Raw genomic sequence first — 57,671 nt, forward strand, 5'->3', positions numbered from 1 at the left:
GGGGCAGATCTTCGTCAAGGGCGAGGTCATCAAGACCGTCCCCGAGTCGAAGATCGTCGAGACCCTCATCGAAGAGGCCATGAAGCTCGCCGAGCAGATGGAGGCCGACGGCGTCACCTCCGGCGAGCCCTCCGTCTCCGTCAGCTGAACCACCGGCCGCACCCGCGTCCCGGACCCCCGCGGTCCGGGATACGGGCCGGCCCGGGCGGAACACGCGTTCGCGAGGTAAGGTTCGGGGACTTCCCCCGACCGCTGCGGCCCGTACGGTGAGGCGCCCCACGTGTTGACGACCACGACGACCAAGGTCATGGAACCCGGCGAACTCGACGCCGCCCTCGCGGTGCTCGACCGCGACCCGGTGGCCAACGCCTTCGTCGCCTCCCGGGTCGCCGTCGCAGGCCTTGACCCCTGGCGCCTCGGCGGCGAGATGTGGGGCTGGTACTCCGGAGGCCGCCTCGAGGCGCTCTGCTACGCCGGCGCCAACCTCGTCCCGATCAGCGCCGGCCCCGAAGCCGTCCGCGCCTTCGCCGAGCGGGCCCTGCGCGCCGGACGCCGCTGCTCCTCCATCGTCGGGCCCGCCCCCGCCGCCTCCGCACTGTGGTCGCTGCTCGAACCCAGTTGGGGTCCCGCCCGCGAGGTCCGCGCCCACCAGCCGCTGATGGTCACCCGCGTACTGCCCGCCCAGGTCGAGCCCGACCCCCACGTGCGGCGGGTCCGGCGCGACGAGATGGACGTGATCATGCCGGCCTGCGTCGCCATGTTCACCGAGGAGGTCGGCGTCTCCCCGCTCGCCGGCGACGGCGGACTGATCTACCAGGCCCGCGTCGCCGAACTCGTCAGCGCCGGCCGCGCGTTCGCCCGCATCGAGGACGGCAGGGTCGTCTTCAAGGCGGAGATCGGCGCCGTCACCCGGCACGCCTGCCAGATCCAGGGCGTCTGGGTCGCCCCCGAGTACCGCGGCCGCCACCTTTCCGAGACCGGCATGGCCGCCGTCCTCCACTACGCGCTGCGCGACGTGGCCCCGGTGGCCAGCCTCTACGTCAACGACTTCAACGCGCCCGCCCGCGCCGCCTACCGCCGCGTCGGCTTCACCGAGGTCGGCGCCTTCATGAGCGTCCTGTTCTAGTAGTGTCGCCGCCCATGGAGGACGTGGCGGTAGAGCCGATCGACCTGACGGCACGGGTGGACGAGGCACTGGCCGTCCAGGCGGTCGCCTTCGGACTGGGCGCGGAGGAGGTCGCCATCCGGCGGCAGATCGTGCTGCGGCACCTCTGCTTCCCCGGCGTCCGCTCGCTCGGCGCGCTCACCCCCGACGGACGGCTCGCCGGCTTCGTGTACGGCATGCCCAACAGCCGCACCCACTGGTGGTCCACCGTCGTCGAGCCCTACCTGCGGCGCACCGGCACCGACGCGTGGCTCGACGACTCCTTCACCATCACCGAACTGCACGTCCACCCCGACTTCCAGGGTCGCGGCATCGGGCGCGCCCTCATCACCACCATCACCGACGGCGCCGACGAACCCCGCAGCATCCTGTCCGCCATCGACACCGAGAGCCGGGCCCGGCGGCTCTACCGCGCCCTCGGCTACACCGACCTGGCGCGGCCCGTGCACTTCCCCAGCGCCGCCAGCCCCTACGCCGTCATGGGCGCCCACCTCCCGCTCGCCCGGTAAACGCGTTTCCGGCTGCGCGCCACGGCTCGATATCCTCGGCGGAACGGTACGAAACCCCCTGGAGAGCCCCATGGTCCTGCGCATGTCCCGGCTGATGCTCAAGACGCTGCGCGACGACCCGGCCGACGCCGAGACCGCGAGCCACAAACTCCTGGTCCGGGCCGGATACGTCCGCCGCTCCTCCGCGGGGGTGTGGACCTGGCTGCCGCTCGGCAAGCGCGTGCTGGAGAACGTCGCCCGCGTCGTCCGCGAGGAGATGGACGCCATCGGGGGCCAGGAGGTCCTGCTGCCCGCGCTGCTCCCGCGCGAGAACTACGAGGCCACCGGCCGCGCCAACGAGTACGGCGACCTGCTCTTCCAGCTCCGCGACCGCAAGGGCGCGGACTACGTGCTCGGGCCCACGCACGAGGAGATCTTCACCCAGGTCGTCAAGGACCAGTGCACGTCCTACAAGGACCTGCCGGTGATCCTCTACCAGATCCAGACCAAGTACCGCGACGAGGCCCGGCCGCGGTCCGGCGTGCTGCGCGGCCGCGAGTTCCAGATGAAGGACTCCTACTCCTTCGACACCACCGACGAGGGGCTGGCCGAGGCGTACCGGCTGCACCGCGAGGCGTACATCAAGATCTTCTCGCGGCTCGGCTTCGACTACCGCATCGTCTCCGCCGTCTCCGGCGCGATGGGCGGCTCGGCCTCCGAGGAGTTCCTCGCCCCCGCCTCCGCCGGCGAGGACACCTTCGTGGACTGCCCGGCCTGCGACTACGCGGCCAACACCGAGGCCGTCACCACCGTGGTGCCCCCCGTCGAGGGCGCCGCGCACCCGCCGCTGGAGGAGGTCGACACCCCCGACACCCCCACCATCGAGACCCTCGCGGCCCACCTCGGCGTGCCGGCCTCGGCCACCCTGAAGAACCTGCTGGTCAAGGTCGACGGCGAGATCGTCGCCGTCGGCGTCCCCGGCGACCGCGAGGTCGACCTCGGCAAGCTCGCGGAGCACCTCGCCCCCGCCGAGGTCGAACTCGTCACCGCCGAGGACTTCACCGGCCGCCCCGACCTCGTCCGCGGCTACGTCGGCCCGCAGGGCCTCACCGGCGTCCGCTACCTCGCGGACCCGCGCGTCGCCCCCGGCACGGCCTGGGTCACCGGCGCCAACAAGCCCGACACGCACGCCCGCAACGTCGTCTGCGGCCGCGACTTCGAGGTCGACGAGTACCTCGACGTCGTCACCGTCGAGCCCGGCGACCCCTGCCCGCGTTGCGGCGCCGGCCTCAAGCTGGACCGGGCCATCGAGATCGGCCACATCTTCCAGCTGGGCCGCAAGTACGCCGACGCCTTCGGGCTCGACGTCCTCGGCCAGAACGGCAAGCCCGTCCGGGTCACCATGGGCTCGTACGGCATCGGAGTCTCCCGCGCCGTCGCCGCGCTCGCCGAGCAGACCGCCGACGGGCAGGGCCTGTGCTGGCCGCGCGGGGTCGCCCCGGCGGACGTCCACGTCGTGGCGGCGGGCAAGGCACTGCAGACGGAGCTGGCCCTCGAGGTCGCGGAGAGGCTGCACGCCGCCGGGGTCCGGGTCATCGTCGACGATCGCGCGGGCGTCTCCCCGGGCGTCAAGTTCACGGACGCGGAGCTGCTCGGGGTGCCCACGATTCTGGTGGTGGGGCGGGGCGCCGCGGACGGGGTCGTCGAGGTGAAGGACCGGCGGTCCGGGGAGCGGGAGGAGCTGTCCGTGGGGGATGCGGTGGCGCGCCTTTCCGCGTAGCGGGTGCGGGTGGGTTGTGGTTGCGGCCGGTTGTTGTGTGCGGGTTGTTTGCGCCTGCGGCGGGCTGTCTCCCACCCTCCCGCCCTCCCCCAGCCTTCGGCCGGGGGGACCCCCATCCTGCGCGATTGGTGCGGGTCTGCGCACGTCGTTGTGGGGTCGGGGCCGCGCCGGCGCACGTCCTCAACGCTCGCGGTTTACGCCCACATCATTCGGCACCGCACTTGGCCGCTCGTCGTTTCCGGGCGCACCCCGACACACCCCCTCCCGTCGTATGGGCGCACGACGGCCGGTGGGGGTATGGAGGCGGTCCGGAGGCGCCCCGGACCGTCCTGTGACCCCCTGCGGCCCTGCGGTTCAAGCCCGCATCATTCGGCACCGAATCCCACCTCTCGTCTCCCCCTCCGGCCGGTGGCCGCATTACGGCGGTGGGGGGAACGTAGGCAGTCCGGGGTTGCCGCCCACGTCTGCGTCGGGCGCCGTCCCTCCCGTTGGGCGGGCGCAGTTCTCGCGTGGGCGATGACAGCCGGTGAGGGGTGCGTCGAACAGGTGCGGTGCCCCCGGACTGACTTCTGACCACGCAGCCCCGCGACTGCGGGTGCTTCGGGGCGCGGTCTCGCGGTAGGGCGGGAGATCGGGCCCGCTTTCAGCGGTATAGCCGTCGGAACAGAGCCCGATGTCGGTTCGGGGAATCACCCGCAGACGCGGGTTACGGCGGGCGCGCCACCCACCAACAGTGGGCGTGGTCACCGGCCATCTATACCCGCGGACGGCAACGAAACCCGAGCCAGACGAACAACCCACCCCGCTCCGGCGCCTGAACCCCAGCCAACCACCGGGCCGCACACTGCACACAAGGCAGGCCGCCCACCCTCCCATCCGCAGCCAGCATCTTTGCGCCCGCAGGGCGCGAGACGGCGGTCGCTGTCGATACGGAGGGGGTGGGGAAAGTGGGGGCACCCCCGGCCGAAGGCTGGGGGAGGGCGGGAGGGTGGGAGGGTGGGGGAGAAACCCAACCCCAGCCACGTAAGACCCGCACGCGGGGACCCGGGGGCTACAGCCAGGCCGCGAACTCCAGCAAGAACTCGCCGGTCTGACGGTCCCCCACGGAGAACGCCCACACCCCCGCCTCGACCGCGCGGAACAGTGCCCACCCGCGGACGCGGTCCCGGTCGGTGTCGAGGGAGTCGGAGAGCTTGGCGACCCTGCGGCGGGCCGCGGACTGCGAGCCCGGCGTGGCGACCAGCGTCTCGAGGCGGTCGCGGACGAGCCACGCCAGGTCGTACGCGGGCTCGCCCGCCAGCGGCCTGGGGTCGACGGCCAGCCACGGCACGCGGTCCGCGGCGAGCACGTTGCCGTGGTGGTAGTCGCCGTGCAGCAGCACCGCCTCGCCCGGGGCGTCCGCGCACAACTCGTCGCGGACCGCGAGTGCCTCGTCGACCAGCGACCGGGCGTCGTCCGGCACGTACGGCTGTTCGCGCCGTTCCCGCAGCAGCGCCGCCAGGCGCGCCGTGTGCTCGGCGACGGGCACGAACGGGTGACCCTCGCCCGGGGGGACCCAGAGCCGCTGCAGGGTGGCGCACGCCTCGAGCATCGCCTTCTGCTCGGGCAGCGAGCGCAGCGACACGTCGTGGTGCAGGCGCTCCAGCAGGAGCGCCCCCGCGTCGGGGTCGGCCCGCAGCAGGCGGACCGCGCCGCGGCCGTCCCAGCGGGTGAGCGCGGCGTGTTCGTGCCGGGTCTCGTCCGTGACGAGGCCGACCTTGAGGGTCGCGGGGGTGTCGTCGGCCCGCCGTACGAGGACGGCCATGCTGGTCCGGCCGCCGGGGGAGAGGACGCGCTCGGGCCGCAGTTCCCAGCGCGCGAGGAGGTCCGCGACGCGCTCGGGGAGGCCGGCGAGCCAGGCGCGGCCCGCCTCGCCCTCCCGGGCGCTGACCGTGCGGACCAGCCGCTCGGGCGGTTCCAGGTGCTGGGGCTGAGGTGCCGAGGCCATGCGTGGGTACGTCCCTCCTGGTGCTAAACCTTCTCCGCGGCCGTCCGCTCGCGTTCGGCCAGCCCCGGGAAGGCTACGCTCCCCCCGCGCCAGCGCACGGCGCGGACCGCCGCCTCGCGCAGCGCGTCGGCCGCCCCGCGGCGCAGATCGGCGTCGGCGGCGCGCACGAGGTCCGCGTAGACCCCGGCGACCCGGTCCTCCAGTTCCGCGGCGAGCCGCACGGCCGCCGCGCGGTCCGGCACGTCGAACGGGAGGGCGTACGCGGGCTCGGCGGCGACGGGTTCGCCGCCGAGGTCGCCGACGGTGCGGCGCAGCGCGTCGCGGCGGGCGCGGTGCGCGTCGTACGACTGCTGGGCCTGCCGGGCGAGTTCCTCGCCGACGCGGGCGCCGACGATGCCGTAGCCGTACACCGCGGCGTGCTCGGCGGAGAGTGCGGCCTGGACGGCCTTGAGCAGCGCTTGCTGTGCCATGGGTCGGGTCAGTGCTCCTTGAGCAGCAGGACGTGCCCGGCGCCGCAGGCGGCCACCGAGGCGAGCAGGCGGGCGAGTTCGGCCGGCGCGTCCAGGAGCGCGGCGGTCCGGGCGTCGGCGAGCGTGCGCTCGGCCGCCGCCAGCGCGGACAGCGCGTCCCCGGCCCGCGCGGGGACGGACGGGGAGGCCGAAGGCGACGGCGACGCGGATGGCGAGGGCGCCGCGGTTCCCGAGGGCGACGGCGACGCGGAACGCCCGGACGGACCGAACGCCTCGGCGTGGCGCGCCACTTCGGCCCGCAGCGGCTGCAGCCGCTTCGCCAGGTCCGGGTGCGCCGTGATGGTGGCGTCGTAGCGCGCGAGCAGTGCCGCGCTGTCCCGGGCGGCCCGCCGGCGCAGCGTCACGCTCGCGTCGGCGGACGGCGAGCCCTTCGCGGAGGTCCCCTCGGGCCGTGTCCCGTCGGAGCATCCGCCGAGCAGTCCGGCCGCGGCCGGCAGGACGAGGGCGGCGCGGACCGCGCGCCGGCGGGGAATGTTGCTGAGCGGCACAGTGCCCCTTCCCGTGATCACCTCACGTGAGGGTACCCGCGTGGCGGCCGACGGCCGTGACGGCGCCCTCCGCGGCGCCGAATCGTCGTTCCGGGACCTGAACCGATAGGCTTTGGCCCGACACACGACCTTCCATCACAACAGCACACGCGGCCGAGGAGTCACCCGGATGAGCACCACCCAGAGCGAGAGGCTGCGCGCGCTGCTCGAGCCGCTCGTCGTGAAGACGGGGCTCGAACTGGAAGAGGTCAAGGTGACCGCGGCCGGCAACCGTCGGCAGCTCCAGGTGATCGTGGACTCCGACGAGGGTGCCCCGCTGGACACGATCGCCGAGTTGAGCCGGGAGATCTCGCAGGTACTCGACGACGCCGACGCCATGGGCGGGGCGGCGTACCTGCTGGAGGTCTCCTCGCCGGGCCTGGACCGTCCGCTCACCGAGCCGCGCCACTTCCGGCGCAACGAGGGCCGGCTGGTCAAGCTGACGACGGCCGGCGGCGAGCAGTTGGTCGCGCGGATCCTCGCGGTCGACGAGGAAGGGCTCGACCTGGAGGTCCCAGGTGTCAAGGGACGGAAGCCCAAGCCCGCCCGGGTCGCCTTCGGCGAGATCGCCAAGGCGCGGGTGGAGATCGAATTCAGTCGCAAGGACCCGGCCGGTGCCGATACTGACGGCGACGAGAGCACTGAGGAGGCGTAGCCGTGGACATCGACATGAGTGCCCTGCGGGGTCTGGTCCGGGAGAAGGAGATCTCCTTCGACCTGCTGGTCGAGGCGATCGAGTCGGCGCTCCTCATCGCGTACCACCGCGAGCCGGGCAGCCGCCGCAACGCGCGCGTGCAGCTCGACCGCACCAACGGGCACGTCACGGTGTGGGCCAAGGAGGACCCGTCGGAGACCCCCGAGGGCGCCGAGCCCCGGGAGTTCGACGACACGCCCAGCGGTTTCGGGCGGATCGCCGCGACCACGGCCAAGCAGGTCATCCTGCAGCGGCTGCGGGACGCGGAGGAGGAGATCACCTTCGGCGAGTACGCCGGACGTGAGGGCGACATCGTCACCGGTGTCGTCCAGCAGGGCAAGGACCCCAAGAACGTCCTGGTCGACATCGGCAAGCTCGAGGCGATCCTGCCCGTGCAGGAGCAGGTGCCCGGCGAGGACTACAAGCACGGCACCCGGCTGCGCTCGTACGTCGTCCGGGTGGCCAAGGGCGTGCGCGGTCCGTCCGTGACGCTCTCGCGGACCCACCCCAACCTGGTGAAGAAGCTCTTCGCGCTGGAGGTCCCGGAGATCGCCGACGGTTCCGTCGAGATCTCCGCGATCGCCCGCGAGGCCGGCCACCGCACGAAGATCGCGGTCCGCTCCGGACGCTCCGGGCTGAACGCCAAGGGCGCCTGCATCGGCCCCATGGGCGCCCGGGTGCGCGCGGTGATGGCCGAGCTGAACGGCGAGAAGATCGACATCGTCGACTGGTCGGACGACCCGGCGGAGATGGTCGCCAACGCCCTGTCACCCGCTCGGGTGAGCAAGGTGGAGATCGTCGACATGGGCGCCCGCTCCGCGCGGGTGACCGTGCCGGACTACCAGCTGTCGCTGGCGATCGGCAAGGAAGGGCAGAACGCACGCCTGGCCGCACGGCTCACGGGCTGGCGGATCGACATCCGGCCGGACACCGAGCAGGCCGAGCAGTAGCACCCGCGGGTGACGGAAGAACAACCGTGCGTCGAATAACCCGGAGGGGTGAGGTCGGCGCGGGGAGGTAGACTAAGGATGTCTGGCCGGACGCATGGCCCAGCACGCCCGGAGCGCACGTGCATCGGGTGCAGGGAGCGGGCGGTCAAGCATGTTCTGCTGCGTGTGGCGGTGGTCGGGGAGTCCTGTGTTCCCGATCTTCGCGGTACGCTGCCCGGTCGGGGTGCCTATGTGCACCCCGACACCGTCTGTCTCGACCTGGCGGTCCGCCGCCGGGCGTTCCCGCGGGCCTTCCGGGCCCGGGGACCGCTGGACACCGCGGACCTCCGCGGGTACGTCGAGCAGGCACACCGTGAGTAGGCAGGAAGACCGCTCGGGCGACCGTGCGGTCAGTACCCCGCGAGTTGGAAGTAGGTCGAGATTGCGATGAGCACTCGATGAGCACGCGATGAGTACGCCCATGAAGTAGCGACGGTCCGGCGGACGACCACCCCGGACCTCATGAAGGAGCGAAGTGGCTAAGGTCCGGGTATACGAACTCGCCAAGGAGTTCGGAGTTGAGAGCAAGGTCGTCATGGCCAAGCTCCAAGAACTTGGCGAATTCGTCCGTTCGGCGTCCTCGACGATCGAGGCGCCGGTTGTTCGCAAGCTGACTGACGCACTGCAGGGCCCCGGCGGCGGTTCCGCCTCCAAGCCCTCAGGTGCCAAGCCCGCGGCGCCGCGCAAGGCCGCGCCCGCAAAGCCGGCCACCCCCACTCCGGGTGCGCCGGCCCGTCCCGCTGCCCCGGCCCCGAAGCCGGCCGCGGGACCTGCCCCCACCACCCCCAAGCCCGCGGGCGGCGCCGCGCCGGGCCCGCGCCCGACCCCCGGCCCCAAGCCGGCCCCGGCCAAGCCCGCCCCGGTCACCCCGGTGCCGCAGGCGGAGTTCTCCGCCCCGCCGGCCCCGGCCCCGGAGCGTCCCGCCGCCCAGGAGCGTCCGGCCCAGGCCGAGCGCCCCTCCGGCGGTCGTCCCGGTGCCCCCGGCCCGCGTCCCGGCACCCGTCCCTCCGGTCCCGGTCAGCGTGACGGCGGCCGTGGCCAGGGCGGCCCCGGTGCCCCGCGTCCCGGCGGCCAGGCCGCGCGTCCGGGCGCCCCGCGTCCGGCCGGTCCCCGTCCGGGCAACAACCCCTTCACCTCCGGCTCCACCGGCATGCCGCGCCCGCAGGCGCCGCGTCCCGGCGGCGGCCACGGTGGTGCCCCCGGCCAGTCCGGCCCGCGCCCCGGTGGCGCCCCGGGTGCCGGCGGTCCCCGTCCGGGTGGCGCTCCGCGTCCCGGTGGCGGTGCCGCCTCCGGCGGTCCGCGTCCGACCCCGGGCGGCATGCCCCGTCCGCAGGGCGGCGGTCCCCGTCCGAACCCCGGCATGATGCCGCAGCGTCCCGCTGCCGGCGGTGCCCCGGGTCGTCCGGGCGGTCCCGGTCGTCCCGGCGGCGGCCCCGGCGCGCGTCCCGGCGGCGGTGCCGGTCGTCCCGGCGGTGGCGGCGGCTTCGCCGGTCGTCCCGGTGGCGGTGGCGGCGGCGGTCGTCCCGGTGGCGGCGGCGGCTTCGGCGGTCCGCGTCCGGGCGGTGCCCCCGGCGGTGGCGGTGGCGGCGGCTTCGCCGGCCGTCCCGGTGGCGGCGGCTTCGGCGGTCGTCCCGGTGGCCCGGGTGGCCGCGGTGGCACGCAGGGCGCCTTCGGCCGTGGCCCCGGTGGCCGTCCGGCCCGTGGGCGCAAGTCGAAGCGGGCGAAGCGCCAGGAGTACGAGGCCATGCAGGCCCCGTCCGTGGGCGGCGTGCTGCTGCCCCGCGGCAACGGCGACACCGTGCGCCTCTCCCGTGGTGCCTCGCTGACCGACTTCGCCGAGAAGATCGGCGCCAACCCGGCGTCGCTCGTCCAGGTGATGCTGAACCTCGGTGAGATGGTCACCGCGACCCAGTCCGTCTCCGACGACACGCTGCAGCTGCTCGCCGACGAGATGAACTACACCCTCCAGATCGTCAGCCCGGAGGAGGAGGACCGCGAGCTCCTCGAGTCCTTCGACATCGAGTTCGGCGAGGACGAGGGCGGCGAGGAAGCGCTCGTCGCGCGTCCGCCGGTCGTGACCGTCATGGGTCACGTCGACCACGGCAAGACCCGCCTCCTCGACGCGATCCGCAAGACCAACGTGGTCGCGGGCGAGGCCGGCGGCATCACCCAGCACATCGGTGCGTACCAGGTGGCCACCGAGGTCAACGGCGAGCACCGGGCGATCACCTTCATCGACACCCCCGGTCACGAGGCGTTCACCGCCATGCGTGCCCGCGGTGCCAAGTCCACCGACATCGCGATCCTCGTGGTGGCGGCGAACGACGGCGTCATGCCCCAGACGATCGAGGCGCTGAACCACGCCAAGGCGGCCGACGTGCCGATCGTGGTCGCGGTCAACAAGATCGACGTCGAGGGCGCCGACCCGACGAAGGTGCGCGGTCAGCTCACCGAGTTCGGCCTGGTGGCCGAGGAGTACGGCGGCGAGACGATGTTCGTCGACATCTCCGCCAAGCAGGGCCTGAACATCGACAGCCTCCTGGAGGCCGTGGTCCTGACCGCGGACGCCGCGCTCGACCTGCGCGCCAACCCGGAGCAGGACGCCCAGGGCATCGCGATCGAGGCCCACCTCGACCGCGGCCGCGGCGCCGTGGCGACCGTCCTGGTCCAGCGCGGCACCCTGCGGGTCGGCGACACCATGGTGGTCGGCGACGCGTACGGCCGTGTCCGCGCCATGCTCGACGACACCGGCAACACCGTCGACGAGGCGGGCCCCTCGACCCCGGTCCTGGTGCTCGGTCTGACGAACGTGCCGGGTGCCGGCGACAACTTCCTGGTGGTCGACGAGGACCGTACGGCCCGTCAGATCGCCGAGAAGCGTGCCGCCCGCGAGCGCAACGCGGCCTTCGCCAAGTCCCGCCGCCGGGTCAGCCTGGAGGACCTGGACAAGGTGCTCAAGGCCGGCGAGGTCCAGCAGCTCAACCTCATCATCAAGGGCGACGCGTCCGGTTCGGTCGAGGCCCTGGAGTCCTCGCTGCTCCAGCTCGACGTCGGCGAGGACGTGGACCTGCGCATCCTCCACCGGGGTGTCGGTGCGGTCACCGAGACCGACGTCACCCTGGCGGCGGGCTCCGACGCGATCATCATCGGCTTCAACGTGCGGGCCGAGGGCCGCGCCACGTCGCTGGCCGAGCGTGAGGGCGTCGACGTCCGCTACTACTCGGTGATCTACCAGGTCATCGACGAGATCGAGGCGGCGCTCAAGGGCATGCTCAAGCCCGAGTACGAGGAGGTGGAGCTCGGCACCGCCGAGATCCGCGAGGTCTTCCGCTCCTCCAAGCTCGGCAACATCGCCGGTGTGCTCATCCGCTCCGGCGAGGTCCGACGCAACGCCAAGGCGCGCCTGCTGCGTGACGGCAAGGTCGTCGCCGAGAACCTCACGATCGAGGGTCTGCGGCGCTTCAAGGACGACGTCACCGAGATTCGTGAAGGTTTCGAGGGCGGTATCAACCTCGGCAACTACAACGACATCAAGATCGACGACGTCGTCGCGACCTACGAGCTGCGCGAGAAGCCTCGCGTCTGATCGAGGTACACCTGACCGGGGCCGGTTGGCGGAGGGAATATTCCGTCGATCGGCCCCGGCCGTTGCCTTTACTGTGGTGATTGCTGTTCACGGTGTCCGCACCGTTCACTACGAGGCCCCACAGGTCGGCTTGACCTGATGCCCATGTATGTAGGGACGCTGTCCTTCGACCTGCTTCTCGGCGACGTCCGCTCGCTGAAGGAGAAGCGGTCCGTCATCCGGCCCATCGTGGCCGAGCTCCACCGCAAGTTCGCGGTGAGCGTCGCCGAGGTCGACCACCACGACCTCTACCGCAGGGCCGAGATCGGCGTGGCGGTCGTGTCCGGGGACCTCGGGCACATCAAGGACGTCCTCGGACGCTGCGAGCGCTGGATGGCCTCGCGCCCCGAGGTGGACCTGCTGTCGGCGCGGCAGCAGGTGCACGGGGACGACGACTGACACTCACGTACCGAAGCGTGAAGAGAAGAGAGAAGAGCACGCATGACCGACACCGCGCGGGCGCGCAAGCTGGCGGACCGCATCCGGGTCGTGGTCGCGGAGACGCTCCAGAGGCGGATCAAGGACCCGCGGCTGGGCTACGTGACGATCACGGACACCCGGGTCACCGGTGACCTCCGGGAGGCGACCGTCTTCTACACGGTCTTCGGTGACGACGAGGAGCGGGCCGCCTCGGCGGCGGCTCTGGAGAGTGCCAAGGGCGTCCTCCGCTCGGAGGTCGGACGGCAGACCGGCGTGCGCTTCACGCCCACCCTGACGTTCGTCGCCGACGCGGTCCCGGAGAACGCGCGCACGATCGAGGACCTGCTCGCCAAGGCGCGGCTGGCCGACGAGGAGGTCCGCAAGACCGCCACGGACGCCACGTACGCGGGTGAGGCCGATCCTTACCGGAAGCCGGCGGAGGACGAGGACGAGGGCGACGGCGAGGACGCCGGCGAGGGCGGGTCCGAGGCGGAGGACGGCGCACGATGAAGGACGGGCTTGTCATCGTCGACAAGCCGGGCGGGATGACCTCGCACGACGTCGTGTCCCGGCTGCGCAGGCTGGCCGGGACACGGCGCGTCGGACACGCCGGCACGCTCGACCCCATGGCCACCGGCGTCCTCGTCATCGGCGTCGAGAAGGCCACCCGGCTGCTCGGGCACCTCGCCCTCACCCGCAAGGAGTACGAGGCGACCATCCGGCTCGGCCGGAGCACGGTCACGGACGACGCTGAGGGCGAGGTCACGGCCTCGGTCCCCGCGGACGGGGTCACCCGTGAGGCCATCGACGCGGGCATCGTGCCGCTGACCGGGGACATCATGCAGGTGCCCTCCAAGGTGAGCGCGATCAAGGTCGACGGCGTCCGGTCCTACGCCCGTGTGCGCGGCGGCGAGGACTTCGAGCTGGCGGCGCGGCCGGTGACCGTGTCGGCGTTCGTGGTGCGGGACGTCCGGCACGTCCCGCTGGAGGGCGGAGCCGTGGTCGACGTCGACGTCACGGTCGAGGGCTCCTCCGGCACGTACATCCGGGCCCTCGCCCGGGACCTGGGCGCCGCGCTCGGCGTCGGCGGCCACCTCACCGCGCTGCGGCGCACCCGTGTCGGGCCCTACGGGGCCGACCTCGCCCGCACGCTGGAGCAGCTCACGGAGGCGTTCGCGGTGCTGCCCATCGGGGAGGCCGCGGCGGCGGCGTTCCCCCGGTGGGACGTGGACGACCGGCAGGCGCGGTTGCTCGGGAACGGGGTGCGGCTGGAGGCGCCGCCGTCCCTGGGGGCGGTGCCGACGGCGGTGTTCGGGCCGGAGGGGGAGTTTTTGGCGCTGGTGGAGGCGCGGGAGGGGCAGGCTCGGATCCTGGCCAACCTGCGCTGACGCTCCGCTTCCGGACCGGGTTGGTAGTTGTGTGCGGGTCCGTTGCGCCTGCGGCGGGCTGTCCCCCGCCCTCCCACCCGATTGCCCGGCGCGGTCAGCGCGGGCCTGCGCACCTTTGTGTGGGGTCGGGGCCGCGCCGGCGCACTCCCCCAGCCTTCGGCCGGGGGGACCCCCAGAACGCTCGCGGTTTACCCCGGCATCGTCGGGCGCCGCTCGTCTCCCCCAGCCTTCGGCCAGGGAGAGCACCCCGACACACCCCCTCCGGCCGGTGTGGCCGCATTACGGCCGGTGGGGGGACGGAGGCAGGCCGGGGTTGCCGCCCATGTCTGCGTTGGGCGCCGTCCATCCCGTTGGGCGGGCGCCGTTCTTGCGTGGGCGATGACAGCCGGTGAGGGGTGCGTCGGACACGTGCGGTGCCCCCGGACTGACTTCTGACCACCCGGCCCCGCGACTGCGGGTGCTTCGGGGTGCTGCCTGGGCGGTCGGCGGGAGATCGGGCTCGCTTTCAGCGTCATGGCCGTCGGAAGAGAGCCCGATCTTTGAGCCGGGCGAGATCGGGCCCGCTTTCGACGGTATGGACGTCGGAACAGAGCCCGATGTCGGATCGGGGAAGCACCCGCAGGCGCCGGTTACGGCGGGCGCGCCACCCACGATGAGTGGGCGTGGTCACCGGCCATCTATACCCGCGGACGGTAACGAGACCCGAGCCAGACGAACAACCGGCCCCGCTCCGGCGCCTGAACCCCAGCCGACCACCGGGCCGCAGACTGCAGACCGGCCCCGGACCGCCACCCTCCCACCCGCAGCCAGCATATTTGCGCCCGAAGGGCGCGAGACGGCGGTCGCTGTCGAGACGCAGGGGGTGGGGGAGTTGGGGGCACCCCCGGCCGAAGGCTGGGGGAGGGCGGGAGGGCGGGCGGGAGACAGCCCGCCGCAGGCGCAACGGCGCCGCACACAACCACCGGGCAGCAGACGAGCCGTACACGACAACCGGGCCGCGCACAACAACCGGGCCGCAAGCGCGTGAGCGTGGGCGCGGGCCCTCCCCCCTGGCGGCCCGCGCCGCACGATCCCCCCTCCCCCCGTCCCTATCCACCCCGCAAGATCGATTCACTCCAACGGGCAGGCGCTCGGAGTGAAGAGAGGGAGCGCTCGGGGGCGCTTTCGACATGGGATCTGTTCTGTCGATCAACGGACGTCTACGGTCGAAACGGGCACTGTGGCGGGGAGGTGCGCAGATGGCGGAGCTGCCCGCCGATGTCGACAGGGCGCTGGTGCGCGTTCGTGACCTGGCCGGACGGCCGCGGGGGACGGGGTTCCTCGTCGAGGCGCGGGACGGCCGCGGGACGCTCGTGACGAGCCACGAGGCCGTGGACGGCCTCGTCCGGCTCGTGCTGCACGCGCACGGGGAACAGACGACCCTCGTCGAGGTGCACGCGATCACGCCGTTGCCGGAGCTGGGGCTCGCGCTCGTGGCGACGGAGGGGCTGGACGTGCCGCCGCTGCCCGTGGCGGGGTTCGCGCGGACCGCGGGGCCCGGGCGGGCCGTGCGGTTGCGCGGCGCGGGCTGGGTGGAGGCCACGATCGCGGGGACGGCTCCGGTGACGTACACCGCGACGGACCGCTTCCACCTGCTCGACGCGGCGTACGAGCTGGCCGGCGCGCGCGGGGACGACGAGCCGCTGCGCGCGGTCGCCTCCGGGGAGCCGGTGATCGACGCCGAGACCGGGGCGGTGCACGGCGTCCTGGTGACGGCGATGCACGCGGGGCGGCGCGCGGGCGGATTCGCGGTGCCGTTGCGCGCCCCCGCCGAGGGCGGGGTGCTCGGGGAGGCGCTGGCGCGCAACGCGGCGACCGTGCCCGCGTACGGGCCGCATCTGAACATCGCCGGGGCGCTGCAGTTGACCGCGACCTCGGTCGGTTCCGCGGCCCGGCCGCGCGCCTGGCGGGAGGCCGTCGTACGGCCGGACACGGAGGCGGAGCTGGCCCGGTTCACGGGGGAGGGGTGCGCCCCGGTGCTGGGGCTGGTCGGCGCCCCCGGGAGCGGGCGTACGACCGAGCTGGAGGTGCTGGCCGCGCGGCGTGCCGCCGGTCCGGACCCGGCGCCCACGGTGTGGCTGCGCGGGGCCGAACTGCGGGCGGGGGACGCCGGGTTGCGGGAGGCAGTGGAGCGGGCGCTGGCCGCCGCGGGGCGCATCGTGCACGCCGGGACGGCGCCGGAGCACGCGCCGGCCGACGCGTCCCCCGATGCGGTCGCCCGCCTGGCGCGCACCGTGGGGCGGCCGTTGCTCGTCGTGCTGGACGCCCCCGAGGAGATGCCGCCGGTGCTCGCCCACGCGCTGCCCGAGTGGGCGGCTGAGACGGCGAGTTGGCTGCGGTCGGCGGGTGCGCGGCTGATCGTGGCCTGCCGCCCCGAGTACTGGGAACAGGCCGGGGCGCTCTTCCCGCCCGGCGTACTCCATGACGCCGGAACCCCGCCGGGCGCCCGCGCACTGCCCGCGTGCCTGCGCCTCGGCGCGTTGCCGGAGGAACCGGCGCGGCTCGTCCGTGAGCGCCACGGACTGCCCGCCGGCGCCCTCGCCGAGCAGGACGCGGCGCATCCGCTGGCGCTGCGGCTGCTGTCGGAGGTACGGGCCGCCGGCGGCGGTCTCATGGGACGGCCGGGCCGGGCGGAGGTGTTCTCGGCCCATCTGGACCTGCTGTGCCTGCGGATCGCGGACCGCATCGCGACCGCCACGCCCCCCGCGCGGGCCCCGGAGGTGCGGCGGCTGGCCGCCCGCGTCGCCGGGCAGGCGCACGAGGCGGCCAGGCGCTGTCTGGGCCCCGGGCAGGGCGAACTGGACCGCACCTCCTTCGAGGAGCTGTTCCCGTGGCGCTCCGGGTGGGCCGCGGCGGTGCTCACTGAGGGGCTCGTCGTACCGGCCGGCGCGGGGTACCGCTTCGCGCACGAGGAGTTCGGCGACTGGCTGCAGGGCTGCCAACTCGACCTGGACGAGGCGCTGTACGCCCTCGTGCACCGCTGGTCGGCCGGCGACCGGGACGGCAGCGCCGAGGCCCCCGTGCGCCTGCCCGCCCGGGCCGCCGCGCAGCCGTGGCACAGCGCCGTGCCACCAGTCCCGCCCGCGCCGCCGCTGGCCCCGCCCTCCGTGCCGCGCTGCCTGCCCGTGCCCCGGCACCGCATCGGCCCCGTCGTGCAGGCACTGCTGCTCACCGCGCGCCGCTCAGGGCCGGAGACCCTCGTCCGCAGGCTGCGGCAACTCGTCCTCGTGCTCGACCGCGACGCCGCCGTGCCCACGGCCCACGGCGCCGCGGGCGTCCTGCCGCGCGGCGACGGCGGGCGGCCGGCGGTCCGGCGCGCGGACGCGGTGTGGTGGGCGGCGCATCTGCTGGGGGAGACCCTGCTCACGGTGCCCGACGCCACACCGTACCGGGAGGTGCTGCGGCTGCTGGCGGAACGCGTCACCGCCCGCTCCATCGAGGCCGGGGGCTTCCACGAGGGCGCGGGGCTGGGGGAGTTCGGCCCGTGGTTCTGGCGGCGGCTGCGGCTTCCCCCGGAGGAGCGTCTGGCCCTGCTGCGGCTGCTGCTCCCCGCCGACGGGCCGCCGCGCGCCGCGGACGGCACACGCGAGCGGTTCCTGACGGCGGCCGGCGAGGTGCTGACCGGTGCTCCGCGGCCGTCGCTGCCCGCGCTGTGCGACTGGTTCACCGACGAACGGCTGCTGCAGTCCGCGCCCTCCGGCCCCCGGCCGACGGTCGCCACCGCGGCGCAGGCCCTGCTCCACACCCACCGGCGGCAGGCGGTCGACGACCTCACCGAGGCCCTGGCCGCCACGGACCATGCCCGTTCCCGGGAACTGCTGGCGGCCCTCGCCGAGGACGAGCCGTCCGCCGTGTGCCGCGCCGTCGACCGCTGGGCGCACGACGACCGGCCCGAGCGCCACACCGACGCCGCCACCTACGGCCTGCTCGCCGCCCCGCACGCCGCACTCGCCGCCGACCGCGAGCTGCTGCGCTACGCGGCCCTGGCGATCCTGGCCAGACCCGCCGACCGCGCCCTGCACGGTGCCGCGCTCGGCCTCCTCGTGCGGGACCCGGCGACCCGTTCCCTCCACCTGGCCGCCGCCCTGGACGGATTCTCCGCCGGCGATGCCCTGCTGCCGGCCGCGGCGCTCGCCGCCGCCCTGCCCACCCATCCCGAGCAGGTGCTCGCCGCCTTCCACCGCCGGCTGCGCGAACCCGGTCCCGGCGCCGCCGAGGTGCTGCGCGAGCTGGCCGAGGTCTGCACCCCGGCGCTGGCGCGGCGGGCCGCCGCCCTGGTGTGGGACCACCTCGGCCACCGCCCCGAGGACGCCCGGTACGCGGCGGCCTACCTCGACCGCCGGCTGGAGCACGGCCCGGCCGCCCGCGCCGTGCTCCTGCCGCTCGTCACCGGCCTGCTGCGGGAGCACCCGCCGCAGGTGCGCAGGGTGCTGGCGCCCGTGCTGGCCGCGCCGGGCGGCCAGGTCTCCCGTCCGCTGCGCCGGGAGCTGCTGGACGTCCTGCTGGAGCAGGAGCGCGACCCCGCGGTGCTGGACGCCCTGCTCACCGCGGCCGCCGACGGGTGCGCCCGGCGGCCGGCCCCGGCGACCCGCGACCTGGTGCACCGGGTCGGCCTGCTGCTCTGCCGTACGCCCGAGGGCGCGGCCCTCTTCGACCGGCGGCTGGTGCAGCTGGTCAGCGGGTCGCCCGGGTTCGGCCGGCAGGTGCGCGGATGGCTGGCCGCCGACGGGCCCGACGGCGCGGGCGCCGGGGCATGGGACGCGGTCATCGGCCCCAGCGCCCGGCGCATGTGCGACCAGCTCGCGCCCGCGCGGGCGGTGGGCCTGTGACGGGCTCCCGGGCCGGGCGGTCGGGCGGGGGACGACCCGCGGCGGATCCGGAACGGCCCCGTCACCGGGGGTGCCGCGCCGGTGGGGGGCCCGGCATGGCAGGCTTGGACCTGCACATCGGAGAACCATCGGCGGTCGAGGAGAGCGGTCACTGTGCAGCGCTGGCGAGGCCTGGAGGACGTCCCCGAGGACTGGGGACGCAGCGTCGTCACCATCGGCTCGTACGACGGTGTGCACCGCGGCCACCAGCTGATCATCGGCCGGGCCGTCGAGCGCGCCCGCGAGCTGGGCGTCGCCTCCGTCGTCGTCACCTTCGACCCGCACCCCAGCGAGGTCGTCCGCCCCGGCAGCCACCCGCCGCTGCTGGCGGCCCACCACCGCCGCGCCGAGCTGATGGCGGAGCTGGGTGTGGACGCCCTGCTGATCCTGCCGTTCACCACCGAGTTCTCGCAGCTCTCGCCGGGCGACTTCATCCGCACCGTGCTGGTCGACGCGCTCCACGCCCGGGCCGTCGTCGAGGGCCCGAACTTCCGGTTCGGGCACAAGGCGGCCGGTGACGTGGAGTTCCTCTCCGCGATGGGGCTGAAGTACGACTACGAGGTGGACGTCGTCGACCTCTACCTGACGGGCGAGGCGGGCGGCGGCCAGCCGTTCTCGTCCACCATGACCCGCCGCCTGGTCGCCGAGGGCGACGTGGCGGGCGCCCGCGAGATCCTCGGCCGGCCGCACCGCGTCGAGGGCGTGGTCGTCCGCGGCGCCCAGCGCGGCCGCGACCTCGGCTACCCGACGGCGAACGTCGAGACGCTGCCGCACACCGCGATCCCCGCCGACGGGGTCTACGCAGGCTGGTTGCACGTGGCGGGCGAGGCCATGCCCGCCGCCATCTCCGTCGGCACCAACCCCACCTTCGACGGCACCGCCCGCACCGTCGAGGCCTACGCCATCGACCGCGTCGGCCTGGACCTGTACGGGCTGCACGTCGCCGTCGACTTCCTCGCCTACCTGCGGGGCATGGAGAAGTTCGACACGATCGACGCCCTCCTGGAGCGGATGGCGGACGACGTCAAGCGCGCCCGGGAGCTGGTCGACGCCTACGGCGCCACCGACTGAGCCCGCGGCTGGAGCGCCGCTGACCAGCCCGACGGAAAGGGCCCGTCCCGCCACGATGGCGGGACGGGCCCTTTTCCGTCACTGCTGCTGGGTCCAGCCCGGCGGGACCTGCCCCGGAGCCGGGGGCTGCTGTCCGGGCTGCGCCTCCTGGCCGGGCTGCGCTTCCTGCGGCGGCGGCGGGGGCGGCTGCTGGGTCCAGCCATGGGGCATGCCGCCCTGGCCGGGCGGGGGCGGCGGCGCCGGCTGCCCGTACGGCGGCTGCTGCGGGTAGCCGTACCCCTGCTGCGGGGGCATCGGCTGCTGCGGCGGGTACGGCTGCTGTCCCTGCTGGGGCGGGTAGCCGCCCTGCTGCTGCGGCATCGGCTGCTGGGGCGGGTAGACGCCCTGAGCCTGCTGCGCGCGGACGAAGTCCTCGGCGACCAGCGACGCCAGGTGGAAGTACGCCTCCCTGGTCTTCGGCCGCATCATGTCGAGGTCGACCTCGGCGCCCGCGGCGAGGTGCTCGTCGAAGGGCACCACGACGACGCCGCGGCAGCGGGTCTCGAAGTGCGCGACGATGTCGTCCACCTTGATCATCTTGCCGGTCTCGCGCACCCCCGAGATCACGGTGAGGCTGCGCTGCACGAGGTCGGCGTACCCGTGCGCGGCGAGCCAGTCCAGGGTCGTGCTGGCACTGCTGGCACCGTCGACCGACGGGGTGGAGATGATGATCAGCTGGTCGGCCAGGTCGAGCACGCCGCGCATGGCGCTGTAGAGCAGGCCGGTGCCGGAGTCGGTCAGGATGATCGGGTACTGCTGGCCGAGCAGGGCCACCGCGCGGCGGTAGTCCTCGTCGTTGAAGGTGGTGGAGACGGCCGGGTCCACGTCGTTGGCGATGATCTCCAGACCGGAGGGCGCCTGCGAGGTGAAACGCCGGATGTCCATGTAACTGTTGAGCTGCGGCAGCGCCTGGACCAGGTCGCGGATCGTCGCCCCGGTCTCCCGGCGCACCCGGCGGCCGAGGGTGCCGGCGTCCGGGTTGGCGTCGATGGCGAGGATCTTGTCCTGGCGCTCGGACGCGAGCGTGGAACCCAGCGCGGTGGTGGTCGTCGTCTTGCCGACGCCGCCCTTGAGGCTGATCACCGCGATCCGGTAGCAGGACAGCACCGGGGTGCGGATCAGGTCCAGCTTGCGCTGGCGCTCCTGCTCCTCCTTCTTGGCGCCGATCTTGAAGCGCGAGGGCTGGTTGTTGTTCTTGCGCGCCTTCGGCTGCTGCCGCAGCAGCCGGTCCGAGGACAGCTCCACGGCCGCGTTGTAGCCGAGCGGCGCGCCGTGCATCACGCGCTGCTGCTGCTCCTGGCCGGGACCCGGGCCGCCCCAGCCGGCCGCCGTGCGCGGGTCCACGGGCGGGGTGGGCTGCTGTTGCGGTTGCTGCTGCTGCGGCGGGGCCGGCGGCTGCGGGTGGGGCTGGGAGTGCGGCTGCGGTTGCGGCTGTACGGGCGGCTGGGGCTGGGCGTACGGGCCGGGCACCTGCTGCGGGTAGCCGTAACCGTGCGGCGGCGGAGGGGGGTTGGTGCCGTCGGCGTACGGCGGCATCGGCTGCTGCCCCTGCTGCGGGAACGGGCCCGGAGCGGGCGCGGGAGCCGGCGGCTGCTGCGGGCCGGGCTGCCCGTACGGCGGCACGGGCGGCTGCGGCTGGGGCTGGACCGGCGGCTGCTGCGGGCCCGGCCCCTGCTGCGGATAGCCGTACCCCTGCTGCGCGTACGGCGGTTGGGGCTGCGGCTGGGGAGGCTGCTGCGCGTTGGGGTCGCCCCACGGCGCGCCCTGGTTCGGCTGCGGGTAGCCGTAGCCGTGCGGCGGCGGGACCGGCTGGGGGTAGCCGTAGCCGTACGGCGGCTGCGGCGCGGGCGCGTTGGGGTCGCCCCAGGGCGCGCCCTGGTGGGGCGGTTGCGGGTACCCGTACCCCTGCTGCGGCGCCTCCTGCGGGGCGGCCGGCTGGTACTCCGGGGGCAGCGGCGGCACTTGGGACTGCGGCGCCGGGGCGGGCGGCGCGGTGACGGGCGGCTGGGCCTGCGCCTGCTGCTCGGGGGCGGCCGGGGAATGCGCCTCGGGCGTCTGCGCCGGGTGGGGCGCCGGTTCCGGCTCCGCGGGGGCGGGCGATGCCTCGGCGGCGACGGGTGCGGGTTCCTGTGCGGGACGCGGTTCGGCCGGCTGCGGTTCCTCGGGCCGGGCGGGCCCGGGGTCGGCGAAGACCGCCGCCGCCGCCGCCGCGGCCTCACGGGCTGCGTCGGGGAGCACGGGCGCGGGCTGCGGTTGCGCCGGCGCCGGAGTAGGCGGTTCCTCCTCCGCGGCCGGGGCCACCGTGGGGGCGGGCGCGGCCGGTTGCTCGGCCTGCGGTTGCTGCGGCTGCTGCGACGGGGGCTGCTGCGGTGCCGCCGCCTCGGGGGCGGCCGCCGTCGTGGGCGCCACCGGCCCGCCGACCGGCGGACCCACGGGCGGCCCGAGCGGCGGGTTCACCGGAGCGGCGACCGGCGGCCCGACCGGCGGCCCGACGGGCGGCGGCGGGCTGACCGCCGGACCCGGACCCGGACCCGGACCGGGGGCGGGGGCGGGCGCCGGCGGCGTGGCGGGACCTCCGCCGGCCTGCTGCGTGTACCAGGACGGCGGCGCGTAGTCGATCTGGAACTCGCCCGTGAGGTCCGCGTCGGACTGATCCCCGTCCGGGACGGCCCCGCCCGTGCGGATGTCGTCCTGATCGCTGCTCACTGTGCCTCCTGGTCAACTGATGTACGCGTCCCACCCGTCGGGGCGGACGCGTTTCCCCCGTCTCGGAGTTCCCGCGGCGCAGCCGCCACGGCTCACCGGAAGAGCCTAATCACCCGGCCCGCGGGTAGGGCAAGCGCCGTGGGCATCACGACGGGCACGCCGGCGTGATGCCCTGTTTGCCCCGCACGGGGGCCGCACCGCCGACGAGTTGACGCGACCGCTGCGGATCCCGGGACCCCTGTGCCCCATGCCCCGTGCCGCGGCCCGGAAACCGCCGCGGCACCAGAGCGGCCGGAACACCCCCGAGGGGGCCGCGCGGATCAGTCCACGCGCCGGGCCGGGCCGAGGAGGCCGGACTCCGCGTCGGTGGGCTGCGTCATCACGAACTGCCGGTGCCTGCGCGTGCACCACATGGTCACGTTGTCGCCGAGCGTCGGCAGCGCCGTCACGTCGGCCTCCGACAGACCCATGACCCGGCCGATGACCTCGGCCTCCTGCGGCGAGACCCGCTGCAGCCCCACCACGTCGGCGCCGGCGAGCAACCGCGGCGCCGTGGGCCCGAGGTACGGCAGCAGGGTCATGACCGACTGCCAGGACTGCGCCGCCACCCGGCTGCGCGGCGGACGGGCGCCGCAGTCCCGGACGATGACGACGGGGCTGTGCACCGACGGGCCCTGCGGGGCGATCCGCCCCACCTCGTGCACGGTCACGCACTGCTGGCCGCCGCCGGCCGCCTGCGCCATCGGCGCCCACGACTGGGGACGGGCGGTCTCCACCGCCACCCGCGCACCGGTCGCGGCGGCGCGCAGCGACAGCACCTGCGCCAGCCACATGCTGCCGACCAGCACCACGTCGAGGCGGGCGGGGCGGCTCAACGCCAGCACGGCGGGCTGGTTGGACGCGTCGATCCCGATGACGACTCCGTCGTCACCGATCGGCAGGGACAGCCCGGCGAGCTGAGCGGGTGCCAGGGTGTGCCGGTCGCGGCGCGGCCCGAGCAGTCCGAACGCGGCGCGCAGCGTGCGCCGTCCGGCGCCGGCGAGGGAGGAGCCGCGCGGGTCGGAGCCCTGCGGCAGGTGGGAGGGGCGCGGTTCGGTGCCGCCGGGGAAGCCGGAGCCGGCACCCGGGCGCCGGCCGTCGAAGGCGGGAACGGTCGGAGCCGGCATCAGCGGGTACCTCCCAGGGGCAGCGTGGCGAGGATGCCGGGCACCTGCTCGCGGTCGAGCCGCAGCAGGCCCAGCCGGGACGCGGTCGCACGGCGCTCCAACTGGTGCCTGGCCTCTACCAGTTCGTTCTCACTGCGGCCGGTCAGCCGCACGTACCCCGACAGCAGCGCCGAACGACTGCCGCCCGGCGCGAGGACCAGCGAGAAGGTGCTGGCCAGCGCGGGCGAGGAGGTCAGCAGGCCGACGAGGTCGGGCAGCGCGGTGGCTCCGGAGCCCAGGTGCGGCCAGCGGCTGACCCAGTACGTGGTGTGCCAGCGGTCGTCGCAGCGCCACGCCCGTGCGCTCTCCGAGGTACGGCGCGCCTGGCGGCTGCCGTCGAGGGCCGCACCGCCGGTGGTGGCGAGCGGGTTCACGCAACTCGACGTCGCCACGGCGGCGATGATCTCGGGCTCGGTCAGCACCCGGGCCTCGAGCCCGGTGCCCACCAGCCGGCTCACCAGGTGGTCGGCGGCCCGCAGCAGGGCGCGCCGCGCGCCGGCCATGCCGCCGCCGCGTGCCTGCACCGCCTCCCGGCACAGTTCGGGGTCGAGCTTGATCGCGATCCAGGTCAGCCGCAGCCCCGGCGTCTGGCTCTGTGCCTGGAGCGGCGCGTAGGAGCGTGCGGCCACCGCCTGCGGGGGCAGGTGCGGGGCGGGGGCGGGCTGGGTGTGCTGGACGACCTGCACCGACGCGAGCCGGATGTCGTCCACCGTCAGCAGGTCGTTCAGCAGGTCCAGGGGGAGCGAGCGGATGCCGCGGGCCGGGCGCAGCGGCTCGTCGACCGCCTGCACCTGGACGACGGCCGTCAGGAAGGTGCCGTCGCCGACCATGCCGATCTCGCGCTGCTCGCGCTCGTCGGTGTAGCCGTAGGTGCGCAGCGCCGGGTCGCACTCCACGACCGGCACGAAGCCGGGGTCGGTGCCCTGCGGGACGGCGACGGCGTTGCGCCGCTGACGGGTCTTCAGCGCGCGTCCGGTGGCCATCCACTCCGGCATCGGGCGGCCGCGCCGCCGCAGCAGCCCGAACAGTACGAGCGGCACGGCCACGGCCGCGGCCACCACGGGCCCCGCCACCTTGTGGATCAGCCAGCCGCCCAGCAGCAGTGCGAGCGCCAGCTCGATCAGCACGAGCTGCTGCACCCGCACGGGGCCTATGCTCCCGGGTCTGCGGGTCATCGCCGGCGCCGCGGCCCCGGTCCGCGCCGCGGAGGCGCCGCCGCGGCCGTCCCCGGGTGGTCCTGCGTGCTGTTGCGATGGCTCGTCGCCCGGACTGCGCCGGGACCTGGTCGCCGTGGTCATCCCCCGTACAACCCTTCTGCTTCTGCCGGTACTTGTGCCGCGTGGCCGGCGTGCCGCGCCGTCCAGCGCTCGCTCGCGTCCGCTCGCCGGCCGGCGCGGGACGCTCCGGGTGCCGCTGGCGGGTCGATCGCGCCACCCCGTACCGTACGGTGCGATCGTCACACGGCATAGTAGGGGTCCCCCTCGCCACAGCCGTCACCACAGCGGGCCGACGTGACCGGGGAACGCCACAACAAAGCAGCGACATACGGGGAGTTGACGCAGCAATGGCGACACGTAGGGATGAGCTGAACGCCTACTCGTTCGCGCGCAGGCGCACGGTGGCCGCGTTCCTCCAGCCCTCCCCGCACGGTTCGGAGGAGGCCGCGCCGCGTCCGCTGAAGACCGTCGCCCCGAGCCTCGTGGTGGGCCTGCTGGTCGTCGTCGGCTTCGGATTCTGGGGCATATTGAAGCCCGCCGCCCCCAAGGGGTGGGACACGCCGGCCCAGAAGGTCATCGTCGGCGACGCGTCCACCACCCGTTACGTCGTCCTGAAGACCAACGGGGAGCCCCAGTTGCACCCCGTGCTCAACCTCGCCTCCGCCCGGCTCCTGCTCGACCCGGAGAAGTTCGAGGTCCTCAAGGTCAAGGAGTCGGTGCTCGACAACAGCGGGATGACGCTGGGCACCACCATCGGCATCCCCTACGCCCCGGACCGGCTGCCCAGCCAGGACGACGCGGGCAGGACCAAGACGTGGGCGCTGTGCGAGACCCCGGGCGGCGGTACGGACCGCTCCGCGCAGCGGGCGGTGCTCGTCATCAACCAGCAGAAGCCCAAGGAGGCGGCCCTCGTCGGGGGCGGCAACCGGCTCCGTGACGACGAGGCCATGTACATCGAGGTGCCCGGTGGCGCGCAGTACCTGGTGACGGACCGGGGCTTCACCTACCTGCTCGGCGGTCCCGACTGGAAGCAGCACCCGGAACTGGTCAACACCCTGCGCCAGGTCATCTTCGGCGCCTCCGCCCAGCCGCAGAAGGTCGACTCCGACTTCCTGTCGACCCTCAACAACGTGCCGGGCGCGGCCATCTCCTTCCCGCCGGTCGACGGGATGGGCGAGCCGTCCACCGCCCCGGGACTGAGCCCCGAGCACGCCAAGGTCGGCCTGGTGCTGAGGGCCAACGACGACCAGTACGTGGTGCAGCGGGACCGGGTCGTGCGCGTCACCGACTTCATGGCGAAGCTGCTGCTGAACAGCACCCAGGCGAGGTCGCTCTACAGCGGGTCGCCGGAGGCGGTCTCCGTCAACGTGGGCGAGGTGACCTCGGCCCGGGCGAGCGAGACGTTCATGGACGGGCTGGGCTGGCCGGAGAAGTCGGTCACGCAGGCCAACACCCAGGACGAGAAGGACGGCCGCAGGGTCGCCTGCAGCGTGTACGGCGGCGTCGACGACAAGTTGACCAAGAAGCCGGCGATGACCATGTGGGCCGGGAAGAAGTTCCCCCGGGACGTGGCGCAGAGCGGTACGAACACCTACGTCTCGCCGGGTAGCGGACTCTTCTACAAGGCGTACGACGGCACCGACAAGCGCATCGGGTCCATCTTCCTGGTCACCGACACGGGCCTGCGCTACTCGGTGCCGACGACCGGCGACAGCGACAGCGGCGGCGCGGCGAAGCAGGACGACGAGGTCGGCGTCGTGCAGACCAAACTCGGTTACGCGAAGAACTCCCCGGTGCCGGTGCCGCGGATCTGGTCGGATCTCCTCGCGAGCGGGCCGACGCTCGACGTCGATGCGGCAAAGCAGGCACAGGGCTCCTGAACTGGCATTTCCGCTGGGCTCCACGGGAATTGATTGAGTATTTGACAAACCATTGGCCAAACCATCAACTCCCGTGGGACGGTGAGGGTTTGGTGATGAAGGTCAGGATCCCGATACGGAACCGGGTACCTGTTCGCCTTGTCACTGCTATTGGCTAGAGTTGAAGACCGGCGACATCTTCCGATGTTCGTCGAATCCGATCTTCTACGTCTCATGGGGGACGCGACACATGGCTGGACAGCAGTTCACCATGACCGAGGAGGAGATGGTTGCTTTCAGCAACCGCATCTCCACGGTCAACTCCTCGATCCAGGGCGAGATCCGCCGCCTCCAGACCGTGATCGACACGATCACCTCCGGGTGGAAGGGCTCCGCCGCCACGGCGTACAACAACCTGCAGTCGCAGGTGAACGAGGACGCCAACAAGATCAACCAGATCCTGGGCGACATCAAGGAAGCCGTGGACGCGAGCACCAAGAACTACTCCGCCTCCGAGGAGGAGCAGCGCGCGTCCATCCAGAGCATCTCGGCGCAGGGCGGCAACCCGTTCGGATGACCGTCCCTGCACGGTGACCTGACGCCGTGCCGGCCGGATCACGGTTCCGAATCCAACATCTGAGGAGACATCACATGTCCGGGCAGATCCTGGTCAACTTCCAGACCATCTCCCAGGCCGCGACCGACGTGCGTACGACGGCCAACAACATCAAGCGCCAGCTGGACGACCTCGAGTCCGGCGTGAAGAAGATCGCGACCACGTGGGAGGGCTCCGCGCAGGAGGCCTACCGCGCCAAGCAGACCGAGTGGGACCAGCGTGCCGCGTCCATGCACCAGACGCTGGAGGCCATCGCCCGTGCCCTCGACACGGCCGCGCAGAACTACCAGGACACCGAGAACAAGAACCGGCAGATCTGGGGCTGACTGCGCGCCTGGCCGCGTAGTTCGTGATGAGGGCGGGCGTGTACGGACGACGTACGTGCTCGCCCTCGTCGGCGGTTTGACCACGAACCGCACACAACGGGAGGACGGAACACCAGTGGGATCGCACGCCGTGAGGCGCACCGCCACCGCCGCCGCAGCAGCGGCGTTCGCCGCCTTCGGCCTGCCGGCCTCCGGCGTCGCCCCGGTGCCGGCCGTCGGTGACGTCCGCACGGTCCTCGCCGACGACGTCGACAACGAGCGCTTCCAGATCGACGACACCCAGTGCTCGTTCCCCTCCGACGTGATCGAGGGCACGCCCTGGTCGCTGCAGCGAATCGTCCTGGACCAGCTGTGGAAGGACACCCAGGGCCTCGGGGTGAACGTCGCCGTGATCGACACCGGCGTCGACAAGAACAACCGGCAGCTCGCCCCCGCGATCAAGTTCGGCGGCGGGGAGGACCTGATCGAGCCGGGCAAGAAGAAGGACGGCACCAGGAACGACGGCACCAAGGACCTGGTCGGCCACGGCACCAAGGTCGCCGGCATCATCGCCGCCCGGCCCTTCAAGGACACCGGCTTCGTCGGCATCGCCCCGCGCGCGTCGATCCTCGCGATCCGCCAGAACGACAACCAGGGCGGCGGCACGGTCCGGACCATGGTCGACGCGATCCGGCACGCCGTGGACAAGGGCGCCCAGGTCATCAACATCTCGCAGGACACCGCCACGGCGATGCCGCCCGACTCCGCGCTGGAGCAGGCCGTCAAGTACGCCCAGCGCCACGACGTGCTGATCGTCGCCTCGGCCGGCAACGACGGCGCGAGCGGCCAGGTCAAGCTGACCTACCCCGCCTCCTACGACGGCGTCCTCGCGGTGGGCGCCTCCGACCGCGACAACGCCCGCGCCAACTTCTCGCAGCCCGGTCCCTTCGTCGGCGTCGCGGCCCCCGGGGTCGACATGGTCTCCACCGTCCCCGCCGGCGGCCACTGCATCGACCAGGGCACCAGCTTCTCCGCGCCGTACGTCTCCGGTGTGGCCGCCCTGATCCGGGCCAAGCACCCCGACTGGACGTACCGTCAGGTCATCACCCAGATCGAGCAGACCGCGGACCGCGGCAAGCCCGGCCGCGACGACTTCGTCGGATGGGGCGTCATCGACCCGGTGGCCGCCGTCAATGACGACGCCACCACCCCGGAGGACGCCCCGAGGCCGGACCCCGTCGTCGACGCCGGAGCCCACGAGAAGATCGAGGCGGCCACCGTCATCCTCGGTGAGAGCCCCCAGGAACGTACCGAGCGCTACGCCGTGTACACGGTCGGCGGCGCCGTCGGCGGTGTCGCGCTGCTGGTCGGCGGCGGCGTGGTGCTGGGCGACTGGCGTCGCAAGCGAGGGATCAACACATGAGTAGGAACGGGGAAGCGACACGATGAGTGACCAGTACAAGGTCGATCTGAGTGAGCTCGAGGACACGATCACCAAGCTCAACGGCGTGCTCAGCAGCATGGGCAGCGCGAAGTCGACCGCCGTGAACCAGACATTTCTGCCGCCGGGTGCACTGGGGATCGACTTCGTCGAGGCCAAGGAGCTCACCGAGGCCCACGACGGCATGAAGCTCTACCTCGAGGACATCATCAAAGCCGTGCACGAGGTCATGGACCAGTTCGGGAAGAACACGAAGAAGGCGCACGGCCATTACTCGAATGCCGAGTACGACACCCAGACCGGCATGTCCGGCGGCTGAGCGGTGCGGGTCCCGATGAACGAATTGCTGATCCATGAGGGGGTTGTGGAGCATGGGTGACGGACTGTCCTACGAGTACCGCGAAGCGGAGAAGATGTGCTTCGCCGGAGAGGTGAAGACGCCCTTCGCCACAGGCAAGAACATGGACGAGATGAAGGCCATGCTCGCCAACGCCAACCCGGACACGGTGGAGGGTGTGGCCCAGGCCTGGGGACGTGTCCACGACATGCTCGTGAAGGGCGACGGCAGCGTCAGGGCGGTCTTCGACAAGGCCGTCGACCACGTCCTCCAGCACTGGGAGGGGTCTGCCGCGGAGGGCTTCGCGGCGAAGGCGAAGAAGATCAGCACGCAGATCGACAACACGGCGACCTACGCCCACTACACCTCCACCGCCATACAGAGCGCCGCGAACGTGCTGCGGCCCGTCAAGGCGGATGTCGACAGCATGGAGAAGCCGAGCAGGCTGTCGAGCATGGGTGACGCGCTCACCGACGGGTTCGACCGCAGCGAGGACTGGCAGAAGGACATCCGGGAGAACCGGGGTGCTCAGAACGCCTTGGACAACAACGAGGGCAGTCTGTCGGCGGGCAAGGAAGCCCAGCTGCAGATGGCGGCCAGGATGGAGACCCTGGCCCTCACCTACTCGGCGCAGTCCAAGACCATGGGCGAATGGCGTCGGCGGATCGACGATCCGGAGGATTACCCCCCGGCGCCCATTGGTCAGCCCCCGGTTCCCGTCGTCGTTCCCACCACGCCGTCCCGCACGGTCGACCGCCCGAAGACGACCACGTCCCGGAACAGCGTGACGGGGAGCACCGGAGGGACGGTCAAGCCCTCCTCGAACGTGAAGTCCCCGCGTGACACGGGCATCACCGGCGGCGTCCCCAAGCCGGCCACCAGCACGAAGCCTCAGGTCGGTACGGCGATCGACGGGATAGCCACTCCTCCCGGCACGTCGACGGGCATCGGCGGAGGTACGGCCGGAGCCGGTGGTGGCGTGGGAGCCGGAGGCGCGGTCGGCGGCGGCGCCGGCGGTGCGGGCGGTTTGGCCGGCGGCCTCCCCGGCGGCGTGGCCGGTGCCGGGCTCGGCGCACGTGGTGGCGCCGGTGCCCGCGGTGGGTCCTCCGGCACCGGTGGGCGCGCCGGAGCAGCGGGTCGCGGCGGCATGCCGGGCGCCGGTGGCGCCGGTGCCGGTGCCGGCGGCAGGGGTGGCGCGGCGGCCGGCCGCGGCGGCAGCCTCGCACGTCGTGGCGGCGGTGTCGTCGGTGCCGCGAAGGGCACCGGTTCGGGCACCCGCGGCACACCGGGCGGTTCGGGTCTGCACAAGAGCCGCGGCGCGGCGGGCGCCGGCGGCGGCAGCGGCACGGGCAGGGGCGCGAACCGCATGATGGGCCGCGGCCAGACCGACCGTGGGGAAGAGGAAGAGCGGCGCGAGGGCGAGCGTCCCGACTACCTGGTCGAGGACGAGGAGACCTGGACGCCCGAGCAGAACAACGCTCCGCGGGTCATCGAATAACCGTTCGTCCAGTAGCTGGATGTAGAAAGTGGGGGGCGTGGCCATGCCGCGGCCCCCACTGCCCGAGGAAGGACACCGATGAGCTTCACACGAACGCTGCGCGTGGTCAGCGGAGCCGTACTCGCCGGCGCCCTGGTTCTGACCGCCGCGCCCGTGGCCGCCGCGGATCAGGTGAGAGACGACCAGTGGCCGCTCAAGGCGTTCGATGCCGAAGCCATCTGGAAGATCTCCACCGGCAAGGGCGTCACCGTCGCCGTCATCGACGAGGGTGTCGACTCCGAGCACGTGGACCTCAAGGGCAACGTGGTGCAGGGCAAGGACTTCATCGACGGTGACGCGTCGTCGCTGCCGGAGGGCGAAGACGCGCACGGCACCGCGATGGCATCCATCATCGCCGGTCACGGACACGGTCCCGGGAATGGCAGCGGGGTGATGGGTCTGGCCCCCGGCGCCCGCATCCTTTCGATCCGCGACACCGGCGACGCCGAGGAGGGTTTCGGGCCGTCCATCCGCTACGCCGTCGACCACGGGGCCTCCGTCATCAACATCTCCCAGCAGATCTCCACGCAGTCGACCGCGGAAGAGGAGGCGGTCGCCTACGCGCTGCAGAAGGACGTCCTGGTCGTGGTGGGTACCGGGAACGACGGCGGCGGGCGGGAGGCATGGAAGTATCCCGCGAGAGATCCCGGTGTGCTGACGGTCGGCGCGGTGCAGAACTCCGGGGAGGTCTGGGAAGACTCCAACCACGGTGAGGGACTCCTGCTGACCGCACCGGGGACGCACATCGTGTCCGCCGGCGGCGGGGACGATTCCTTCCCGTATCGATCCGCCAACGGCACCTCGGACGCCACCGCCTTCACTTCCGCCGCCGCCGCGCTTCTGCGGGCCAAGTTCCCCGACCTGACCGTCGGGCAGCTCGTCAACCGCCTGACGAAGACCGCGGGGCTCCCCGCGTCCGCAAAGGGCACCGCGCTTCCCGACGACCACTACGGCTACGGCTTCATCCAGCCGCTCGCCGCACTCCAGCGGGACGTCCCCGCGGGCGCGAAGTACGGCCCGCTCGCCGTTCCCGAGTCGCTCAAGGAAGGCGCCCCGGGGGCGACGGAGTCCAAGGGGAACCCCACCGCGAGCGATGACGCGGCGTCCTCGTCCTCGTCGTCCTCCGGCAACGGCCTGGTCCTCGCGGTTGCCGGACTCGTCGCGCTGGTCGTCCTCGCACTCCTCGTTCTGCTGATCGTCAGGATCGCGCGCCGGGGCAGGCGCAACGGCGGGGGACCGGGCGGGCCGGGTGCGCCCGGCGGGCCTGCCGGGTGGGGTGGCGGCGGGCAGCCGCAGTACGGCCAGCCGCCGCACCAGCCGCAGTACCAGCAGGGCGGCGACCCGTACCAGCAGCAGGCGCAGGCGCCGGGGCGGTGGCCGAACCAGTAGCCGGGGCCCGAGCGGGGGCGGACCTCAGGCCGGCCGTCGTCAGGGCCGTGCGGCCCGGACGACGGCCGCGCTCCTGGTCCCGGCCGCCGTCGGGAAGCCTCAGGAAGGCTTCGCCGGGCTGCCGCACCCGTGGCGGGCGGCCGACTGCTCGGCGAAGTGCCGCAGATCGGCCCGCTCCGGCCCGGTGAGCGGGTGCGCCCCGAAGTCCCGGCTGCTCCCGTCGACCGCGTACACCGCGAAGTAGCCGATGCCCAGCGCCCCGGGGCAGGTGGCCGAGGTCCACACCGAGGTGCGGTCGGCGCCCGCGGGCTTGTCGTGCCCGCCGTAGGGGCCGTTCGCGACGGCGCGGGAGTTGTCGTTGAAGGGGCCGTACGCGGCCGACAGTTGCAGACGCCCGCCGAGCACGCACTCCTCCACCGGCGCGGCCGCGGCGGGCGTCTCGCGTACCTCCGTCGCGGAGGTCAGCCCCTTACAGGTGCCCTTGGCCCCGGCGGCCGGCCCGGTCGTGGCGGCGGCCTGCGGGGCCGTCAGCGCGTCCGTGCTCCCCGGCTTCGTCGCGCACCCGGTGTTCTCCGCGGCGCGCTGCGCGGTCGCGGTCACGGTACGGGCGAGGGCCAGGCGCACGTCCTCGGTGACTTCGGTGCCGGTGGGGGACGTGGCCGCCACGAGGATCCCGCCGCCCTCGTCGGGCGCCCAGTTCTCGCAGCTGAGCACCACGGAGGCGGTGGCATCGTCGTCCTCGGTGACCATGAAGCCCTGCCAGCCCCCGTCGAGGGGGACGGGCAGGGTGTGCTCCTCGCTCTGGAAGGTGTAGGCGCCGTACGCGTTGAGGGCGCCCGCCGTCGTCTCGACGGACACCTTGACCCCGCCCACCTCGCAGCGCACGGCGAGCCCGTCGGGTTCCTTCACGTCGTCGGAGACGTCGAACCGCCGGCTGTCGGCGTCGAAGCCCGAGCCGAGCAGGCTCAGCCGTGATTTCCCTGCGAGGTCCAGCACCGGGTCGACCGGCAGCATCCCGCCGCACGCCCGGGCCGCCTTCGCCGCCGGGTACTGCAGTTGGAACCCGTAGTACCCCGCGCCGAGCGCGGCGAGCACCACTGCCGAGACGACCAGCCGTCGCCCGCCGTTCTTCCGGAGCCACGTCCGGTTGTCCCACTTCATGAGCCGCATTCCCTGTGTCGCGTGTCCGAGGCCGGTCCCGTGCTTGCGCCCGGGGTCAGCCCTGCCCGGTTCCCCTCGTGTCCTGGCCGTAGCCGTCCAGGTTGCTGTCGGCGGAGTGGAATCCCACCTCGACCTCGTTGGCGAGGATGTTCTGGTAGTCGGCGACGTGGCCCTGTCCCTGGGCCTCCGCCGAGTTCCGGTAGGCGTCCTGGAGCACGGCGGCGGTGGAGTACTTCGCGTCCTCCCAGTCGCCGCCGCTGGAGTACACCGCGTTGCCCATGGTGTCGCGCTCGGCACCGCTGACGATCCGGTTGATCAGGTCCCCGGTGACGGTGGTCGCGACGCCGCCGACACCCGCGCCGACGGCCGGAGTGGCGATGAAGGACGTGCCGACACCGATGCCGGTGCCCACGATCCCCGACGCGTAGCCGCCCGCGCGTCCCATGGCGTCGTTGTAGGCCTTGTCCGCCTCCGCGGCGTCGCCGATGTCGGACTCGCGCCTGCCGATCGCGATGCCGCCCTGGACCTCGCCCGACGACCTGGCGATCTCCCGCAGCGCGGTGTCCGTGGACCCCTCGAAGGCATCGGGGTGTTGCAGGTGGTGGTCGATGAGGTTCGAGGTGTACGCGCTCTCGGCGACGTTGACCGCGGCGTAGCCGTCCGGGTCCTTCCCGACGGTCATCAGGAAGCGGGAGGTGTCCTGTTCGCTGAGGTCCGCCGCGGCGCCCGCGATCGGATAGAACTGGTCCCTGTTCCCCGAACGGTCGTTCGTCAGGGACTGGTGGATGTCCGGCATGTACTCCCCGGCCATCCGTCCGAGGCTGTCCTGCATCCCGTCGTGCGCGAGCTCCGAGTCCTGGGACACGGAGTGGACCACCTCGTGCATCAGGCGGGCCTGCTTCTCGTTGTGCGCCGGGGTGTCCGCCGAGGGGCCGGTGTCGTACGCGTGCCCGGTGGTCGCGGACTCCAGCGCGTGACCGAGGTTGTTGTAGCCGCTGCGGTTCTGGGGGTCCCCGGTGAAGGCCGCGCCGTCGGGCCAGTGGCGGTCCTTCATCAGGTAGTCGAGGTGGTCGACCTTCTCGCCGTTGACCTCCGACTCCGAGGAGAGGAACGCGGTGGAGGCAGCCGGGTTGTGGCCCAGGGCTTCCATGAAGCCGGTCATGGGGTCCAGTGCGCCGATGTTGGCGGGCCCCAGGGAGCGGGTCATGTTGCCGGTCCAGTAGGCATCCGGGTTCTGGCCGCCGTTCGTGCCGTTCTTCTCGGCGGTGAGGAGGTCGTTCCCGTAGGCCTGGAGGAAGTCGGTGTCCCACGTGCCGTGGCTCATCAGACTGCTGGTGAGCTGGTACCCGCTGAGGCCGTAGGGGGTCTCGGTGGGGTTGGCGTCGAAGTCGCGGTGACCGGCTTCCAGCAGGTCCTCCTGGAACTTCGTGACGGCGGGGTCGCGTTGGCCGGCGCGGTCGTCGGACGTGGTGGCGGTACCGATGGTGGTGCCCAGGTTCTGCTGGATGTCCTTGAGCCGGGCCAGTTCGCTCTTCGACAAGTGCGTCCCCGCGGGCGGGGTGACGATCTCGTTGTACTTGTCCAGCATGTTCTCGGCGCCGGTCTTCACCGCGAACTGCCGTGCGAACTCCGGGTCGTTCCTGTTCGCCGCGAGGAGCCGGTCGAGCTTGGTGAGCTCGGCGTCGGTCAACCGCCCCTTCTTCGTCATCAGCGCGGACGCCTGGTCGGCCTCCACCGCGTCGAGGCTGGTGTAGACGCTGGTGTTGAACGACCGGCTGTCTGCGTTGGCGTCGCGTCCGAGGGCGGCGCTCGCGGCCTCGTCGGCGGCGGTGGCCTGTTCGAGGACCTGCCTCAGGCGGGACGAGAGCGAGTCCAGCTTGCCCTTGCGCTCGGTCGCGAAGCCCGGGGACGCGGAGGCGGTAGGGCTGTCCCATCGGGAGTCGACGTCCTTGATCGCGCCGTCCTCGGAGACGCGGAAGCTGTCGCGGCGGGCCTCGTCGAGCAGGGTGTGCAACTGCTTCTGGTACCTGGCGAACTCGGTGTGGGCGTCCTGGAGCAGCTTGGCGACGCGGCCGGCCTCGGTGGCGGCGTTCTCGTACTCCGTGCGGGCCCTGCCCATGGTGGCGAAGGCCGCGGTCGCGGCGTCGCCCTCCCAGTGGCCCTTGAGGTGGTTGATCACGCGCTGCTCGAACTCGCGCTGCAACGCCTCGTACTTGGCGGGAAGCGCGCCCCACGAGGCGGCGGCGTCGGCCAGCGGGCCGAGGTCGGCCTTGTCGAGGTAGGGGATGGACACCATGTCTGCGTCAGCTCCTGTCCGTCCCTGCGGACGGGTGTGGGTTGTGGCCCCGGACGTACGACGTCCGCCGGGCGCCGTCCCGGGCGACCCGGGTCCGGTGCGGGATCCAGTGCCGGGCTCAGCCGAAGGGGGTTCGGATGGAGGCCTGGCGGGCCTGTTCCTCCTGCTCGGCGCGGGTGTAGTGGCCGGTGCTGGCGTGGAGCCTGTCGCTGATGTCCTGGAGCATGAGCTTGAGGTTGACGACCTGGTCGCCCCAGCGGACGTCCAGGCCGACCAGGGAGCCCGCGGTGGCCCAGGAGCCGGCCTCGGGCGGGCCGGGGGCGGTGTGCCTGTTGAGGCCCGTGACGGCGCCGAGGGTGTCCTCGTCGGCCGTGTTGTCGACGTTCTCGGTGTCGCCGCGCAGTTCGACCAGGGCGTTGGCCGCCCCGTCCAGCCGCTGCGTGTCGACCTTCGTCGTTCCGGCGGACGTCCCGCCGCCCGGGTCCGCGGGCACGGAGTTCAGCCGCGTCCGCGCGGCCGCGCCGCCCTGTGAACCTTCGAAGGGAGTGCTCATCCCCGTTGTCCCATCCCCGTTGACTGCGATTCCGGCACGTCCGCGGTGCGTGCGGCCCCCGGCTCCGGTACCGCCGATCGCCTAAGCGAGGACATGCCAACAGCATCCGAACCTACCGGATCACGCAAGGGGCGGGCCCGTCACGCACGTAGAGATCCTGGGCGGAGCCCCCGGCGGGGGTGAAGCGCCACGTGGGGAGCGGTAGCCTCGGTGGGTCGGCTGAAACCACCGCCCCTGGCGCTGAGGCACGGCGGGCGGTCCACGCGGGGGACACACATTGGGTGACCACTTCAAGGTCGAGGTCCAGGACCTCGACCGGCTGCTGAAGCAGTTGCACGACAGCCAGGACGACATGCGCAAGGCGCTGAACGCGCTGAAGGACGTGGGTCCGAAGAGCACCGGCAGCGAGGCGCTGGACAACGCCTGCGACGAGTTCCACGACAGCTGGGACAACGCGATCGGGAAGATCGCCGACGGCACCGCGCAGATCGAGGAGAAGCTCAAGGCCACCAAGGACAACTACGAGGCCACGGAGCAGGCGATCCGCGACGCCATGACGCAGGGCGCCGCGCCGAAGCCCACCCCGTCCCCGACCCCCGAGGCACGGCCCACGGCGGGTGCGCGATGACGGCGACGGACTACCCCTCCATAGGCTTCGACCCCGCGCCGGGGAAGGTGGAGAGCGTCGAGGACCTCAACTCCAAGCTGTCGCGGGCCGCGACGGGCCTGGACAACGCCTACACCACGCTCACCGGGATCACCAAGGGCGGCAAGACCTGGGAGGGCGAGGCGGCGAGTGCCTTCGCCGAGAAGGTCGGCGACCTGCCGCGCTACGTCGGCGACAGCCGGGACGCCCTGCGCGAGGCCTCGCTCCAGCTGTCCTCGTGGCGGACGAAACTGGCGGAGTACCAGCAGAAGGCCCGCGACTACGAGGCCCAGGCCAAGGCCGCCAAGGAGCGCGAGAAGTCCGGGCAGGGCGCCTACGACCGCGCGACCTCCTCCTACAACCAGGCGGCGGCCGACCCGGCGCTGCGCCTGGCCGGCCAGTACTACGCCACACCGGGCGAACTCGCCGACGCCCAGGCGAGGATCGACGCGGCCTCGAACCGGCTGAACCAGGCGGGCAAGGACCTCGACCTCGCGGGGAAGCAACTGGAGAAGGCGCAGCAGGAGCTCGAGGACATCATCAAGCGGGCCGAGGAACTGCTGGAGCACCACCAGTCCGACGCCCGGGGCGTCGCGGACCGCTTGCGCAAGGCCAACGACAAGGCGCCGGACGCCGGTTTCTTCGAGGGGCTGGCGGACTTCTTCACCAAGATCGGCCACGACATCCAGAACTGGTGCGTGAAGCACGCCGATCTGCTGAAGAAGGTCGGGGACATCCTCAGCGCCGTCTCCGGCGCGCTGGCCGTCGCCTCACTGCTGACGATGTGGTGCCCGCCGCTGTCCGGCGCGCTCGCCCTGGCCGGCGGCGTCACGGCGCTCGGCGCGCTGGGCGCGCACGGCGCAGCCAAGCTCGGCGGCGCGGACGTGAGCTGGACGAGCCTGGGCATGGACGCGCTCGCGGCCGTCCCGGGCGGCAAGTTCCTCGCCATCGGGGCGACCGGGAAGATCGGCAAGGCCTTCAACGCGGTGAAGGCGGACGCCGCCATCACCGGCGGCCTGAAGTTCACCCTCACCGGCAAGCTGCCCGTCCAGGGCGCGGCGAAGCTGGCGAACATCATGAAGGAGAGCAGCGCGCTCTCCTTCGCCAGGACGCCGCTGAGCAAGGTCGCGAGCACCCTCGACAACCTGCCCATGCGCCCGCAGGAGTGGTGGTACCGGGGTTCGTGGACGGGCATCACCGGCAGTGGTACCGGCCTGAAGATCCCGGGCCTGTTCAGTGACGAACCCCCCGCAGCAGGAGCCTGATCGATGACGGAGACGACGACGGACACCGGCGCGGAGGAGAGCGCACCGGCGTTCGTGCAGTGGCGGATCCCGCAGGAGTTCCGCTCCCTCGGGCTGGAGTTGGAGCCCGCGGAACGCGATCGGTACCTCGACGCGATGGCCGCCGACATCTGGGCCGCGGGAACCGGCTACCAGCGCGAGACCGTGGCGTACTGGTACAAGCGGATCGCCGAGGCGGCGGCCGAGGACGGCACGCTCGAAGCGGCCTTCTGCCTGCTGCGCACGGCGGACGACCGGGTGACGACGGCGACGCTGTCGGTCATCGCGGAGCCGATCGAGCGCACCCCGGACGTCCGGACGGTGGTGGCCGGCCTAGTGGAGGCCCTGTCCGACGACCCGGTCAACGAGGTCCTGGAGGTCAACACCTCGGGCGGACCCGGGGTACTCGTCCTGTCCGGGCTGCAGATGACCGCGCGGGGCGGGGAGGACGGCACGGGTGGTTCCGTCACCCTCGACCTCGCCCAGGCGAGTGCCTACCTTCCGTGCCTTCCGGTCTCCCAGCTGGTCGTACTGACGCTCACCACACCGATGGTCCAGGACTTCCCCGACTACGTCGGCGTCCTGGCCGCCGTGGCGGACAGCGTCGAGGTGAGCATGGGAACCCGCCCGCCGGCCGTGCCCCGGCAGGATTCCGCCGGCGGCCATCCGAGCACGCTCAGCGTGCGCGACGTGTTTGGGTGATGCCATGTCGACTCCTCTACTGCCACACGACCGTCCCACCGTCCGGCGCAGGAGCAGGACGGGACTGCTGCTGCAGTTCGTCCTGCAGTGGTTCTGGCTCCCGGTCTGGGCCGCCCTCGCGGCGGCACTCGGGGTGCTGGCGGCCCTGGCGTCGGCCGGGCTCAACCCTCCCCTGAAGTGGCTCAACCCCTGGCTCGGCGTGCTCACCTGGCCGCGCCTGCGGATCGAGTGGGCCTGGGACGCCGCCGCCTGGGAGGCCTACGCCACCGAGAAGATCCACGGCCGCATCGACCGGGCCGAAGGACACCCGGCGGCGTACAAGTCCGGGACCGCGGCGGACGGCGGCCTCGAGCTCGCCGTCACCGTCCCCGCCCGGCTGTTCCGCGGTGTCGGCCAGGAGCGCGCCAAGGCGATGGCCGGCGCGCGCGGCTGGTCGGCCGAGGCGAGGAGTACCGGGCGGGAACAGTGGAGCCCCGGTGCCCTGCGGCTGACCAGGACCGTCGGCCCCGCCTCGTGAGCGTGCTCGCCGCGTGCCCACCGGGGCCGGCGGTGATGCGCGGGGGCGGTTCACCCCCTGCCGCGACCTCGCCGGGCGGGAGCTGCTGGGTCCTGTCGTACGGCGGTCGACCGTGGTCGGTCCCGACGGCGGGGAACCGGGCGAACCGCGCACGCCGCTGAAGTGGCACGGCGGGTCGGCGCGGTACATGGTCAGCACCGGCCGCCCGTCCGCACGGCTCGCCTGCGCCCGGGCGGCCGTCCACCAGACGCACGGGTCGTCGTGAGGGGTGGCCGGGGACGCGCCGCGTCCCCGTCCACCCCTCACGCGGGTTCACCCCGGCAGGTAGCCCACCAGCAGGTCCGCCAGCCCGCCCGGGTCGGCGAGCGCCACCAGGTGCCCGCCCGGAACCACGTCGGCCTCGACGCCGAGCCGTTCCCGGGCCACGCGCCGCTGGAAGGCCGCGGGGAACAGCCGGTCGTCGCGGCCCACGACGACGCGGGTCGGCACGTCCGGCCAGGCGGACAGCGGGAAGGGCACGCCGAACGGGGTGTCCGACTGCGGGGTGCCCTGGGCGAGGCCCTCCTCCGCCAACGGCCCCGGCAGGTCGTGGAAGAAGGTCACCAGGGGGTCGAACTCCCCGTCCACCGGACGCCCCTCGGCGAGGTCCAGGGCGCGCCGGGCCTCCGGCTGGCCCGTGGCGGCCCACCACTCCCCGGCGGTCTCGCCGGGAGCCGGGACCATCGCGTTGACCAGGACGAGCAGCACCAGCCGGTCGCCGAGCCGTTCGCAGGCGAGGGGCGCGCTGAAGCCCGCCATCGACTGCGCGACGAGCACCAGCGGCGCCCGGTCGCCCGCGGCGGCGACCACCGAGTCCGCGTACTCCCGCAGCCCCGCGCCGTCGTCCCCCGTCGGGAGGTCCACCGCGACCGCGGCGTGGCCGCGGCGGCGCAGTTCGGGCACGAGCAGGTGCCAGTACCAGGTGCCGCCGCCCGCGCCGGGGACGAGGACGAAGGTCGTCGCCGTCACGTCCGCGGTCCCTGCCGTCAGGACTTCGCCAGGACGGAGGTGAAGCTGTCCAGGATGTGGTTGGCGCCGGCCTCGGCCGTGGCGCAGTACTCCTCGGGGACGCCGGGCTGGCGGTAGACGACCTCGGTCCGCTCACCGCGGTCGGTGAAGGTCGCGTCCATGACGACCTCGGGCTCTCCGGGGACCTCCATCGTCCACACCAGCCGCTTGTGGAGTTCCACCTCGCGGTACACCCCGCTCAGCGGCATCTCGCCCTGCGGCGTGGTGACGGTGGCGCGCCAGGCGCCGCCGGGACGGACGTCGCTGGCGACGGTGGGCAGCGGGGCCCCGAACCACTGGGCGAAGTACTCCGGCTCGGTCCACACCTTCCACACCTTGGCGAGCGGCGCGTCGAATACCCGGGTAATGGTGATGTCGTCCATGGTGCTGCCTCTCTGGTCGGGCCGGGCCACGGCGGAACGGCTCCGGTGGTAGGACCGGGCGGGCCGGCGGAACTCATCGGTGGCGGTGTCGGACCCGGGTGGTGTGATGGTCAGGAGCGACGAGGGGAGCGGTGGATGGACACGCAGGTACGGATCGAGCCGTGGTCGGAGGGCGACCTCGAACTGCTCCGCCGGGCGAACGCGCCCGCGATGATGCGCCACCTCGGCGGCCCCGAGACCGAGGAGCAGCTGCTCGTCCGGCACGAGCGGTACCTGGCGAGCGGCGGCGAGGCAGGCGGCGGGATGTTCAGCATCGTCCTGCTGCCCGAGGGGGTACCGGCCGGGAGCATCGGCTACTGGGAGAAGTCCTGGCGGGGCGGGACGGTGTACGAGACGGGCTGGGGCGTCCTGCCCGAGTTCCAGGGGCGCGGTGTCGCCGCGGCCGCCGGGGCGGCCGTCATCGCGCGGGCGGCCGCGGAGAAGGGCCCGCGCTTCCTGCACGCCTTCCCCAAGGTCGACAATGACGCCTCGAACGCGATCTGCCGCAAGCTCGGCTTCACGCTGGTGGAGGAGTGCGACTTCGAGTACCCGCCGGGGAACCCCATCCGCTGCAACGACTGGCGCCTGGAGCTGTACGCCCCCTGACGCCGTGCGGCGGGCGGCGCCGGACGAGTCCGCCCTCGAAGACGGCGTCCGCGGCGGCGGTGCGGGTGACGGTCACGCGGTGGCAGGCCCGTCCGCGCCCCGGGGCTGGCACACTCGACGCATGCTGACCCTCGGGACGATCGTGCTCGGAGTGACGGACGTGCGGCGCGCGGCGGCCTTCTGGGGCGCCGCCCTCGGCTACGTGCCCCGCGACGGCCAGGTGCGGGCGGCGGACGACTGGGCGGTGCTGGTGCCCGCGGCGGGTGCGTCCGGACCGGGCATCGCGCTCGGCGTCAGTGCCACCCCGGTGCAGGAGCACCCCCGGGTCCACCTCGACCTGTACGCGGACGACGCCGCCGAACAGGCGGCCGAGGTGGAACGCCTGGTCGCGCTGGGCGCCGTGCGGGTCGACTGGGACCGCTACCCGCCGGACCCGGACTTCGTCGTCCTCGCCGACACCGAGGGCAACCGCTTCTGCGTCATCGACACGAGCCACGGCTGACGGCCCGGCCCGGTTCCCTCACAGCGGCTCCGGCCCGACCTGCGGCGGCTCCACGAAGAAGCTGTCGTGACGGAGCAGGAACTCCCGGAACGCCGCACCCCCGCGCCGCGCCATCTCGCCGGCCCTCTCGACGTACTCCTCCCGGGGCGCTCCGGGGGCGAAGAGCAGCAGCATCGAGGCCGGTTCGTCGGAGTCGTTCTGGAACGCGTGCAGGCCCCCGGCCGGCACGTGGAGGAAGTCCCCGGGGCGGGCGGTGATCCAGCGCTCCCCGTCGAAGAGCTGCACGGCCCCGGAGAGGACGAAGAAGGACTCCGAGATCGACCGGTGGAAGTGCGTGCTGGGACCGGGGGAGCCGGGGCCCATGTCGATCCGGTACAGGCCGAAGGCGCCGTCCGTCGACGTGTGCGTGGCGAGGTAGTGGGTGCGGGTCCCCGAGGGCGCGACCACGTCCGCGGCGGTTCCGGCGGCACGGAAGAGCGCGCTGACCTCGCCTTGTTCTCCGAGGTAGCGGGGCTCGGGGTAGGACATGGGCGCTCGTCGCCTCCTTCGGCATCGGTCAGACAGACCGTGCCACACCGGATCGGGCGACCCCGGCCAGCGCGCCCGGGACCGTGGTCGTGGCGTCCCCCTGATGGCACGATGGCATGGACACACGCGTCACGACACTCTCGACCGGGGGAACGGAGCCGATGAGCAAGGAGATCAGCGACGCGGACCTGATGGACGTCGCCGACGATCCCGCACAGGCCCGCCGACTGCACAAGGCGCTCAGGACACTCGCCGACAACCCGGACGTCGACGCCGCCCTCAAGGAGACGGCGCGCCAGGTGCTCTCCGGCCGTGTCGGCGGGCGCGAGGCGCTGCTGTCCGGCGCCTACCTCGGCGCGATCGGCGACCGCATGGCCGAGCTGAAGCGCGCCGACGAGCGGATGTCGCCCGAGGAGCGCGCGGCGCAGGAGGAGCGCGCCCGGCGCTGGTTCGAGCAGCGGGCCGGCGAGGAGGCGGCGGAGGCGGCGGACGAAGCCCGCGAGGACGAGGCGTCCCGCGGCGACCGCCCGGCCGCCGTGCGGCGCGATCCCCGGGACGTACCACCCGCCTACCGGCCGCCGTCCCCGCGGGACTGAACGCCGGCACACGGGCGGGGGCGGGCCCTCCGGCCCGCCCCCGCCCGCGTCTCCCGGCGCCGCACGCCGGTCCGGTATCAGCTCTCCGGCAGGAAGCCGGTCTGGATGAGCTGGTTGCCGCGGCGCCGCGTGATGAACTGCGCGCGGCCCGGGGGCAGCCTGGTCGCCTTGACGTTGCCGAAGACCGGGCCCTCGCCGGGGTCGCCGGACAGCAGCACACCGGTCGCGCCGAGCTCCTTGGTCCGGGTGAGGAACGGCTCGAAGGAGGACCGCGACGCCCCCGAGGTGCTGCGCGACAGGACGATGCGCAGGCCCAGGTCGCGGGCGAACGGCAGGTACTCCATCAGCACCTGCATCGGGTTGCCCATCGAGGTCGCGACCAGGTCGTAGTCGTCGACGAAGACCCACGCGTCGGGCTCGGTGTACCAGCTGCGGTTGCGCAGCTGCTCGGGTGTCACGTCCTGGCCGGGCATCCGCCGGCCCATCGAGCCGGCCAGCGACTCCATGACCTCCTGCAACTGCGGTCCGGAGGCGCAGTACTTGTACATGTGGCTCTCCGGCACCTGACCGAGCAGCGCCCGGCGGAAGTCGGAGACCACGAACAGCGCCTTGCCGGGCTCGTAGCGCTCGCTGACCTGCTTGGCGATCAGCCGCAGCAGTGAGGACTTGCCGGACTCGCTCTCGCCGTAGATCACCATCAGCGGGTCGGTCTCGAAGTCCACGAACACCGGGGAGAGGGTGAGCTCGTCGACGCCGATCGCGATGCCGCGGCCGGAGAAGTCGCCGCCGTCGGGCAGCTCGGTCGCCGGGAGCATCGTCGGCAGCATCCGCACCTTCGGCGCGACCGGGCCCGGCCAGCCCGCGTTGACCTGGGCGACGAACTGCGCCATGCCCTCGGAGAGGTCCTCCACCTCCGAGGAGGCGTCGATGCGCGGCAGCGCCGCCAGGTAGTCCAGCTTCTCCGGGGACAGGCCGCGGCCGGGCTTGCCGACCGGCACGTTCTCGGCGCGCCTGCGGTCGAACTCGGACTCCATCGGGTCGCCGAGCCGCAGTTCCAGCCGGCTGAGGATCTGGTCGCGCAGCGCGGGCCGGATCTCGGTGTAGCGGGTGGCGGTGATGACCAGGTGGATGCCGAAGCCGAGGCCGCGGGCGGCGATGTCGTTGATGACCGGGTCGAGCATCTCGTAGTCGGTCTTGAACGTGCCCCAGCCGTCGATGACCAGGAACACGTCGCCCCACGGCTGGTCCGGGAAGTGCCCCGCCGCCCGCCGGGAGCGGAAGGTGTTCATGGAGTCGATGACGTTGCTGCGGAAGAACTCCTCGCGGGCGTTCAGAATGCCGTGCACCTCGGCGACCGTGCGGCGGACCTTCTCCGCGTCCAGCCGGGAGGCGACCCCGCCGACGTGCGCCAGCCCGTCCAGCGCCAGCATGCCGCCGCCGCCGAAGTCCAGTGCGTAGAACTGGACCTCCTTCGGGGTGTGGGTGAGGGCGAAGGACGCGATGAGCGAGCGCACCAGCGTCGACTTGCCGGACTGCGGGCCGCCGACGACCAGGGCGTGACCGCCGGAGCTCGACAGGTCCGCGTACATGACGTCGCGGCGCTGCTCGAAGGGCTTGTCGACCAGACCGACCGGCACCTGCAGCTTGCCGGTGGCGGTGTAGCCGTCCGCGTGCAGACCCCGTTCGGCGCTGACCGTCAGCGGCGGCAGCACCTGGTCGACGCTGAACGGCTCGTCCAGCGGAGGCAGCCACACCTGGTGGGCGGGCGGCCCCTGGCCTTCCAGCCGGCCGACGATGACGTCGAGCACGGTGTCGGCCAGCGCGTCGTCGACCTGCCCACCGCGCTGCTGCGGCTCCGGCTCGGTGACGATGCGCACGGGCACCGGAGAGGCGGTGAACAGTACGGGGGAGCGGTCGACGCGCGCCCCGCCGGCCGTGCGGGTGCCCGGCGTCCGGTAGGTGCCCGACACGTACGCCGCCTTGAACTGCACCATCGTGTCGGTGCCGTACTTCAGGATGCCCGCGCCCGGGACGTTGGGCAGGTGGTAGGCGTCGGGCACGCCGATCGCGGTCCGCGACTCGGCGGCCGAGAACGTCCGCAGACCGATCCGGTACGACAGGAAGGTGTCCAGGCCGCGCAGCTTGCCCTCCTCCAGGCGCTGCGAGGCCAGCAGCATGTGCACGCCCAGCGAGCGGCCGATGCGCCCGATCTGGATGAACATCTCGATGAAGTCGGGCTTGGCGGCGAGCAGTTCGGAGAACTCGTCGATGATCAGGACCAGCGAGGGCAGCGGGTCGAGCGCCGCGCCCGCCGCACGGGCCTTCTCGTAGTCGGTGATGTTGGCGTAGTTGCCGGCCTGCCGCAGCAGTTCCTGGCGGCGGGTCAGCTCACCGGTGATGGAGTCGCGCATGCGGTCCACCAGGGTCAGCTCGTCGGCCAGGTTGGTGATGACCGCCGACACGTGCGGCATCGTGCCCATGCCGGTGAAGGTCGCGCCGCCCTTGAAGTCGGCGAGCACGAAGTTGAGGGTCTCCGAGGAGTGCGTGACGGCCAGACCCAGCACCAGCGTGCGCAGCAGCTCGGACTTGCCGGAACCGGTGGCGCCGACGCACAGGCCGTGCGGGCCCATGCCCTCCTGCGAGGCCTCCTTGACGTCCAGCATGACCGGCTCGCCGGTCTCGCCCAGGCCGATCGGCACCCGCAGCCGCTCGTGCAGGGTCCGCGGGCGCCAGGTGCGCGCGACGTCCACCAACGCCGCGTCGCCGATCCCCATCAGGTCGGTGAAGTCCAGGTTGGCCAGCAGCGGTTCGTCGGCGTCCGCGGCGCCCAGCCGCAGCGGCGCGAGCTGCCGGGCCAGCGACTCCGCCTGCACCGGGGACAGCACGTCGGGGACGCCGGTGAAGGTGCCGGCCCCGGCCTCCAGGTACAGCTGGTCGCGCCACACCTGGACGGACAGCGAGCCGCGCGCCTCGTCCAGCTCGCCGGGCACGACCTCGAGGATCGTGACGCCCTGCAGTCCCTCGGCGGAGGCGATCACCGAGTCCGCAGGCACGCCGCCGCCGTCCAGGACGATCACCACGTGCGGCTGGTCCAGCACCGGCTGGCCCTCGCGGTTGAAGCGCGGCCGCCCGTCCAGCTCGTCCGACAGCAGCTCCTCGACCTCACCGAGGTCGCCGCATATCAGCCGGCGCGAGCCGGCGCCGTCCTGCTCCGTGTGCTGCGCGTGCGGCAGCCACTTGACCCACTCCCACTCCGGCTGGGCGCCCGGCGCCGCCACGACGGCGACCACCAGGTCCTCCGGCGAGTGCAGGGAGCACAGCTGGCCCACGACGGAACGGGTCTGCCCGTAGACGGTGTCCGGGTCCCCGGAGATCGTCACGTGGTAGAAGGAGCGCAGCCCCACCGCCAGCGGCAGGTTGTCCAGCGAGCCGTGCGCCGCGATGAACTGCTGCATCGAGTGCGCGGTCAGCGGCTCCAGTTCGTCCACCGGCGCGGTCTCCGGCGCCACCAGCGGCGTCGACAGCTGCTGCGGGCCGAGGCCCACCCGCACCTGCGCGAAGTCCGGGTCGGAGGACCGGCGTTCCCACACCCGTGAGCCCTCGGCGACCAGCGCCCACAGCTGTTCGGGAGCCGGATGCAGGTAATACTGCGCGTCGCGCTGCTTGCGGGCGGTCTTGCGCACCCCGCGGCGCACCTGCGCCAGGTACTTCAGGTAGTCCCTTCGGGCCTCCGCCATCTGCCCGGACGGCCCCTTGCGGGCCCGTACGATCTGGGCGACCACCATCGCCACGGTCGAGCCCATCATGAGCACGCCCATGACCTTCATGAACCCGCCGGAGGTCCCCGACCCGGTGGGCAGGAAGAAGAACGCCGCCGACGAACCCATGCCGAGCATCGGCAGCAGGTTCATCAGCAGGCCCTGGTCCTCGCCGCGCGGCAGTTCGGGCGGGGCTTCGAGCCGTACCTCCTCACTCGGCACCTCCGGCGGGTAAACCCGCGGCGGGCGCTTGATGACGACCACGCTCACCGATGCACCAGTCCTTCACGCGAATCGCAGTTTCGGGCCGCCCCCGTGGCGACGGTCCCCCGTATGACACGTCCCGGTCGCGCTCCGCCCTTTCGCGGGGCGGGCGTTGGACCACAGGCAGGTGGCGATCCTACTGGGCATGACAGTTCCAGGGCACTGGGACGGGTGGGGGACAAGGGACTCGGGGTACCCGGTAGGGTGACGGATCGCGAAGCGCGGAACGGGGGTTCCGGCCCTGGACGGCCGCGCGGACCCGACCCCAACCCACCCATCACCGGACGAGGGGGACACTCCAGGTGAGCACGGTCTCAGCGACGGGATTCTGCAGAGTCACGGTGGCGGCGCCGAACAGCCGGATCGATGTGGCACTCCCGGAGGACGTGCCGCTCTCCGACATCCATCCCGAGATACTGCGCCTGTCGGGCCAGACGCCCGACGAAGCCGCCCCCACCGGCTACAACTTGGTCCGTCGTGACGGGCGGGTCCTCGACAGCACCCTGTCCCTGGCGGAACAGCGTGTGCAGGACGGCGAGTTGCTCCTGCTGCGGCCGTTCGCGGACTCGCTGCCGCCCGCCGTGTTCGACGACGTCGTCGACGCCGTCGCCGCCGCGGTCGAGACCGACCGCCGCAGCTGGAACGACGGCCTCATGCGCGTGGTGGGCCTGACCGCGGGCGTCGTCCTGCTCGTCCTCATGGCCTTCGTGCTCTGGTTCTCCGAGCCGGTCAAGCACGACATGCACGGCCTGCCCGGCATCCTCGCCGGCGCCGCGGGCCTGGTGCTGGTGGCGCTCGCCTCGGTGCGCGCCCGCGTGTACGACGACCGCCACTCCGCCGTCGCCCTCGGCCTGTCCTCGCTGCCGCTGCTGCTGGTCGCCGGCTCCGGGATCATGGGCGTGGGCAAGGACGAGGGACCCGGCCGGCTGCACTTCCTCATCGGCTGCGTGGTCGTGCTGATCGCCGCGGTCCTGCTCGTGCTGATGCTGCCGCAGGGGGACGCGCCGTTCGTCGCGGCCTCCTTCACCGCCGGCGTCGGCACCGTGGCCACCTTCGTGGCGATCCTCACCGACGCCGCGCCGCGCGAGGCCGCCGCCGTCACCGCCGTCGTCATGATCGCCGTCATCGGCTTCCTGCCCGGCTGGTCCGCCCGCTTCGCCCGGCTGCCCATCGGCTTCCGCTCGCCCGACCAGGTCCAGGCCCGGCACCGCGGCGACGGCGACCGGCAGGGCGAGGAGGAGCCGGTCGACTTCGAGCGGATCACCAACCAGGCCCGCCGCGGCCACGAGCTGCTGCTCGGCCTGGTCGGCGGCTGCGCCGCCGCGGTCGTCGGCTCCGCAGGCGTCGTGCTCGGCTTCTCCGACAGCACCTGGGCGCAGCTGCTCGCCCTCGCCGTGGGCCTGGCGACCCTGATGCGCGCCCGGCTGTTCCGCTACACCTCTCAGGTCGTGACGCTCATGGTCGCCGGCGTGATCACCGTCGGCCTGCTGATCATCGGCCTCTCCCTCAACCTGCCGACCGACGTCCTCACCGACCTGCTGCGCGGCAACCACTCCTCGCTCGACATCCGCACCGTGTGGCTGTCCGCCGCGGTTGCCCTGGGCGCCGCCCTCCTGGTCGCGGTCGCCCTCGTCGTCCCGAGCAAGGGCGTCACCCCCTTCTGGGGCCGGATGCTCGACCTCGCCGAGGCGACCGTGCTGCTCTCCCTCATCCCGCTCGCCCTCGCGGTCCTCGACCTGTACGCCGAGGCTCGCGGCATGACCAGCGGCTGAGCCCGCGCGGCCCGCGGCCGCCCCCCGCCGCCCGCCACCCCGGCCCCGGACATCGCACCGGGCCCGGGGTGGTACTCTGTGTAACCGATGCGTCCGCCCATGCGCGGCGCGTCATGCCTTCAGGGTCGTCGAAGCTTCTCCTGTGACACAGACCAGGAGCGCCCGGAGGCACCGACACACAAGGAGACCGTATGTCGCTCGACGTCGAGACGAAGAAGCAGATCATCGCCGAGTTCGGCACCAAGGAGGGCGACACCGGCTCCCCCGAGGTCCAGGTCGCGCTGCTCTCGCGCCGCATCTCGGACCTGACCGAGCACCTCAAGACCCACAAGCACGACCACCACTCCCGTCGTGGTCTGCTGATCCTGGTCGGCCAGCGTCGCCGCCTGCTGCAGTACCTGGCCAAGAAGGACATCCAGCGCTTCCGTGCGCTCGTCGACCGCCTCGGCATCCGCCGCGGTGCCGCCGGCGCCCGCTGAGACAGCCGTGGAGGGAGCGGTTCCCAGCCGGGGGCCGCTCCCTTTGCGTACGTACGGGGCCGCGCTGGGCGCGAGACCGGGGCCGAGACTTTGTAGTCTGGTCCCATACACAACGCCATAGAGCATGCGGAGGGAGCGTCCTCCTAGCGCCACCAGAGCCGGTCCTCGGTAGTGGCCCCCGGGCAGCACGTACGTCCCGGTGGCTTCGATCGAAGACCGGCCCGGCGGGACGCCCCTCCACCGACGGTCCCCGGGAAGACGCCCGGGGGCACGAAAGAGGAGAATTCCCATAGTGGAGAACGAGACCCACTACGCCGAGGCCGTGATCGACAACGGCAGCTTCGGCACCCGCACGATCCGCTTCGAGACGGGCCGCCTGGCCCGTCAGGCCGCCGGCTCGGCCGTGGCCTACCTGGACGACGACACCATGGTGCTGTCGGCCACCACCGCCTCGAAGCACCCGAAGGACCAGCTCGACTTCTTCCCGCTGACGGTGGACGTCGAGGAGCGCATGTACGCGGCCGGGCGGATCCCCGGTTCCTTCTTCCGCCGCGAGGGCCGCCCCTCCGAGGACGCGATCCTCACCTGCCGCCTGATCGACCGCCCGCTGCGCCCGTCCTTCAAGAAGGGCCTGCGCAACGAGATCCAGGTCGTGGCGACGGTCATGGCGCTCAACCCCGACCACCTCTACGACGTGGTCGCCATCAACGCCGCCTCCTGCTCCACGCAGCTCGCCGGCCTGCCCTTCTCCGGCCCGGTGGGCGGCGTGCGCGTCGCGCTGATCCGCGGCCAGTGGGTCGCCTTCCCGACCCACAGCGAGCTGGAGGACGCCGTCTTCGACATGGTCGTGGCCGGCCGCACCCTCGAGGACGGCGACGTCGCGATCATGATGGTCGAGGCCGAGGCCACGACCAAGACGATCAAGCTCGTCGAGGGCGGCGCCGAGGCGCCGACCGAGGAGGTCGTCGCGGCGGGCCTGGAGGCCTCCAAGCCCTTCATCAAGGTGCTGTGCAAGGCGCAGGCCGACCTCGCCGCGAAGGCCGCCAAGGAGACCGCCGAGTTCCCGATCTTCCTGGACTACCAGGACGACGTGTTCGAGGCGCTGGAGTCCTCGGTCGCCGACGAGCTGAAGCAGGCGCTGACCATCGCCGGCAAGCAGGCCCGCGAGGCCGAGCTGGACCGGGTGAAGGCGCTCGCCGCCGAGAAGCTGCTGCCGCAGTTCGAGGGCCGCGAGAAGGAGATCTCCGCCGCCTACCGCTCGCTGACCAAGAAGCTGGTCCGTGAGCGCGTCATCAAGGACAAGGTCCGCATCGACGGCCGCGGCGTCACCGACATCCGCACCCTGGCCGCCGAGGTCGAGGCGATCCCGCGGGTGCACGGCTCGGCGCTGTTCGAGCGCGGCGAGACCCAGATCCTGGGTGTCACCACGCTGAACATGCTGCGCATGGAGCAGCAGCTGGACACGCTGGCGCCCGAGACGCGCAAGCGCTACATGCACAACTACAACTTCCCGCCGTACTCCGTCGGCGAGACCGGCCGCGTGGGCTCCCCCAAGCGCCGTGAGATCGGCCACGGCGCGCTGGCCGAGCGGGCGATCCTCCCGGTCCTGCCGGCCCGCGAGGACTTCCCGTACGCCATCCGCCAGGTCTCCGAGGCGCTGGGCTCCAACGGCTCCACCTCCATGGGCTCGGTCTGCGCCTCCACCATGTCGCTGCTGAACGCCGGTGTGCCGCTGAAGGCCCCCGTCGCCGGCATCGCCATGGGCCTGATCTCCCAGGAGATCGACGGCGAGACCCACTACGTCACCCTCACCGACATCCTCGGTGCGGAGGACGCCTTCGGCGACATGGACTTCAAGGTCGCCGGCACCAAGCAGTTCGTCACCGCGCTGCAGCTGGACACCAAGCTCGACGGCATCCCGGCGTCGGTCCTGGCCGCGGCCCTCAAGCAGGCCCGCGACGCCCGTCTGCACATCCTCGACGTGATGATGGAGGCGATCGACACTCCGGACGAGATGTCGCCGAACGCCCCGCGCATCATCACCGTCAAGATCCCGGTGGACAAGATCGGTGAGGTCATCGGCCCCAAGGGCAAGATGATCAACCAGATCCAGGAGGACACCGGCGCCGAGATCACCATCGAGGACGACGGCACCATCTACATCGGTGCCGCCGACGGCCCGTCCGCCGAGGCCGCCCGCGCCACCATCAACGGCATCGCCAACCCGACGATGCCCGAGGTCGGCGAGCGCTACCTGGGCACGGTCGTGAAGACCACCACCTTCGGTGCCTTCGTCTCCCTGCTCCCGGGCAAGGACGGCCTGCTGCACATCTCGCAGATCCGGAAGCTGGCCGGCGGCAAGCGCGTCGAGAACGTCGAGGACGTCCTCGCCGTGGGCTCCAAGGTCCAGGTCGAGATCGCCGAGATCGACCAGCGCGGCAAGCTCTCGCTGATCCCGGTCATCGAGGGCGAGGACGCCGCGGCCGACGACAAGGCCGAGGACGCGACCGAGAAGTGACCACCCGTTCCACACGCGTGACGGCCCGCCCCTCCACCAAGGGGCGGGCCGTCCGCACGCAGACCCTCCTGCCCGGCACCGACGGCATCGGCACGGTCCGGCGCAGCGTCCTCCCCGGTGGACTGCGCGTCGTCACCGAGACCCTGCCCACCGTGCGCTCCGCGACCTTCGGCATCTGGGTCGGCGTCGGCTCACGCGACGAGACCCCCGCGCTCAACGGCGCCACGCACTACCTGGAGCACCTGCTCTTCAAGGGCACCGCGCGGCGCAGCGCCCTGGAGATCTCCGCGGCGGTCGACGCCGTCGGCGGCGAGATGAACGCTTTTACGGCCAAGGAGTACACGTGCTACTACGCGCGTGTCCTCGACACCGACCTGCCGCTCGCCATCGACGTCGTCTGCGACATGCTGACCGGCTCCCTGATCCGCCAGGAGGACATCGACGCCGAGCGCGGTGTTGTTCTGGAGGAGATCGCGATGACCGAGGACGACCCCGGCGACCAGGTCCACGACCTGTTCGCCACCGCCATGCTGGGCGACTCCCCGCTGGGCCGCCCCGTCCTCGGCACCGTCGACACCATCAACGCCCTCACCCGCGACCAGGTCGCCCGCTTCTACCGGAAGCACTACGACCCGACACGGCTGGTCGTCGCCGCGGCGGGCAACGTCGACCACGCGACCGTCGTCCGCCAGGTCCGCAAGGCCTTCGAGGACGCGGGCGCCCTCCGCGACGCCGACGCCGTGCCCCGCCCGCCGCGCGGCGGCGCCCGCACGATACGCGGCCAGGGCCGGGTGGAGCTGCTCGAACGCCGCACCGAGCAGGCCCACGTCGTGCTCGGCATGCCCGGGCTGTCCCGGCACGACGACCGGCGCTGGGCGCTCGGGGTGCTCAACACCGCCCTGGGCGGCGGCATGAGCTCCCGGCTGTTCCAGGAGGTCCGCGAGAAGCGCGGCCTCGCCTACAGCGTCTACTCGTACACCTCCTCCTTCGCGGACTGCGGCCTGTTCGGGGTGTACGCCGGCTGCCAGCCGCGCCGGGTCCACGAGGTCCTCAAGATCTGCCGCGAGGAACTGGACCAGGTCGCCGAGCACGGGCTGAGCGACGAGGAACTGCACCGCGCCATCGGCCAGTTCTCCGGCTCGACCGTGCTCAGCCTGGAGGACACCGGCGCGCTCATGAACCGGATCGGCAAGAGCGAGCTCTGCTGGGGCGAGCAGATGTCGGTGGACGCCACACTGGAGAGGATCGCCGCGGTCACGCCCGACGAGGTGCGCGCGGTCGCCCGCGACGTCCTGGGACAACGTCCCTCGCTGGCCGTCATAGGCCCGCTGAAGGACCGGCAGGCCGCCCGCCTGCACGAGTCCGTCGTCTGACCTGAGCCGTACCGACCGTCTCGAACGTCTGGACCGGAGGACTGGAACGATGAGCAAGATCCGCGTGGGTGTGATCGGGGCCCGCGGCCGCATGGGCGCCGAGGCGGTCAAGGCCGTCGAGGCCGCGGACGACCTCGAACTGGTGGCGGCCATCGGCCGCGAGGACAAGCTGGAGGCCCTCGCCGAGAACGAGGCCCAGGTCGCGGTCGAACTGACCACTCCGGGCTCGGTCATGGGCAACCTCGACTTCTGCCTGCGGCACGGCATCCACGCCGTCGTCGGCACCACCGGCTGGACCGACGAGCGCCTGGACACCCTGCGCGGCTGGCTCGGCGCGGCGCCGGGCACCGGCGTGCTCATCGCGCCGAACTTCGGCATCGGGGCGGTCCTGGCCATGCGCTTCGCCCGGCAGGCGGCCCGCTTCTTCGAGTCCGCCGAGATCGTCGAACTCCACCACCCGGACAAGGTCGACGCCCCCAGCGGCACCGCCGTCCGCACCGCCCAGCTCATCGCCGACGCCCGCCGCGAGGCCGGGCTCGGCGAGCAGCCGGACGCCACCGCCACCGCCCTGGACGGGGCACGCGGCGCCGACGTCGAGGGCGTGCCCGTGCACGCGGTGCGGCTGCGCGGGCTCGTCGCCCACCAGGAGGTCCTCTTCGGCGACGCCGGAGAGGTCCTCACCATCCGTCACGACTCCATGAACCGCGGCTCCTTCATGCCGGGCGTGCTGCTCGGCGTGCGCAGGGTCGTCTCCACGCCGGGGCTCACCTTCGGCCTGGAGCACTTCATGGACCTCGACTGACCGACCCAGAGACCACGACACAGACACAGCCAGCGACCGGAAGCCGGGTCCGCCCACCATGCGCGCAAAGATCACCTACTTCGTCCTCGCGGCCGTCCTGGTCGTCTACTTCGTGCTGGCCGGCGCCCGCGGCGTCTGGCTGATCCAGGACGGCCGCCCGGTCACGGTGGTCCTCGGCGTGGCCGTGCTCGTACTGCCACTGGTCGGCGTCTGGTTCCTGGTCCGTACGACGCAGTTCGCGCACCACGCGGACCGGCTGGCCCGCGAACTGGAGGCCGAGGGCGGACTCCCGGAGGACGAGCTGGTGCGCACCCCGAGCGGGCGCGTCGACCGGGCCTCCGCCGACGCGGTCTTCGCCCGGCGCAAGGCCGAGACGGAGGCCGCGCCGGAGGACTGGCGGACCTGGTTCCGGCTCGCCGTCGCCTACCACGACGCCCGTGACACCCCGCGGGCCCGCAAGGCCATGCAGCGCGCGATCGCCCTGCGGGGGAAGGCGCCCCAGACTCCCTGAGCGGGGCCGCCCGCCCTCAGCCCGGCAGGACGGTCGTCCCGGTCTCCCCGGGGCCGCCGCTCAGCGCCCGCACCAGGGCGTGCGCGACGCGGCCGTCGAGGACCCGCGCGCTGCGGACCCCGGCCCGCACCGCGCGCAGGCAGCTCTCCATCTTGGGCACCATGCCGCCCCCGAGGGAGGGCAGCACCAGCTCCAGCTCGCTGGCCGTGAGCCGCTCCAGCACCCGCTCCCGGCGCGGCCAGTCCGCGTACAGCCCGGGCACGTCGGTGAGCACCACCAGGGCCTCCGCGCCCAGCGCCGCGGCGAGCGCACCCGCGGCCGCGTCCGCGTTGACGTTGTAGACCTCGCCGTCCGTGCCGCGGCCGAGCGGTGAGACCACCGGGACGTGGCCGTGGTCCAGCAGCACGTCCAGGGCCGCGGTGTTGACCTCCGTCACGTCCCCGACCAGGCCGATGTCCATCAGCTCCCCGCCGACCTCGGCGTAGCGGCGCACCGCGGTGAGGGTGTGCGCGTCCTCGCCGGTGAGCCCGACGGCGTACGGGCCGTGCTCGTTGACCAGGCGTACCAGCTCCCGCTGCACCTTGCCGGCGAGCACCATCCGCACCACGTCCAGCGTCTCCGGCGTGGTCACGCGCTGCCCGCCCAGGAACTGCGCGGGCACGCCCAGCCGGTCGAGCTGCGCGCTGATCTGCGGACCGCCCCCGTGCACCACCACGGTCCGCACCCCGGCCCGCCGCAGCCGGACCACGTCCTCGGCGAAGGAACGCAGCAGCGGCCCGTCGGTCATGGCGTGCCCGCCGAACTTCACGACGACGGAGCGGCCCCGCAGGCGTTCCAGCGCGGGCAACGGCCCGGGACGGCTGAGGAGCGGGTTCGGGTGCGGCGGTGCGAACAACAGTCGCTCCAGGTCCTCGACGGGCCAAGTCGGCCGGACGCTAACAGCCGCAGGCGAACGTCCGATGACGACCGTCTGTCGGCCACCCGGCGGCCACGACGCGGCGCCGTTCCGGCCGCACGACGGGGCCGTGCCGCCGATGCCGAGGGGGACCGGGCCCCGGTACTCCCGGCCCGGACGACAGCCTGTCGCGCGGGGCCGTCAGCCGCAGCCGTCAGGCGCAGCGGACGCCGGGGAGAGCCCCGGCGCCGCCTCGGGGGGACCTACCGGCTCAGCTCCGCTGCCCAGCCCTCTATGGCGTCGGCGGCCTGGTCGAAGGCCTCGGTGCGGCCCAGGAAGTCCGCGTTGTGGTCGGTGAGCAGCGGTCGCATGCGCTCGCCGTCGGCCCGCGCGACGACCAGCGACTGGCCCTGCACGGTCCGGGGCAGCCCCAGCCACTTCACCGGCTGCTGGGCCGTACGGACGGACGCGACCCGGTTCCACGGCAGCGTCGTGGTGTACAGGAAGCCCACCTGCCGCAGCCCGCGCGCGCTCACCCAGATCCCCACGCGCAGCAGACGCAGCGCGCAGCCGATGGCCAGCACCGCCGCGACGAGCGTGGCGATCACCCCGGACCCGTTGCCCGCGAGCCCCATGATCACCGCGGCGAAGAGCAGGTACGAGGCGAGCATCAGCAGCATCGCCGCCGCGGCGACCCGCCAGGGTCCCGGCCGGTAGGGACGGATCCACCCGTCCTGGACCCGGTGCGGAAGGGCGGCGTCCGCGGCGTACTCGTCGTGGCCGCTGTCGGCGGCGAGGAAGGGCAGAGACACATCGGTGAGGCTAGCGGGCCCCGCCGGGACCGGCCAGCAGTGGTCCGCCGGTCGTCTGCCTTGCTCCGCTTTGCGGGGGTGGGCCCGGTGTCGACGGGTGTCGGGGGATGTCGGAGCGGGCGCATAGGCTGGGCGCCGCCCCAAGCTCCGTGAGGAAGGACGCCCGGTGACCGAAACCTCCGCCGACGATTCCGTGCAGTTCCGCGACGACGTGACCGTCCAGCTCGTCAAGCACAGCGCGGCCGACTCCGACGTGCTCTGGGCCGCCCGGGTCTCCACGGCCGGCGAGCAGTCCCTGGCCGAGCTGACCAAGGACCCGGAGCGCTCCAAGGGCTTGATCAACTTCCTCATGCGGGACCGCCACGGCAGCCCCTTCGAGCACAACTCGATGACCTTCTTCGTCAGCGCCCCGATCTTCGTCTTCCGCGAGTTCATGCGCCACCGCGTCGGATGGTCCTACAACGAGGAGTCCGGCAGGTACCGCGAGCTGGAGCCGGTCTTCTACGTGCCGTCCACCGACCGCAAGCTCGTGCAGCAGGGCCGCCCCGGGAAGTACGAGTTCGTGCACGGGTCCCCGGAGCAGCACCAGTCCGTCGTGGACGCCATGGAGGCCTCCTACCGGCAGTCCTACGACGCGTACCAGAAGATGCTGGCGGCCGGCGTCGCCCGCGAGGTCGCCCGGGCCACGCTGCCCGTGGGCCTGTTCTCGTCGATGTACGCCACCTGCAACGCCCGCTCGCTGATGCACTTCCTCGGCCTGCGCACCCAGCACGAGCTGGCCAAGGTCCCGTCCTTCCCGCAGCGCGAGATCGAGATGGTCGGGGAGCGCATGGAAGCCGAATGGGCGAAGCTCATGCCGCTCACCCACGCCGCCTTCAACGCCAACGGCCGGACCGCTCCGTAGCAGGTCACCACTCATCCGGAATCTTCCGATTGCCGGGTTTCATGCAATTCGTCTAGTCTTCAGAAACGGATTCCGGTGCTGCTTGAACCCCCGAGCAGGCAGCGCCGGAGTCCTCATCGCAGGTCCCGAGGGGGTGCCCCGGTAGCGGCACCGAGTAGCGTTGGACCCATGGCTCCGACCTCCACCCCGCAGACCCCCTTCGGGCGGGTCCTGACCGCAATGGTCACGCCGTTCACCGCGGACGGCGCCCTCGACCTCGACGGCGCGCAGCGGCTCGCCGCCCACCTCGTCGAGGCAGGCAACGACGGCCTGGTCGTCAACGGCACCACCGGTGAGTCGCCGACCACCAGCGACGTGGAGAAAGAGCAGCTCGTCCGGGCCGTACTGGAGGCGGTCGGCGACCGTGCCTTCGTCGTCGCCGGCGTCGGCACCAACGACACCCACCACAGCGTCGAGCTGGCCCGCCAGGCGGAGCGCGCTGGCGCCCACGGCCTGCTCACGG

General features: G+C 72.9%; 49 protein-coding genes and 1 pseudogene (1 of these 50 running past the window's edge). 35 read left to right on the forward strand and 15 right to left on the reverse strand.

Translation table 11 applies throughout. The features are described 5' to 3' along the window. The 4 genes and pseudogenes from ABZ479_RS35170 to ABZ479_RS35185 form a co-directional block, all read left to right on the forward strand. Positions 1-148, forward strand: a pseudogene (locus ABZ479_RS35170) (flavodoxin-dependent (E)-4-hydroxy-3-methylbut-2-enyl-diphosphate synthase); the annotation flags it as partial. Between the two features lie 132 nt (positions 149-280). Continuing rightward, positions 281-1,126, forward strand: coding sequence for a GNAT family N-acetyltransferase (locus ABZ479_RS35175; RefSeq protein ID WP_500465351.1), 846 nt, complete (start codon positions 281-283; stop codon positions 1,124-1,126). A 14-nt stretch (positions 1,127-1,140) separates the two neighbouring features. Further along, positions 1,141-1,674, forward strand: coding sequence for a GNAT family N-acetyltransferase (locus ABZ479_RS35180; RefSeq protein WP_499602100.1), 534 nt, complete (start codon positions 1,141-1,143; stop codon positions 1,672-1,674). 70 nt (positions 1,675-1,744) lie between these two features. Then, on the forward strand, positions 1,745-3,433 hold the full coding sequence (locus tag ABZ479_RS35185) for a proline--tRNA ligase (protein ID WP_500465352.1): 1,689 nt from the start codon (positions 1,745-1,747) through the stop codon (positions 3,431-3,433). Between the two features lie 1,051 nt (positions 3,434-4,484). Here the strand turns inward: ABZ479_RS35185 and ABZ479_RS35190 are convergent. The 3 genes from ABZ479_RS35190 to ABZ479_RS35200 are packed head-to-tail and all read right to left on the reverse strand — an operon-like array spanning position 4,485 to position 6,438. Further along, positions 4,485-5,420, reverse strand: coding sequence for an aminoglycoside phosphotransferase family protein (locus ABZ479_RS35190; RefSeq protein ID WP_500465353.1), 936 nt, complete (start codon positions 5,418-5,420; stop codon positions 4,485-4,487). A 23-nt stretch (positions 5,421-5,443) separates the two neighbouring features. Further along, entirely contained in the window at positions 5,444-5,890 is a 447-nt protein-coding gene (locus ABZ479_RS35195) for a ferritin-like domain-containing protein (protein ID WP_500465354.1), read from the reverse strand. Positions 5,891-5,898: 8 nt separating this feature from the next. Further along, positions 5,899-6,438: a hypothetical protein gene (locus tag ABZ479_RS35200; RefSeq protein WP_500465355.1), complete on the reverse strand. Its 540-nt coding sequence runs from the start codon at positions 6,436-6,438 to the stop codon at positions 5,899-5,901. 169 nt (positions 6,439-6,607) lie between these two features. Here ABZ479_RS35200 and rimP point away from each other — a divergent pair, with 169 nt between their 5' ends. From rimP to ABZ479_RS35245, 9 genes are all read left to right on the forward strand, one after another. Further along, positions 6,608-7,132, forward strand: coding sequence for a ribosome maturation factor RimP (gene rimP, locus ABZ479_RS35205; RefSeq protein ID WP_499602093.1), 525 nt, complete (start codon positions 6,608-6,610; stop codon positions 7,130-7,132). A 2-nt stretch (positions 7,133-7,134) separates the two neighbouring features. Further along, on the forward strand, positions 7,135-8,121 hold the full coding sequence (gene nusA / locus ABZ479_RS35210; protein WP_500465356.1) for a transcription termination factor NusA: 987 nt from the start codon (positions 7,135-7,137) through the stop codon (positions 8,119-8,121). A gap of 78 nt (positions 8,122-8,199) precedes the next feature. After that, positions 8,200-8,481 (forward strand): YlxR family protein, encoded by a 282-nt coding sequence (locus ABZ479_RS35215; protein ID WP_500465357.1) that lies wholly within the window; start codon positions 8,200-8,202, stop codon positions 8,479-8,481. 154 nt (positions 8,482-8,635) lie between these two features. Continuing rightward, on the forward strand, positions 8,636-11,746 hold the full coding sequence (gene infB / locus ABZ479_RS35220) for a translation initiation factor IF-2 (protein WP_500465358.1): 3,111 nt from the start codon (positions 8,636-8,638) through the stop codon (positions 11,744-11,746). Positions 11,747-11,890: 144 nt separating this feature from the next. Beyond that, the gene (locus tag ABZ479_RS35225; RefSeq protein ID WP_431965611.1) at positions 11,891-12,184 is read left to right on the forward strand and encodes a DUF503 domain-containing protein; all 294 of its coding nucleotides are present in this window, start codon (positions 11,891-11,893) and stop codon (positions 12,182-12,184) included. Positions 12,185-12,226: 42 nt separating this feature from the next. Next, the gene (gene rbfA, locus ABZ479_RS35230; protein ID WP_500465359.1) at positions 12,227-12,715 is read left to right on the forward strand and encodes a 30S ribosome-binding factor RbfA; all 489 of its coding nucleotides are present in this window, start codon (positions 12,227-12,229) and stop codon (positions 12,713-12,715) included. Continuing rightward, entirely contained in the window at positions 12,712-13,593 is an 882-nt protein-coding gene (gene truB, locus ABZ479_RS35235) for a tRNA pseudouridine(55) synthase TruB (RefSeq protein WP_500465360.1), read from the forward strand. The genes rbfA and truB overlap by 4 nt, the downstream gene beginning before the upstream one ends. A gap of 1,238 nt (positions 13,594-14,831) precedes the next feature. After that, positions 14,832-18,461: a serine protease gene (locus ABZ479_RS35240; protein WP_500465361.1), complete on the forward strand. Its 3,630-nt coding sequence runs from the start codon at positions 14,832-14,834 to the stop codon at positions 18,459-18,461. 153 nt (positions 18,462-18,614) lie between these two features. After that, positions 18,615-19,571 (forward strand): bifunctional riboflavin kinase/FAD synthetase, encoded by a 957-nt coding sequence (locus ABZ479_RS35245; RefSeq protein WP_499602082.1) that lies wholly within the window; start codon positions 18,615-18,617, stop codon positions 19,569-19,571. A gap of 78 nt (positions 19,572-19,649) precedes the next feature. Here the strand turns inward: ABZ479_RS35245 and ABZ479_RS35250 are convergent, their stop codons facing one another. From ABZ479_RS35250 to eccE, 3 genes are all read right to left on the reverse strand, one after another. Next, positions 19,650-22,316, reverse strand: a complete 2,667-nt coding sequence (locus ABZ479_RS35250; protein WP_500465362.1) for an SCO5717 family growth-regulating ATPase — start codon at positions 22,314-22,316, stop codon at positions 19,650-19,652. 320 nt (positions 22,317-22,636) lie between these two features. Then, positions 22,637-23,482 (reverse strand): hypothetical protein, encoded by an 846-nt coding sequence (locus ABZ479_RS35255; RefSeq protein ID WP_500465363.1) that lies wholly within the window; start codon positions 23,480-23,482, stop codon positions 22,637-22,639. Then, positions 23,482-24,819, reverse strand: a complete 1,338-nt coding sequence (eccE, locus tag ABZ479_RS35260) for a type VII secretion protein EccE (protein ID WP_500465364.1) — start codon at positions 24,817-24,819, stop codon at positions 23,482-23,484. The genes ABZ479_RS35255 and eccE overlap by 1 nt, the downstream gene beginning before the upstream one ends. Positions 24,820-25,085: 266 nt before the next feature. Here eccE and eccB point away from each other — a divergent pair, with 266 nt between their 5' ends. From eccB to ABZ479_RS35295, 7 genes are all read left to right on the forward strand, one after another. Further along, positions 25,086-26,618 (forward strand): type VII secretion protein EccB, encoded by a 1,533-nt coding sequence (gene eccB, locus ABZ479_RS35265; protein ID WP_500465365.1) that lies wholly within the window; start codon positions 25,086-25,088, stop codon positions 26,616-26,618. A 229-nt stretch (positions 26,619-26,847) separates the two neighbouring features. After that, a complete protein-coding gene (locus ABZ479_RS35270) occupies positions 26,848-27,174 on the forward strand; it encodes a WXG100 family type VII secretion target (protein ID WP_499602075.1) in 327 nt (108 codons plus the stop codon). Between the two features lie 74 nt (positions 27,175-27,248). Beyond that, positions 27,249-27,539: a WXG100 family type VII secretion target gene (locus ABZ479_RS35275; RefSeq protein WP_499602074.1), complete on the forward strand. Its 291-nt coding sequence runs from the start codon at positions 27,249-27,251 to the stop codon at positions 27,537-27,539. Between the two features lie 130 nt (positions 27,540-27,669). Next, positions 27,670-28,941, forward strand: a complete 1,272-nt coding sequence (mycP, locus tag ABZ479_RS35280; RefSeq protein WP_500465366.1) for a type VII secretion-associated serine protease mycosin — start codon at positions 27,670-27,672, stop codon at positions 28,939-28,941. A 22-nt stretch (positions 28,942-28,963) separates the two neighbouring features. Further along, positions 28,964-29,278 (forward strand): hypothetical protein, encoded by a 315-nt coding sequence (locus ABZ479_RS35285; RefSeq protein ID WP_499602070.1) that lies wholly within the window; start codon positions 28,964-28,966, stop codon positions 29,276-29,278. Between the two features lie 52 nt (positions 29,279-29,330). Continuing rightward, positions 29,331-30,794 (forward strand): hypothetical protein, encoded by a 1,464-nt coding sequence (locus ABZ479_RS35290; protein WP_500465367.1) that lies wholly within the window; start codon positions 29,331-29,333, stop codon positions 30,792-30,794. Between the two features lie 78 nt (positions 30,795-30,872). Continuing rightward, positions 30,873-32,222, forward strand: coding sequence for a S8 family serine peptidase (locus tag ABZ479_RS35295; RefSeq protein WP_500465368.1), 1,350 nt, complete (start codon positions 30,873-30,875; stop codon positions 32,220-32,222). Positions 32,223-32,321: 99 nt separating this feature from the next. Here the strand turns inward: ABZ479_RS35295 and ABZ479_RS35300 are convergent, their stop codons facing one another. From ABZ479_RS35300 to ABZ479_RS35310, 3 genes are all read right to left on the reverse strand, one after another. Beyond that, positions 32,322-33,383 (reverse strand): hypothetical protein, encoded by a 1,062-nt coding sequence (locus ABZ479_RS35300; RefSeq protein WP_500465369.1) that lies wholly within the window; start codon positions 33,381-33,383, stop codon positions 32,322-32,324. Positions 33,384-33,438: 55 nt separating this feature from the next. Then, on the reverse strand, positions 33,439-35,679 hold the full coding sequence (locus ABZ479_RS35305) for a hypothetical protein (protein ID WP_500465370.1): 2,241 nt from the start codon (positions 35,677-35,679) through the stop codon (positions 33,439-33,441). 118 nt (positions 35,680-35,797) lie between these two features. Further along, a complete protein-coding gene (locus ABZ479_RS35310; RefSeq protein WP_500465371.1) occupies positions 35,798-36,232 on the reverse strand; it encodes a hypothetical protein in 435 nt (144 codons plus the stop codon). A 277-nt stretch (positions 36,233-36,509) separates the two neighbouring features. Here ABZ479_RS35310 and ABZ479_RS35315 point away from each other — a divergent pair, with 277 nt between their 5' ends. From ABZ479_RS35315 to ABZ479_RS35330, 4 genes are read left to right on the forward strand one after another with little or no spacing between them, the layout of a single operon-like run. Continuing rightward, positions 36,510-36,860, forward strand: a complete 351-nt coding sequence (locus tag ABZ479_RS35315; protein WP_499602058.1) for a DUF6317 family protein — start codon at positions 36,510-36,512, stop codon at positions 36,858-36,860. Beyond that, complete coding sequence (locus ABZ479_RS35320) at positions 36,857-38,143, forward strand: putative T7SS-secreted protein (RefSeq protein ID WP_499602056.1); 1,287 nt, start codon at positions 36,857-36,859, stop codon at positions 38,141-38,143. The genes ABZ479_RS35315 and ABZ479_RS35320 overlap by 4 nt, the downstream gene beginning before the upstream one ends. Before the next feature lie 3 nt (positions 38,144-38,146). Beyond that, positions 38,147-38,863, forward strand: a complete 717-nt coding sequence (locus ABZ479_RS35325) for a hypothetical protein (protein WP_500465372.1) — start codon at positions 38,147-38,149, stop codon at positions 38,861-38,863. A 4-nt stretch (positions 38,864-38,867) separates the two neighbouring features. Beyond that, positions 38,868-39,380 (forward strand): hypothetical protein, encoded by a 513-nt coding sequence (locus tag ABZ479_RS35330; RefSeq protein ID WP_500465373.1) that lies wholly within the window; start codon positions 38,868-38,870, stop codon positions 39,378-39,380. A gap of 312 nt (positions 39,381-39,692) precedes the next feature. On the opposite strand, the gene ABZ479_RS35335 is transcribed toward ABZ479_RS35330, so the two are convergent. Together ABZ479_RS35335 and ABZ479_RS35340 are read right to left on the reverse strand one after the other, a co-directional pair. Next, on the reverse strand, positions 39,693-40,388 hold the full coding sequence (locus tag ABZ479_RS35335; RefSeq protein ID WP_500465374.1) for an alpha/beta fold hydrolase: 696 nt from the start codon (positions 40,386-40,388) through the stop codon (positions 39,693-39,695). Positions 40,389-40,405: 17 nt separating this feature from the next. Next, on the reverse strand, positions 40,406-40,810 hold the full coding sequence (locus tag ABZ479_RS35340) for an SRPBCC family protein (protein ID WP_499602048.1): 405 nt from the start codon (positions 40,808-40,810) through the stop codon (positions 40,406-40,408). A 135-nt stretch (positions 40,811-40,945) separates the two neighbouring features. On the opposite strand from ABZ479_RS35340, the gene ABZ479_RS35345 reads away from it, so the two are divergent. After that, positions 40,946-41,455, forward strand: coding sequence for a GNAT family N-acetyltransferase (locus ABZ479_RS35345; protein ID WP_500465375.1), 510 nt, complete (start codon positions 40,946-40,948; stop codon positions 41,453-41,455). 121 nt (positions 41,456-41,576) lie between these two features. Then, positions 41,577-41,957: a VOC family protein gene (locus tag ABZ479_RS35350; protein WP_500465376.1), complete on the forward strand. Its 381-nt coding sequence runs from the start codon at positions 41,577-41,579 to the stop codon at positions 41,955-41,957. 18 nt (positions 41,958-41,975) lie between these two features. On the opposite strand, the gene ABZ479_RS35355 is transcribed toward ABZ479_RS35350, so the two are convergent. Continuing rightward, positions 41,976-42,485: a cupin domain-containing protein gene (locus ABZ479_RS35355; protein ID WP_500465377.1), complete on the reverse strand. Its 510-nt coding sequence runs from the start codon at positions 42,483-42,485 to the stop codon at positions 41,976-41,978. Positions 42,486-42,646: 161 nt separating this feature from the next. On the opposite strand from ABZ479_RS35355, the gene ABZ479_RS35360 reads away from it, so the two are divergent. After that, entirely contained in the window at positions 42,647-43,081 is a 435-nt protein-coding gene (locus tag ABZ479_RS35360) for a hypothetical protein (RefSeq protein ID WP_500465378.1), read from the forward strand. A 77-nt stretch (positions 43,082-43,158) separates the two neighbouring features. On the opposite strand, the gene eccCa is transcribed toward ABZ479_RS35360, so the two are convergent. Next, positions 43,159-47,109 carry a type VII secretion protein EccCa gene (gene eccCa, locus ABZ479_RS35365; protein ID WP_500465379.1) on the reverse strand — a complete coding sequence of 1,317 codons (3,951 nt, stop codon included), beginning with the start codon at positions 47,107-47,109 and terminating at the stop codon, positions 43,159-43,161. A gap of 296 nt (positions 47,110-47,405) precedes the next feature. Between eccCa and eccD the strand changes: the two genes are divergently transcribed. The 6 genes from eccD (at position 47,406) to ABZ479_RS35395 (ending at position 54,558) form a co-directional block, all read left to right on the forward strand. Beyond that, positions 47,406-48,875 (forward strand): type VII secretion integral membrane protein EccD, encoded by a 1,470-nt coding sequence (eccD, locus tag ABZ479_RS35370; RefSeq protein WP_500465380.1) that lies wholly within the window; start codon positions 47,406-47,408, stop codon positions 48,873-48,875. Between the two features lie 191 nt (positions 48,876-49,066). Next, positions 49,067-49,354, forward strand: coding sequence for a 30S ribosomal protein S15 (gene rpsO, locus ABZ479_RS35375; protein WP_499602035.1), 288 nt, complete (start codon positions 49,067-49,069; stop codon positions 49,352-49,354). A 292-nt stretch (positions 49,355-49,646) separates the two neighbouring features. Continuing rightward, positions 49,647-51,872 (forward strand): polyribonucleotide nucleotidyltransferase, encoded by a 2,226-nt coding sequence (locus ABZ479_RS35380; RefSeq protein WP_500465381.1) that lies wholly within the window; start codon positions 49,647-49,649, stop codon positions 51,870-51,872. Further along, a complete protein-coding gene (locus ABZ479_RS35385) occupies positions 51,869-53,245 on the forward strand; it encodes a M16 family metallopeptidase (protein ID WP_499602032.1) in 1,377 nt (458 codons plus the stop codon). Before ABZ479_RS35380 ends, ABZ479_RS35385 begins: the two co-directional genes overlap by 4 nt. Before the next feature lie 49 nt (positions 53,246-53,294). Further along, positions 53,295-54,047 (forward strand): 4-hydroxy-tetrahydrodipicolinate reductase, encoded by a 753-nt coding sequence (gene dapB / locus ABZ479_RS35390; RefSeq protein ID WP_499602031.1) that lies wholly within the window; start codon positions 53,295-53,297, stop codon positions 54,045-54,047. Between the two features lie 58 nt (positions 54,048-54,105). Beyond that, positions 54,106-54,558: a hypothetical protein gene (locus ABZ479_RS35395; RefSeq protein ID WP_499602029.1), complete on the forward strand. Its 453-nt coding sequence runs from the start codon at positions 54,106-54,108 to the stop codon at positions 54,556-54,558. Between the two features lie 16 nt (positions 54,559-54,574). On the opposite strand, the gene argB is transcribed toward ABZ479_RS35395, so the two are convergent. Continuing rightward, entirely contained in the window at positions 54,575-55,453 is an 879-nt protein-coding gene (gene argB / locus ABZ479_RS35400) for an acetylglutamate kinase (protein ID WP_500465382.1), read from the reverse strand. Positions 55,454-55,716: 263 nt separating this feature from the next. Further along, positions 55,717-56,265 (reverse strand): SCO5741 family PH domain-containing membrane protein, encoded by a 549-nt coding sequence (locus ABZ479_RS35405; RefSeq protein WP_500465383.1) that lies wholly within the window; start codon positions 56,263-56,265, stop codon positions 55,717-55,719. Positions 56,266-56,431: 166 nt separating this feature from the next. Between ABZ479_RS35405 and thyX the strand changes: the two genes are divergently transcribed. Continuing rightward, positions 56,432-57,169, forward strand: a complete 738-nt coding sequence (gene thyX / locus ABZ479_RS35410; protein WP_499602024.1) for an FAD-dependent thymidylate synthase — start codon at positions 56,432-56,434, stop codon at positions 57,167-57,169. 168 nt (positions 57,170-57,337) lie between these two features. Continuing rightward, a protein-coding gene (gene dapA, locus ABZ479_RS35415) for a 4-hydroxy-tetrahydrodipicolinate synthase (RefSeq protein WP_499602023.1) crosses the window boundary here: on the forward strand, positions 57,338-57,671 show its 5' end (the start). The gene runs 566 nt beyond the window's last position; only the first 334 of its 900 coding nucleotides appear in the window; the start codon lies at positions 57,338-57,340; its stop codon lies beyond the right edge, outside the window.

Source organism: Streptomyces sp. NPDC005722 (assembly GCF_040630935.1).
Taxonomy (GTDB): Bacteria; Actinomycetota; Actinomycetes; order Streptomycetales; family Streptomycetaceae; genus Actinacidiphila.

What these genes read in the sequence shown, in the direction of transcription:
- ABZ479_RS35180 (WP_499602100.1), top strand. Translation starts at nt 1,141, where the DNA reads ATGGAGGACGTGGCGGTAGAGCCGATCGACCTGACGGCACGGGTGGAC.
- ABZ479_RS35185 (WP_500465352.1), top strand. Translation starts at nt 1,745, where the DNA reads ATGGTCCTGCGCATGTCCCGGCTGATGCTCAAGACGCTGCGCGACGAC.
- ABZ479_RS35190 (WP_500465353.1), bottom strand. Translation starts at nt 5,420, where the DNA reads ATGGCCTCGGCACCTCAGCCCCAGCACCTGGAACCGCCCGAGCGGCTG.
- ABZ479_RS35195 (WP_500465354.1), bottom strand. Translation starts at nt 5,890, where the DNA reads ATGGCACAGCAAGCGCTGCTCAAGGCCGTCCAGGCCGCACTCTCCGCC.
- rimP (WP_499602093.1), top strand. Translation starts at nt 6,608, where the DNA reads ATGAGCACCACCCAGAGCGAGAGGCTGCGCGCGCTGCTCGAGCCGCTC.
- ABZ479_RS35215 (WP_500465357.1), top strand. Translation starts at nt 8,200, where the DNA reads ATGTCTGGCCGGACGCATGGCCCAGCACGCCCGGAGCGCACGTGCATC.
- ABZ479_RS35225 (WP_431965611.1), top strand. Translation starts at nt 11,891, where the DNA reads ATGTATGTAGGGACGCTGTCCTTCGACCTGCTTCTCGGCGACGTCCGC.
- rbfA (WP_500465359.1), top strand. Translation starts at nt 12,227, where the DNA reads ATGACCGACACCGCGCGGGCGCGCAAGCTGGCGGACCGCATCCGGGTC.
- truB (WP_500465360.1), top strand. Translation starts at nt 12,712, where the DNA reads ATGAAGGACGGGCTTGTCATCGTCGACAAGCCGGGCGGGATGACCTCG.
- ABZ479_RS35240 (WP_500465361.1), top strand. Translation starts at nt 14,832, where the DNA reads ATGGCGGAGCTGCCCGCCGATGTCGACAGGGCGCTGGTGCGCGTTCGT.
- ABZ479_RS35255 (WP_500465363.1), bottom strand. Translation starts at nt 23,482, where the DNA reads ATGCCGGCTCCGACCGTTCCCGCCTTCGACGGCCGGCGCCCGGGTGCC.
- eccE (WP_500465364.1), bottom strand. Translation starts at nt 24,819, where the DNA reads ATGACCACGGCGACCAGGTCCCGGCGCAGTCCGGGCGACGAGCCATCG.
- eccB (WP_500465365.1), top strand. Translation starts at nt 25,086, where the DNA reads ATGGCGACACGTAGGGATGAGCTGAACGCCTACTCGTTCGCGCGCAGG.
- ABZ479_RS35270 (WP_499602075.1), top strand. Translation starts at nt 26,848, where the DNA reads ATGGCTGGACAGCAGTTCACCATGACCGAGGAGGAGATGGTTGCTTTC.
- ABZ479_RS35275 (WP_499602074.1), top strand. Translation starts at nt 27,249, where the DNA reads ATGTCCGGGCAGATCCTGGTCAACTTCCAGACCATCTCCCAGGCCGCG.
- ABZ479_RS35285 (WP_499602070.1), top strand. Translation starts at nt 28,964, where the DNA reads ATGAGTGACCAGTACAAGGTCGATCTGAGTGAGCTCGAGGACACGATC.
- ABZ479_RS35290 (WP_500465367.1), top strand. Translation starts at nt 29,331, where the DNA reads ATGGGTGACGGACTGTCCTACGAGTACCGCGAAGCGGAGAAGATGTGC.
- ABZ479_RS35295 (WP_500465368.1), top strand. Translation starts at nt 30,873, where the DNA reads ATGAGCTTCACACGAACGCTGCGCGTGGTCAGCGGAGCCGTACTCGCC.
- ABZ479_RS35300 (WP_500465369.1), bottom strand. Translation starts at nt 33,383, where the DNA reads ATGAAGTGGGACAACCGGACGTGGCTCCGGAAGAACGGCGGGCGACGG.
- ABZ479_RS35305 (WP_500465370.1), bottom strand. Translation starts at nt 35,679, where the DNA reads ATGGTGTCCATCCCCTACCTCGACAAGGCCGACCTCGGCCCGCTGGCC.
- ABZ479_RS35310 (WP_500465371.1), bottom strand. Translation starts at nt 36,232, where the DNA reads ATGAGCACTCCCTTCGAAGGTTCACAGGGCGGCGCGGCCGCGCGGACG.
- ABZ479_RS35320 (WP_499602056.1), top strand. Translation starts at nt 36,857, where the DNA reads ATGACGGCGACGGACTACCCCTCCATAGGCTTCGACCCCGCGCCGGGG.
- ABZ479_RS35325 (WP_500465372.1), top strand. Translation starts at nt 38,147, where the DNA reads ATGACGGAGACGACGACGGACACCGGCGCGGAGGAGAGCGCACCGGCG.
- ABZ479_RS35330 (WP_500465373.1), top strand. Translation starts at nt 38,868, where the DNA reads ATGTCGACTCCTCTACTGCCACACGACCGTCCCACCGTCCGGCGCAGG.
- ABZ479_RS35340 (WP_499602048.1), bottom strand. Translation starts at nt 40,810, where the DNA reads ATGGACGACATCACCATTACCCGGGTATTCGACGCGCCGCTCGCCAAG.
- ABZ479_RS35345 (WP_500465375.1), top strand. Translation starts at nt 40,946, where the DNA reads ATGGACACGCAGGTACGGATCGAGCCGTGGTCGGAGGGCGACCTCGAA.
- ABZ479_RS35350 (WP_500465376.1), top strand. Translation starts at nt 41,577, where the DNA reads ATGCTGACCCTCGGGACGATCGTGCTCGGAGTGACGGACGTGCGGCGC.
- ABZ479_RS35355 (WP_500465377.1), bottom strand. Translation starts at nt 42,485, where the DNA reads ATGTCCTACCCCGAGCCCCGCTACCTCGGAGAACAAGGCGAGGTCAGC.
- ABZ479_RS35360 (WP_500465378.1), top strand. Translation starts at nt 42,647, where the DNA reads ATGAGCAAGGAGATCAGCGACGCGGACCTGATGGACGTCGCCGACGAT.
- rpsO (WP_499602035.1), top strand. Translation starts at nt 49,067, where the DNA reads ATGTCGCTCGACGTCGAGACGAAGAAGCAGATCATCGCCGAGTTCGGC.
- dapB (WP_499602031.1), top strand. Translation starts at nt 53,295, where the DNA reads ATGAGCAAGATCCGCGTGGGTGTGATCGGGGCCCGCGGCCGCATGGGC.
- ABZ479_RS35395 (WP_499602029.1), top strand. Translation starts at nt 54,106, where the DNA reads ATGCGCGCAAAGATCACCTACTTCGTCCTCGCGGCCGTCCTGGTCGTC.